The following is a 55,654-nucleotide window of genomic DNA, read 5'->3' as shown; positions in this document are numbered from 1 at the left end:
AAGGACTACCTCGCGCACGAGGCGTCCGGAGCGGAACGCGACGAGTGGTGGGCGCGCGCCGTCGAGGCCTGGCCGGCATACGCCACCTACCAGACGAAGACCACCCGGCTCATCCCGGTCTTCGTCCTGACGCCGATGGACTGAGTCCCGTCCGGAGCCCACCACGCGAGCCCCCGGACCCCGACGGTCCGCGTCGAAGACCCGCGGAGCCCGGGAGCCTCATTCCGCCGGGTCGGAAGGTCCGACGGCCGCGCGTCGTGGTCCACTCGCACGCCGCCGCACCAGCACATCCACTCCCGCTGCGAGGAGCACCCCCACCGCGTAGGCGAGCAGGTCCGGTGCCTGAAAGGTCGTCCCCAGCGCGTAGCGCGCCGCCGGAGCGGCACCGACGATCTCCGCGGGCAGTCCGGTCAGCTGCAGAAGCTCGATCGCGGCGCAGATTCCGAAGGCGACCATCCCCGCACGGTTCGACGGCACCGCCGGCGCAAGACCGAGGACGAGGACGTAGACGAGCGCCGCATACAGCGCGTCCCCGGCGGGGTTGCTCCCCACCACCAGTCCCGCGACCACGACAACGACCGAGGCGCACCCCACGAGCCGGCGATCGCGCCTCAGGGGACGCTCGCCTCAGTGCCCACGGCATGGTCGTCGGCCTTCGCCCGATCGTGATGCGTCCCGCCGCCGACCTTCGCCTCGTACAGGTCGATCTTGAACTCGATCGCATCGAGGTGGGCGGCGACCTGGCGCAGCTCTTCGCGGACGCGGTCCCGGTGCGCGCGCAGGAGCTCGAGGCGCTCAGCCTCGTTCCCGTCGCCGGCCCGTACGAGGTCTGCGTACTGCCGGACGTCACGGATCGACATGCCCGTGGAGCGCAGCCGGGTGACCATCCGGATCCAGCTGAGGTCCTGGTCCGTGTACCGACGGTGGCCCGACGACGCCCGGTCCACCGACCCGAGCAACAGCCCGTCGCGCTCGTAGTACCGCAGCGTGTGGGCGCTCAGACCTGTCGCCTCGGCCGCCTCAGCGATACTCCAGTGTTCCGCGAGCAGGCTCATGGCTCGATCATCCCTCAGCCGTTGACCGACGACATGTCCGCGTACCGGTCACCCGCGGCGGCGCCGAGATCACCCAGGGCCTCCAGCTCCTCGTGCGTCAGAACGATCTCGGTGGCCGCCGCGTTCTCCTCGATGCGAGCCACCCGCCGCGTGCCAGGGATCGGGACCACGTCCTCGCCCTGAGCCAGCACCCATGCGAGCGCGAGCTGCGCAACTGTCACGTGCTTGACCTCGGCGATCGCCCGGACCTTCTCGACGATCGTCAGGTTGGCATCCAGTGCGTCGCCGACGAATCGTGGGTTCGCCCGCCGGAAGTCGCCCTCGTCGAGGGCGTCCGTCGAGGTGATCGTGCCGGTCAGGAACCCCCGGCCGAGCGGCGAGTACGGGACCAGGCCGATCCCGAGCTCGCGCAGCGTCGGCAGGATCTCCGCCTCGACGTCGCGTGTCCACAGCGAGTACTCGGTCTCCACAGCCGTGAGGCGATGCACCCCGTGCGCGCGACGGATCGTCTCGGGGCTCGCCTCGGACAGCCCGAGGAACCGCACCTTGCCTGCGGCGACGAGCTCGGCCATCGCTCCGACGGTCTCCTCGATCGGCACCGACGGGTCGACACGATGCTGGTAGTAGAGGTCGATGTGGTCGATGCCGAGCCTCTGCAGGCTGCCGTCGACGGCCGCGTGCACGTACTCCGGCCGACCAGAGATGCCGCCGCGCGCACCGGTCGCAGGATCCCGCACGATGCCGAACTTCGTCGCAATCACGACCTCGTCGCGTCGTCCGGCGATCGCCCGACCAACCAGACGCTCGTTGGTGTGAGGCCCGTACATGTCGGCGGTGTCGAGAAAGTTCACGCCGAGGTCCAGCGCCCGACGGATCGTCGCGACCGACTCGCGCTCGTCCGTGCTCCCCGCCTCCGAACGTGTGCCGTAGAAGTCCGACATACCCATGCAGCCGAGCCCGAGGCCGGAGACGGTGAGCGCAGCAGAGCCATTGCCGATGGTGCGTGTGGAAATCGTCATGCCGTCAACGGTCCGCCTTCGAGCGCGCTCTAAGTCAAGTGATCCACCCGCACCGACCACCGAGCACCGAGCACCGCCCACCGAGCACCGAGCACCGAGGACCGAGGACCGAGGACCGCCCGAAGCATCCCTCCCCCTGCCGTCAAGGTGCCCTGCTCCGCCCGTCGAGGTGCCTGCTCATCCCGTCCACGCACCGCTCGCCCCCGTCCACGCCCCGCTCGCCCCCGTCCACGCGCCCCGCTCGCCACCGCCACGCGCCCCGTACACGTGCCCCGGTCATCCCGTCCATGCGCCGGCTCGTCACCGGGCTCCTGATCCAACGGATGCCGACGCCCTCCTATCCGGTCGCCCACTCCGGTGGTGGCCCATCGGAGTCGAACAGCGCGAATGCGGCCTGCTCTCGCGCTCGGCGACGAGCGTCCATGGCGGCAGAACGTGGGGGTCGTGAAGTGACCGCGTCCAGCTGACTTGGGCCACTCCCGTGGCCTGGGCCACTCGCGTGGCCTGGGCCACTCGCGCCGGTACCAGTGCCTGCGCGGACCTCAGGGAGCTCGTCCGTAGCGATGCCTGGCCGCGCGCCTGCACGCGCGTCCGTACCGAGAGCCCTCGACTGCGGCGGGGCGTTGATCACGGCCCGGTGCGGGTCTCGGAATCGGTAGCGCATTGGTGTGCCGACCTCGGTTCCAGGCGGGTGCGGCAGTCGTTCGACAGTCAGGTCATGACGGTGGATCTCTCCGTGGTGGTGTCGACAGACCAGGGCGGCGTGTTCGAGGTCGGTCGGGCCGTTGTCGCGGTTCCACCAGACGATGTGGTGGACCTCGCAGCGGGCCGCGGCCGTCTCGCATCCGTTCCACACGCACTGGCGGTCCCGAGCGATGACCGCCTTGCGTTGCGCGGAGGTGTGCAGCCGTCGGGTGCGCCCCACGTCCAGCGGCTGCCCCTCAGCGGACAGCACGATCCTGGTGATGTCCGCATCGCACAGGCACTGCGCGAGCTCGGACATCGCCACCGGTGTGCCGTCCTCCAACGTTGCTGGCACCACGGCGGACCAGTCCGGCGCTACCCGCCGCACCGGGCGCCGGTCTCCGCCTTCGTCACCTGCCCTGCGGGCGGTGCCGCTGGCGCCGGAACCGAGTCCGGCACGGTGCCGTGCTTGTTCGTGGGCGAGCAGCTCGGCGAAGGTCGCGGCCGGGACGAGGAGGGAGATGTGCGGGCGGCTCGCGGTCCCGGACAGCACCGCTCCACCCCCGGCACCGTCGGGCAGATCAGCGGAGGCGCCGGAACCAGGCGGCGCGCCGGAACCAGCACCATGTGTCGGCGCCCCCACGGCATCCCGGCCCGACGCGCGCACGTCAGCGCCATCGGCGACCCTACCAAGCGTGCCGCCGTCCATGCCAGGCGTCACGCGCCCGCCACTCGCGGCATCCGTCGCAGTCGTGCGGGTGACCGGCGTCCTCGAGATGCCGGCGCAGACCCGTTCGGCGAGCATCACCAACGCGTCCGCGGACGCCTGCCCCAGCGACCGGGTCTCGTCGGGGTGCTGGCCCATCGCGTCCAACGCCACCAACAAGGTCTGCCCGGCGATGACGTCCAGACGGCCCTTGAGGAACACCCCGTGCGGTTGCGCCGACACCGAGAAGAACCGCTCCCGGTACTGGTCCTGACGGGCCGTCTCCAACCCCGCAGGGTCACGGCCGGCCACGAACCGGGCCACCGCCCGAGCGAACTCCGGGGCCGAGTGCATGCGCGCCAGGCCCACCATGTCGGCTTGCACGTCGGCCGCCCGCAGCACCGCGGCCACCTGCGGGGACGCGCCCGCCGCCGCCCTGGCCAGGACATCCAGGTGCCCCAGCGGGACGGACCCGTCACGCACCCCGGCTGCGACCACCGGCATCGACACCAGCACATCAGCCTGCTGTACCTCCCGGCGCGCGTCCCCGACGCCCGCACGGGTCAGGCGAGCGCGCGCCGCCTCATACGAACGGTCCCCCGGCGCCAGCGACAACCCCGAATCCCGGTCCGCGACCAACACGTACGCCCGCGCCTCGGCCACCGCCGCGACCGCGGCATCCAGTGCGGCCAATGCAGACACCCGCACCGGGGCGGACCAGCTGGTCGCGGACCGCGCATCGGCGGCGACCGCGGCGGCGCACGCGACCAGTGAGGCGAGGTGCCCACCGGCGTCCTCCGCGAACTCGTCGGAGCACGGCGATGGCCAGGACTGCCGGCCGGCCGCCCCCGCGCTCATCATCCCACGGGCTTCGAACATGTGTTCGACTTTACGCGACCCGTGATCGGCTGGCAAGACCAAAACACCACCTGACCTGCACCGACATATCCACAGCCCGAACGCTGACGCGACCACAACCCCTCAGCGCAACCGCTCATCCCCCGAGCCGGGTGGGCAGGCGGGACATCTGCGAGTGTCGCCGCATGAAGCGAGCGTGGCCCTGGGTCGTCGTGCTGGCGCTGTGCGTCGCCGTCGGCGCGGGCGTCCCGGCGTGGTCGCAGGCGCGCGTCGCGGCGCGGTACCCGGTGACGGAAGCGGACCTCGCCTCCGGGCGCGCAGCCCTGACGCTCCTACCCGTCCGGGGACGCGCGCCGAGCGCCGGATACTCACGCGACAAGTTCGGACAGGCGTGGAAGGACGTCGACCGGAACGGGTGCGACACCCGCAACGACGTCCTCGGCCGTGACCTCGTCGCCAAGCGAACCGAGAACGACGACTGCACGGTCCTCGCCGGGTCGCTCGACGAGCCCTACACGGGCGCCCGCGAGTCCTTCGTCCGAGGGCCCGACTCCGCCGCAGTGCAGATCGACCACGTCGTGGCGCTCGCCGACGCCTGGGAGACCGGAGCTCAAGGCTGGACCGACGAGACGCGAGAGGCGTTCGCCAACGACCCCGCCAACCTGCTCGCGGTCGACGGACCCGCCAACCAGGACAAGGGTGCCGGCGACGCGGCGACGTGGCTCCCGCCGAACCGAGGCTACCGATGCGTCTACGCGCTCCGGCAGATCCGGGTGAAGGCGGCGTACGGCCTGTGGGTCACCGCAGCCGAGCACGACGCCCTCGACCGGGAGCTCGGCCGATGCATCGTCTCGAATCGAGCAACCGGTAGCAGCCGGAGCAACGGCAGCGCCGACGACGGCAGCCACGCCCCAACGGCGACGACGAAGGGCCTCTGGCACCGGACCACCGTGACGGTGGACGGGCATGAACCTTCAGGTCACACGCGTACCGACGGCCCCCTGACCGTCCGTGCGCTCGACCTCGCCGACGCCCTGCGCGACCGGCAGGACGCACCCGGCGCGCTCCCCCGCAACTCGCGGATCCGGCAGGGCTCAGGAGGGTCGGCCGGGCAGGGCACCCGTCAGAGCGCCCTCGCGCAGGACCGGCACCCCGTTGACCAGCACAGCCTGGACGCCCGTCGCGAGGGAGCGTGGCTCGGCGTACGTGGCGGTGTCGATGACGGTCGACGGCTCGAAGAGCACGATGTCCGCCCGCCCGCCGACGGTGAGCGTCCCGCGGTCGGTGAACCCGAACCGTCGGGCGGCAGTCGTCGACAGGTGCGCCGCCGCCTCGGGCCAGCCCCAGTCCGCAAGCTCACGCGTGTGCTCGCCGAGGTACCGCGCGAACGTTCCCCAGCCCCGCGGGTGCGGGCTGCGACCGAGGTACAGGCCGTCGGAGCCGGCGCAGTGCACGGGGTGCTGCGCGAGCGCGCGCATGGAGTGCTCGGTGGCTCCCGGCGGGAACCCGAACACACACCCGACCTGCAGCTTCGTCTCGATGAGCAGGTGATGTGCGGCGTCCGTCGGACTCATTGCGAGCTGCGCGGCGACCGCCAGCAGCGGCTGACCTTCGGCCCACTCGAAACCGGGGGCCCACGACAGGGTGACGCGTGGCCACACGTCGTCACGCGGGGGCAGCTGCGCCCGGACCGATGGATCCCGCAGCATCGCCAGCGTCCGGTCGGGGTCGGCGAGAGGCAGCCAGGACGGGAGGGCGACGAGCGCGAGGATCGACGAGCCCTTCAGGTACGGGTACGAGTCGAAGGTGAGGTCGAGACCCGCGGCGAGTGCGTCGTCGACCATCGGACGGAGCACGTCGGCGGGCCCGTGCAAGTGCGAGACGTGCGTGCCGACGCCGGTCGCCCGTGCGAGGTCGAGCAGCTCAGTGAGCGCCGTCGGGGCGTGGTCGTCGTAGCCGCGCATGTGCGAGACGTGCGGCTTCCCGCGCGCCGCGAGCACGGACAGCAGGGCGACGAGCTCGTCGCGGTCCGCGGAGGTCGCCGGAGCGTACTCGAGGCCGGTCGACATCCCCACGCCGCCGTCGTCGAGACCCTGCTCGAGCAGCCGCACCATCGACGCGACCTCGGTAGGGGACGCCGGTCGGTCGTCGGCACCCATGACCGCGAACCGCAGGGTGCCGTGCGGGACCAGGTAGGCCGTGTTGACGGTGGTCCTGCCGTCGTACGTGGCCAGCAGCTCGCGGACAGTGCCGCCGCGGAACGTCGGATGGCTGCCGTTGATCGCCGCGAAGTAGCGCTCGGCGTACTCGGTGGCGCCCGTCCCGGCCGGCGATGGAGCGAACGAGACGCCGTCCTGGCCGAGCAGCACGGTCGTGATCCCCTGGTGCGTCATCGCGGCCTGCGCGTCGGGGTCCAGAGCCAGCGAGTCGACGTGCACGTGCGTGTCGATGAAGCCCGGCATGACGAGCTGCCAGCCCGCGCTGATCACGTCGTCGTCGTCGACCGCCAGGTCCGGACCGATCTCGACGATGCGGTCGCCGAGGACACGGATGTCCGCCCGCACGAGGTCGTCGTGCACACCGTCGGCCAGCAGGCCTCCGCGGACCAGCACCGGTCGCGCCGTCTTGCCGTTCATCGCCGTCCTCACCTCGACTCGGGACGATCATGCCCTGGCATGCACCTCACCGCGGGGAGGCGGCGCTCCGACGCATCGGGATTGACGATGGATCCAGCCGGGGGCAGCGTGGGCGTCATGCCTGGTCCCGACGATTTCGCGAGGGAGTTCGAGGACGCCTTCCAGCAGGCGTACCTGTGCTTCCACCGACGAGACGGCAGGCGCGCGCAGATGTCCGGGGCGTCGCGAGCGGTCCTGCTGCACCTCGCGCACACGGGACCGCTGACCGTCGGGGAGGCCGCGCAGCACCTGGACCGAGCGCAGTCGGTGGTCAGCGACATCATCACGCAGCTCGAGGGGAAGGGGCTGCTCGAACGCGAGGTGGACCCGCAGGACCGCCGGCGGACACTCGTCTGGCTCACCCCGCACGGGTTCGACGCCCTCGACCGCGAACGTCAGGTTCTGTCCACCGAGCTGCTGGCACGCGCGGGAGCGGACCTCACGCAGGAGCAACGTGCCGCCCTCGTCGGCGGACTGAAAGCCCTGATCAGGGCCAACGAGAAGGAGGGGAACCATGAGTGACCACCACTGTGAAAGCTGCGGGATGCCGGTAGAGACGGGGCGCTACTGCGCGTACTGCACCGACGCCGACGGCAACCTGCAGGCGTTCGAGGAGCGGTTCGAGCGGATGGTCGACTGGCAGGCACGGCGCGAGCCGTCCGCGAGCCGGGAACAGCTGGAGGCCGACACGCTCGACCACATGGCGACGCTGCCGGCGTGGCAGGACCACCCACGCGTGATCAGCCGACCGGCAGGTTGACCAGCCAGATCGCACCCACGGCCAACGCAGCCACGCAGACCAGGAAGAGAACGAACACCCACAGGCCTCCGGGCGTGTGGGTGAGGCGTCCGAGAAGCCCGGCGTCGGAGGTGTCGGCCGCACCGCGCCGACGGCGGCGTTGCAACTGCATCTCGATGACGGCACGCGGCGCCCCGAGCAGCAGGAACCACGTGACCAGGTAGGCGAACACGAGCTGCACCTGGGACGAGCCCCAGAACGTCACGGCCACGACGAGCGCACCGGTGACCAGCACCGACCACAGCCCGTACCAGTTGCGGATCTGGACCAGCACGAGCACCAGCACGACGAGCAGCAGCCACAGCAGCGCGACCGCGTAGCCCTGAGACAGCAAGGAGGCCGCACCGAGACCGAGGAGCGCGGGGCCGGTGTAGCCCGCGGCCGCCGTCGCGACCATGCCCGGCCCGCGTGGCTTGCCCGACGACACGGTGAGGCCCGAGGTGTCGGAGTGGACCTTGATCCCGGAGAGCCGTCGGCCGACGAGGACCGCGACGAACGCGTGGAACGCCTCGTGCACGATCGTCAGGCCGTGCCGCGCGACGTGCCAGGCGACCGGGACGAGCAGCAGGACGAGGACGGCAAGGGCCGTGCCGAGGACGACCGTCGTGGACGCAGGAGGCTGCGGCGTGGTGATGTCCGACCACGCGTCGCCGAGCCAGTCGGTCACGGCGCCTCGGCGGGCACGACCACGTCCGTGCCGGTCGCGGTGATGCGCAGGCCGTCGTCCACGACCTCGACGCCCGACAGTGCCAGCCCTTCGGGAAGCCCGGTCTCGACCGGGATCTCGATGTCGTCGAGCTTGCCGCCGATCGACTTCGGCAACGAGTTGACGCTGACGGACGCGCCGCCGATGGACAGCGTCTTCACGTCCACCAGCAGCTTGCCGTCCTGCACGCGCGGCACGAGTCCCGCCGAGAGCGTCACACCGAGCAGCGTGCCGGTGGCCTTGAGCGCGTCACCGTCGACCGTCGTCGTGATGTCGAGGGTGGTCTGGTCGGCGACGATCTTGTCGATCGACGCCGTCGGCAGCGTCGCGGTGATCGTCGCAGTCCCGGCCGTGTACGGCTCACTGGTGGTGACGTCCGTGGCGTCGACCCGGACATCCGTCGCGGCGATGCCTTCGATCGTCACCCCGTCGACCTGCCCGGACACCTCGTCGACGGAGCCTCGGAGCACCTGCGTCAGGAACGGGAAGCCCCCGATGTCCACGTTCGGCGTGCCGACGACGTCGTCGAAGTTCTGCTCGATCGCGTCGCCGGCGCGCTTCTCCACGGTCGACGCCACGACCCGGTCGGCGACGAACGCCCCGCCGACCAGCACCACGACGATCCCGACCACGACTCCCGCGACGACACCGCCCTTGCTCATGCCTGCCGCCCGCGTGTGGTCACGGGTTCACCGTAGGGGTTGCGCCCGCCGCGGGCACTCCCCGTCCTCCGTCGATCTACTCGCAGCCGATCCCGTCGCGGTCGCGGTCGAGCTTCGTCGAGTACCCGGGGTCGCCGATGTGCACCGGTGCAGCTCCGGCAGCCCGGGCAGCGTCGCAGTTCGCGTAAGAGACGCCGGCGGGCGCGGGCGCCTCGGCCGGAGGAGCCGGGGCCGGCTGGACGGGTGCGGGAGCGGGCGCGGGGGCAGGCGGCGCGACCGGCGCCGGTGCGGGCACCACGGCCGGAGGGGCGACGACGGGCGCCGGTGGGATCGTCGACCCGGTCGGCAACGGCTCGTTCGGGCACGTCGAGAGCACCCGGACGATCGCGTCGCGCTCGGCCTGGGTGACCCACAGCTGGTAGGTGTACTTCACGCCGACCTGCCGGGCGACGTAGCTGCAGCGGAACGACTTGTTGGGCGGCAGCCAGGTCGCGGCGTCGCCGTCGCCCTTCTGCATGTTGAGCGGCCCGTCGGCGGCGAGCAGGTTCAGCGGGTCGTTGGCGAACGCCTCCCGACGGGTCCCGTCCCAGGCCTGGGCGCCCTTCTGCCACGAGTCCGACAGGGCCACGACGTGGTCGATCTGCACGGCGGACGAGGTGTCCTGGCCGCGGACGAAGCTGATCGCCCGACCGGAGTACGGGTCCTGCAGGGTGCCCGACGCGACGACGCAGTCCTGCGTGTTCGGCTTGACGACGATCGCGGACAGGTCACGACGCAGGATGTCGTTGCGGGTGTCGCAGCCGTTGCGGTCCACGTCCTTCCACGCCGGTCCGTAGAGGTCGCGGTCATAGCCCGTCTTCGGCGCTCGGCCCTTGACGTCCAGCAGCAGCGCCGCGGCCAGAGCCGTGCGCGGGGTCGCCGAGGCTTCGACCGAGGCGATGTCGGCGTCAGGAGCAGCCTCGGGCGCAGGCAGTGCAGCCGCCTGCTCCTCGATCGAGGGAGCTGACGCCGTCGGCTCCGGCATCGCGCTCGTCGCCGGGGTGGGAGACCCGCTCGCGCCGGCGGTGGCGGCGTCGGGCTCAGGGGGCGTGGCGGACGCACCGCCGACGAGGAGGCCGACGAACCCGCAGGCGAGCAGGATCACGGCACCCCGACGCCGCATCGGTCCGAGCCACGACCGCTTGCGCACGAGAGTCCACAACGCGGTGACGCCGAGGTACAACGAGGCGCCGAGAACCGCGCCGCCCCAACCGGTGGTGAAGCCGCTCAAGGTCACGATGCCGAACCCGACCGCGCCGGCGACGCGCCACGGACCCCAACCAGCGCGGGCGGGGGCGTCAGAATCGAATCGCGTCACACGAAACCATCGGCATCCACGTGCTCCCCCGTGACCTCGACTGACGGACGTCACACTTCGTCCGCGGAGTGGACACCCCGGGAAGATGCGCGCGGTCCTCGATCGTTGCAGCCCTCATGCCCCGGATTCCCGCGACGCGCGTGAGCGTCGGCTTCGTCCTCCTGCTGTCCGCGCTGACCGCCGTGGGCCCGCTGACGTTCGACACGTACCTCGCCGCGTTTCCCGAGATCGCCGCGGACCTGCACGCGCCCGCCGCGGCCGTGCAGCTGACCATCGCCGCCTCGCTGGCCGGTCTGGCGGTCGGGCAGCTGACGATCGGGTCGATCTCCGACGCCTTCGGTCGGCGCCGTCCACTCCTGGCCGGCCTCACCCTCTACGTCGTCGTGTCGGTCGCACTGGCGATGGTCACCAACATCACCGTGTTCACCGGGCTGCGGTTCGTCCAGGGGTTCAGCGCGGCGGCCGGCATGGTCTTGTCGATGGCGATCGTGCGTGACCGGTACGAGGGGCTCGCCGTCTCGAAGGTCATGGCTCGCCTGATGCTCGTGGTCGGCGTCGCCCCGATCCTTGCCCCGACCATCGGCGCCCAGCTCCTGCGGTTCGGCTCATGGCGGCTGATCTTCGTGTTCCTGGCGGTCGTCGGCCTGACCCTGCTCGTCATCTCGACGTTCGCGCTCAAGGAGACGCTGCCGCAGGACCTCCGGCGGACCGGCGGCACGCTCGGCGCGCTGCGGACCTACCGCGACCTGCTGACCGACCTGCCGTTCCTCGGTCTCGCACTCATGTCCGCGTTCTACCTCGGCGCCATGTTCACCTACGTCGCGTCGTCGACGTTCGTGTTCCAGGACGGCTACGGGATGACCGCACAGCAGTTCGGCTGGGTCTTCGCCGCTGGTGCCGTCGCGATCACCGCCGGCTCGCAGGTCAACGGCGCCCTGGTCGGTCGGTTCACACCGGAGCAGGTGCTGAGTGGCACCGTGCTGGTCGGCCTGGTCCTCTCGATGTCACTCTTCGCGACGACGCTCGCCGACGGACCCCTCTGGCTGGTCGTCACCCTGCTCGTGCTCACGCTCGGGACCGCGGGCTTCGTCCTGCCGTCCGCGCCGGCCATCGCCCTGGCGAACAACCCGCACCGCGCCGGTTCCGCAGCAGCTCTCCTCGGCGCCCTCCAGTTCGGGCTGGGCGCCCTCATCGCCCCGCTGACCAGCATCGGCGGCACCCCGACCGCCGAGTCGATGGCCGGCGTCATGGCGGGCACGATCCTCGTCTCGTCGCTCCTGCTGCTCGCGGTCCGCCGCTCCTGGCGGCGGGTTCCGGCGACCACCTCCGTGGAGGTCGACGACACCATCGTCGACACCCGTGTCCCCGTCTCCGTCACGGCATCTGCGCACGGGTCCGCCGAGCACGATTCGCACCTCTCCGAGTCGCGAACGTCGAGGCTCGGCGGCCCCTCCGCCGCAGGGGCGGCCGAGGTGCGGGCCGACGAGAGCGATCCGGTGCCCTGCCCCGGGTGAGACGCCGCTCTCGGGCGACGGATTATGTGGCGCAGATCACAGGTGGCGACATAACCTGGCGTGAAGCGCGCGATGAAGGACGCTCCATGACTCTCGTCCTCTTTGTCTTCCTCTTCTTCGTCCCGGCACTCGTCTTCCGGCTCGCTTGGAGCCTGGTCGCGACGGCCGACGACACTCCGCGGTGGCGGCGGGCGCTGGCCGGTGCCCTGGAGCACCTGGCACGGCACCTCCGACGCGAGCGTCCCCCCGTGTACGACCCGTTCACGACCCTGCAGCTGCAGGCGCGTCTGGGCAAGGTCGCCGACCACATCTGCGAGCTCGAAGACGACCCGCACACGTTCGCGCGCGCCGAGCGCCTCATCGCTTCTCAGCTCGCCTACGACCAGCTCCTGGCCGAAGCCTGCAAGCTCGCCGGAGTCGAGGTCGAGCCCCACCCGAAGGGGGACGGCGCCGAACGCTTCCGCGAAGAGGTCGAGCTCGCCTCCCGCGGCTGGGCCTGGTAGCACCCGCCCAGCTGCCGGGGCCTGGTAGGCCGCGGCCAGCTGCAGGGGCCTGGTAGCCCGGCGGCGCAGCTGCTGACGCCCGGTAGCGCGAGGCTGGGCCTGCGCCCGCTCGCGCGCGGCGCGGCCTGTGCCCGGAGTCCGCGGTGCGCAGTGCGCAGTGCGCGGCTCAGCCTGCTCGGACGGTCAGCGTGCTCGGCCCTTCGGCTGTCGGGCGGATCTCGATGCGGTCGGCGATCGACTGCTTGAGCGCCTCGACGTGGGACACCACGCCGACCACCCGCCCGCCGGCGCGGAGACGCCCGAGCTCCGCGAGCACCTGGTCGAGCGTGTGGGCGTCGAGCGACCCGAACCCCTCGTCGACGAACAACGTGCCGAGATCGATCCCGCCCGCCTCGGCCGTGACCACGTCCGCCATGCCGAGGGCGAGACAGAGCGACACGTAGAAGGTCTCCCCGCCGGACAGCTGACGGGGATCCTGCGGACGCCCGGTGCGATGGTCGAGGACACGCATCGCGAGCCCGGTGTTCCGGGCGCGGACGTCCTCCTTCTCGTCGCTGCGCTCCAGCTCGAAGCGCCCGTCCGACACGAGGAGCAGCCTGTCGTTGGCCGCCGCGACGACGTCCTCGAACCGGCGCATCAGCACGAACGTCGCCAGCGAGAGGCTCCGCGCGTTGTCGCTGCCGCCGCCTGCGGCGACGTCGGCCAACCGCGACACGGGCCCGGCCTGCTCGATCCGCTCCGCCAGCACCCGAGCCGCCGCGACGACGTCCGCTCCTGCCGACTCGGCAGCCTCCGCCCGCTCGGTCGCCACCCGCGCGGCACCGCGGGCCTCCGCGGCGAGCCCCTGGGCAGCCGCCTCTGCGGACGATGCCCCGTCGACGTCGACGACGACGTCCTGCGGCAGTCCGGCGATCGCCGGTTCGGCCAGACCGGCGCTGACGCGGTCGAGCTCGGTGGCGTACGCGCTGACGAGCACCTCAAGCTCGCAGAGCTCGGCCGCCTCGACCAGCGCGTGCCGTGCATCCGTCGCGGACTCGAAGCCGTTCTCGGCCAGCCCGTCAGCCAGCTCGACCTGCCGGCGACGCGCCTCGTCGCGAGCGGTCGCCCGCTCGCCGAGGGCCTCGAGCACAGCGTCGGCCGCGGCGGCGCGCTCCAGCAGCTCCGAGTGCCGAGCGGCGACCGTCGGGTGCCCGTCGCGGGCGGTCACGACGTCCGCCTCCGCCGTGTCGAGGTCGTGCAGGGTGACGTCGAGGGTCGCGGTCTCCCCGGACTGCTGCGCCACGGCGGCGGCGCGCCGTGACTCGCGGGCACGGGTCTCCTCGTCGAACCCGTCGAGCGCGGGTACCAACCGCGCGACCTCGGCCTCGGCGGCGACCGCCTCGTCCAGGGCGGCGCGCGCCTCGACGAGCGCCGCCGCAGCTCCGGCCGGATCCACCTCTCCGACGCGGGTCCGCAGCCCGCCGACACGTTCCGTGAGTGCGCCGACCTCGGATCCCGCAGCCACGAGGACGGCCTCCGCTCGGGCACGTTCGCCCTCGGCCTGGTCGACCTGCGCCGCAGACACGTGACCGGCACCGAGCACGGCCTTGGCGGGGTGCTCTGCCGAACCGCAGACCGGGCAGGGGTCGCCCTCGTCCAGACCTGCGGCGATCTCCCCGGCGAGGCCTTCGATCCGCGCCCGGCGCAGGGCGCTCTCACGCTCGTGCGCCGCGGTCGCGGCGCTGGCGGCGACCGACCGCGCCCCGAGCGCAGCCGTGAGCGCGGCCTCCGACGCCGCCAGCTCCGTGTGTGCCGTCACCAGGGCAGCAGCGCCGGTCACCGCTGCCGACCGCCCGCCTCGCGATCCGGCCAGAGCCCGGGCGGCCTCCAGGGCTGCGGTCATCGCGTCCCGAAGGGCGGGTCGAGCCGCCAACCAGGCGTCATCGAGGGCGATCGCCGCAGCCAGGTCGTCGAGCGCCGCGCGTGCATCCCGCACCGCCCGCCGGCGCTTCTCGAGCCCTGCCTCCACGTCGACGAGCCGCTGCAGCGTCGCGGCCTGCGAGGCGGCGGCCCGGCCCGCGGCGCGCACGTGCGCCCGCAGCGACCCGTCAGAGGCGCCGGCAATGCCGGGCGGGGCCCCGTCCAGTGCCGCGAGGACCGCCTTCTCGGCGGCGTCGAGGGCGGTCAGAGCCCGGTCGACCCCGACGAGCAGCGGCCGGACGGCCTGGGCGGACCGCGCTCGGCCCAGGCGCGTGACCGCCTCGGCGTTGAGGTCCGCCGACGCCTCGAGCTCGGCGCGACGCACGCGAAGTCGCTCTCGCGACGACACCAGCTCGGCGACCCGTCGGGCGTCCTCGAGCAACCGCCGCGTCTCCAGCCACGACGCCTCGGCCTCGCCGGCCAGGGTTCGGGCCGAGCCGGCGAGCGCGTCGAGGGCGGACGTCGTCGACGACACGACGTCGCGCACCGAGTCCACGAGGGTCCCCGACGCGATCGCCTCCTCGATCGAGGACCTCACCGCCAGGCCGTCCTCGGGCGTCAACCGCGCCGCGCCGACCAGCTGCGCGGCCCCGGAACGCAGTGCGACCCGAGCCTCGTCGGTCCCGCGGTCGCTCTGGCGACGCATCTCGGCGAGCCGCTTCTGCAGCCGCTCGTACACCTCGGTCCCGAAGATCTTCTGCAACAGGTCCTTGCGGTCCTCGGGCTTGGCGCGCAGGAAGTGCGCGAACTCGCCCTGCGGCAGCACGATCGTCTGCACGAACTGCGTCCGGTCCAGGCCGACGACCCGCTGGAGCTCCGCGCCGATCTCGTCCAGACGGTTCCCGAGGGACACCCCGACACCGTCCAGCGCCGCCAGGTCAGCGTCCGCAGGGAGCCGCCACGCCTTGACCGACGCCTGTGCGGGCGTGGTCCCCGACCCGCGGCGCTTGGCACGCTGGTACGCGGGTGTCCTCCGCACGCGGTACAGCCCGGACGGGACCTCGAACACGAGGTCGACCACGCTCTCCACGTCGTCGGCGGCGTACGCCGAGCGCAGGCGGTCGTCGCTGGCCTCTGCGGACGCGACCTTGCCGTAGAGCGCGAACACGATCGCGTCGATCACGGTCGACTTGCCGGAGCCCGTGGGCCCTTCGAGCAGGAACAGCCCGCCCTGGGCGAGCGCGCCGAAGTCGATGGTGTGCCGCCCCGCGAACGGGCCGATCGCCTGCAGCGTCAGGGAGCGCAGGTGCATCAGGCGCTCTTCTCGACGTCGACGTCGGCCACGTCCTCGTACGCCTGGCGCAGCACGGCCAGTTCGGCAGGAGTCGGACCGCGCCCGGTGACGTGCGTGAGGAAGTCGGCGGCGACGTCGAGCGGGTCGTGCGCGGCGGTGACCACGGACGGGCGCGGACGGCCGGGCGCGACCGCAGGGACGTGCTGGACCACGAGCGCGTGCGGGAAGCGTGCGCGGACGCGGTGGAACAGGTCCTGCGGGCGGTGCGCGTCCGTGACCGTGACCCGGACCCAGTCGTCGGCGTGGCGCTCGTCCGCCAGCAGCTGGTCGAGCGTCCCCGTCACGTCCGCGAGCCGGCGGGGCACGGGCGCGGCGATCAGGGACGTCGACACCGCCGACCCCGACAGGTCCACCAGCACCGTCGACTTGGCATGGTGCTGCTCCGAGAAGGAGAACGCGAGGGGCGACCCGCTGTACCGCAGGACGGTCCCCTCCGGGCCGTTCACCTGCTGCGGACCGTGCAGGTGCCCGAGCGCGACATAGTCCGCGCCGGCGAACACTCCCGCGGGTACGTGGTCCACGCCGCCGACGCGGATGTCCCGCTCGGACTCGGTGGGCTCCCCGCCCATCACGAACGCGTGCGCGGCGACCACGACGCGGGCCGGGCCACGGGAGGCGGCGTCCGTCCGGATCCTGTGCATCGCCGCTGCCGTCACGGCCTCGTGCGACCGCGTCAGCAGCGCGTCGGGCGACTCGGCGAGCTCCACGCGCGCGAAGTCGGGGTCGAGGTAGGGGATCCCGTAGACGAGCACGCTCTGCGAGGAAGGCCCGGAGAGCGCGACGGGCGACGCGAGCCCCGCCACCCGGGTGCGCAGCCGCACGTTGTCCTTCATCAGCGCCGCGCCGAAGCCGAGGCGCGTGGCCGAGTCGTGGTTGCCGGAGGTGACGATCACCGTGGTGTGCTCGGCGAGCCGCGCGAGCGTCTCCGACAGGAGCGTCACAGCCTCGACCGGCGGGATCGCCCGGTCGTACACGTCCCCGGCGACGACCACCGCGTCCACCGACTCCGAGCGCACGACGTCGACCAGGTGCGCCAGGTACGCCGCCTGGTGGTCGAGGAGATCGACCCCGTGCAGCGTCCGGCCCAGGTGCCAGTCCGACGTGTGCAACAACCGCATGCGGCGAACGTAAACCAGCCCACCGACACTCCCGCCGACCCCGCGCCGGGGACGCTCAAACGGGCAGCTCGCCGCCCAGGCCGATCATCTCGAGGACATCCGTGAGCACCCGGTGCGGGTCCCGGAGCGACACGGCGATCCCTGCCTCGGACGCCGCCCTGGACAGCTGGAGCACGAACGCGAGCCCGCTGGAGTCGATGAACGTGGCCAGCGTCGTGTCGATGATCATGGGCGAGCCGGTGACCAGGGCCTGCGCCATCGAGGCGCTCGCCTCGTCGCGAAGCGCGACGTCGATCTCGCCCACCAGGACGATCACCGAGCTGCAGCCCTCGGCCTCGACCCGGATCCTGCCCGCCGCCGCGGAGTGCTCGATCAGCTCCATTGCCCACCTTGTTCGTCGACCCAGTGCCGCTATCTCTGCAACGGCCGTACGCCGCGCGAGGTTCCCCGGCGCGGCGTTAGCCTCGCACGATGGCCACCACGACGCTTCCCGACAGCCACGCCGACCTCCTGGAGCGACCGACGTTCGCGCACCTCGCAACCGTTGCCCCGGACGGGTCCCCGCACAGCAGCGTCATGTGGTTCGTCTGGGACGGCGAGGTCCTGCGGTTCACGCACACGACCACCCGCCAGAAGTTCAAGAACATCGCCCACGAGCCGCGCGTCGCGATCTCGATCGCCGACCCCGACAACCCGTACCGCACGCTGGAGGTCCGCGGGGTCGTCGAGAAGACCGAGCCGGACGACGAGGTGGCGAGCTTCTACCAGTCGCTGCAGCGGCGGTACGGCGAGAGCTACGAGATCACGGACGCCCACAAGCGCGTGATCCTCACGGTCCGCCCGACGACGTACGTCACTAAATAGAGGTCAGCGCACGCGCTTGGCCGGCTCGACGTAGATGTCGCGGGTGTAGTCGTCGAAGGATGTCGGCGGGAAGATCTCGACGAAGCCGACCTCACCGTCGCTCTCCGACCAGGCGATGCCCTTCTTCGCGACGACGTGCAGCTGGGCCTGCTTGCCCTGACGCGATCGCAGGGCCTTGCCGGCCGACCCGACGGCGTCGACGAGCGCCGCGCTGGTCAGACCGGCGGGCAGGGCCGCACGACCGACGTAGACGAGCACCAGGGCGTCGCCGCGGGCGATGATCCGGGTGCCGTCGGGCGCGTCGATCGCGTCGACGTCCTCGAGACCCTGGTAGCCGGTGATTCCTTCGCGCTGACCGGGATCGACGTCCAGGGCTGCCGCGACCGAGGTCAGATCTGCGCCGCGCAGGTCCAGCAGCTCGTCGAGGGACTTCACTTGGCGGCTCCGACCAGTTGCTTGTCGCCGCTCGGCGCGGGCTCGGTGCCCTTGCCGGACGCTGCGGTCTCGATGGCCTCGGCCTTGGCCTTGGGCGTCCACCCTGCCACGACGGCCGCGACGAACGCCTCGCGCTTGGGGCAGTCAGCCTTGAGCTTCGGACGGTTGACGAAGAACACCGCCACGGACTCGCACAGGTCCTCCGCCGCCGTCGACTTGCCGTAGCCGGTCGGCGGCGCCTCGGCGCCCTTCTTCCCGCTCGGCGTGTCCTCGTCGAGCCAGTAGCTCATCTTCGAGACCCAGCGCTTGAGCTGCCTCGGCTGGATCAGCGCGTGGGCCATCTCGTGGATCGCGATGGCCTCGAGCGTCGTCGCGTTGTCGGCCTTGGCGCTGCCCGCCCGCGCGAACTCGTTCACGACGTCGTCGGTGGCGGAGTCGAAGAGGCCGACGTTCTTCTTCTTCCTGAAGGTCTCGGCCTGCGTGTCCGGGTCCAGCTTCCCGTCGTCGATCGACGTGTTCACCTTGCCGACCGTCGTCAGGCCCTGAGCCCGGCCGGCCTGCGACGACTTTTCGCGCTCCGCGCCCAGGATCGGGCCGTAGTGCACGGCGGCGTCACGGATGGCCCGCAGCTCCTTGACCTGCCAGACCGATTCCTTGACCTTGTTGCGAACCCGCTTGCTCGCCTCGCCCTTGTACTCGCGGTCGATCGCGGCGACCGTCGTCGCGGACGAGAGGTCGATGCCGTAGGTGTCGAGAAGCTCGTCGACGAGGGCGCGTGCCTCGGCCTCCTCCTCGTCGGTCGCGACCTCCACCTTGTCCGCGGCAGCCTTCCCGAGCATCACGATCTTCCGTCGCAGCACGGCGCTCCCGCCAGCGGGTGCGGCTTGGCGCCGCAGCGGCTCGAGACCTCCGACCCGCGCTTCTGCCACCGCCGGGCGCGCGGACAGACCGGAGGCGTGCTGCCTGAGCCGCTCCAAGGCCGAGTCGGCGATGGCGTCGGCGTCCGCCTCGGCTGGGTCTGCCGCGAGCCCGATGACCGGGCCGGACACGGAGGCGGACCGCTGGACTCCGGACTGCTGCTGGGTGACGTGCGCGAGCTCGTGGGCCAGGAGCCGCTGACCACCCGCGGTGGCAGGGGAGTAGGCGCCCTGCGTGAAGTAGACGTCGTTCCCGTGCGTGAAGGCCGTGGCCTGCATCGAGCGCGAGATCCGGTCCGCCTCCGGGTCGTCGTGGATCCGCACCGCGCTGAGGTCGGCACCCATCGCCTCACCGAACTGTCCCGCGACGGAGTCCGGCAGCGGCGAACCTGCTCCCGAGAGGCGTGACAACGCCGACGCCGTCTCCGGCGCCGCCACGGTGCCGCCCAGGACGTCGGCCTCGTCGACCGACCGCCGAACCGGGCCGGTCAGTCCGGACAGTCCCCACGCGCCGGCTCCTGCGCCGGTCACGGCACGCGCGGCCGGCGCAACGACGGCCTCCTCGGGCTGCCGTGGTTTCTCTGCGAGCCTGTGGCGGGCCGTCACGACCGTCGCCCCACCGACGACATGCGCAACGACGGCCTCACGAGTCCCCCCGACCGACGCACAGCGATTCTCGCAGGGGGAGAACGGTCATAGGCGTCGAAAGCGATCATCCTCGGTGGCTGACGTGCGGGGCAAGCAATGTCATCCGGTCGGCGCTGCTCCGGATCGGTCGGCGTCACTCCGGTTCGGTCACGTCCGCGACGGTCGCGTTGAGCACCTGCGCGAGCTCGGCGCCGTCCACGTTCGCCGCGACACCGTGCGCTCCACCGCCGATCGACACCGTGCGCAGCGGCACACGCGAGTCCGCGACGACCGGCCACTCGACGAGCGACCCGAACGGCGTGATGGTGCCGCGCACGTAGCCGGTCACCTCGCGGGCGGTGTCCGCGTCGGGCATCGACAGCCGGGTCACGCCGAGCAGCGCGCGCAGCTTGGGCCAGGAGATCGTGCGATCGCCGGGCACGAGCACGAACAGGAAGTCGTCGTCCCCACGACGCACGACGATCGTCTTGACGATCCCGGCCGGGTCGATGCCACGCGCCGCCGCCGCCTCCTGCAGCGACGACACCGGACCGTGCCTGGTGATCTCGAACGTGATCTCGGAGGCTTCCAGGGCGGCCAGCGCCCGGCGTTCGCCCTCGCTCGCGGCCGTCTCGCTCATGCGGGCCACTGTAGGACCGGCGCTGCTCGTCCGGATGACCGGTGTGGAAAGCCGGCACGCGCCCCGGCGCTGTGCACGGTAGGTTCCGCGGCGCCCTGAGCAATCAGCGCGCACCGCTTCCGGTGCACCTGGGAGGATGGGACGTCGTGAGCACGCCGTCCCCCGCCCCTGCTGGCCCGTCCGGGTCCGGGCGTCGGCGACCCCCGAGACGGCGGGGCGGCTCGCGCGCACCGCAGCGGCCCGACGACGGCCGCGCCGCCGCTCGCCGAGCGCGTGCAGCCGACGTCCGCAGGGCGGTCGTCGTCCCGCCGATCACGTTCCCGGAGCAGCTGCCCGTCAGCGCTCGTCGCGACGAGATCGCCGCGGCCATCCGAGACCACCAGGTGGTGGTCATCGCGGGCGAGACCGGGTCGGGCAAGACGACGCAGATCCCGAAGATCGCACTGTCGCTCGGCCGTGGGCGCGACGGCCAGATCGGCCACACGCAGCCGCGGCGGATCGCGGCGCGCAGCGTGGCGGAGCGGATCAACGAGGAGATCGCGGGCGACGCACCCCTCGGGGGCATCGTCGGGTACCAGGTGCGGTTCACGGACACGTCGTCCGAGGAGACGCTGGTCAAGGTGATGACCGACGGCATCCTGCTGGCGCAGATCCAGCGCGACCCCATGCTGCGGGCCTACGACACGCTCATCATCGACGAGGCGCACGAGCGCTCGCTGAACATCGACTTCATCCTCGGGTACCTGACGCGCCTGCTGCCGCAGCGGCCCGACCTCAAGGTCGTCATCACCTCGGCGACGATCGACTCGGACCGGTTCGCGCGGCACTTCGCGCAGGGTGGCGTCCCCGCTCCCGTCGTCGAGGTCACCGGGCGCACGTTCCCCGTCGAGATCCGGTACCGGCCGCTGGTCGCCGAGGCCGTCGAGGGGCAGCGCAAGAAGGCGGACGACCGCGACCCGATGACGGCCATCGCCGAGGCGGTCGACGAGCTGATGCTGGAGGGGCCCGGCGACATCCTCGTGTTCCTGTCGGGCGAGCGGGAGATCCGGGACGCCGAGGACGCGCTGCGGTCCTCCCTGGGCACCCGGGTCACGGATCCGCGAAGCCCGAACGCCGTCGAGCTCCTCCCGCTCTACAGCCGGCTGTCCGCCGCCGAGCAGCACCGCGTGTTCGAGCGGCACCAGAGTCGGCGCGTCGTCCTGTCCACCAACGTCGCAGAGACCTCGTTGACCGTGCCGGGGATCCGGTACGTCGTCGACCCGGGCACCGCGCGGATCAGCAGGTTCTCCAAGGCCACGAAGGTGCAGCGGCTCCCGATCGAGCCGATCTCGCAGGCGTCGGCGAACCAGCGGTCGGGCCGTTGTGGTCGCGTGGCCGACGGCATCGCGATCCGCCTCTACAGCCAGGACGACTTCGACGCGCGTCCCGAGTACACCGAACCGGAGATCCTGCGGACCAGCCTCGCGTCGGTGATCCTGCAGATGATCGCCGTCGGCGTGGCGGCGACCCCGGAGGAGATCGGCGACTTCCCGTTCGTCGACCCACCCGACACGCGTGCGGTGCGGGACGGCGTCCAGCTGCTGACGGAGCTCGGGGCGCTCGACGGAGCGACTCTCACCCCGACGGGCCGCGCGCTCGCGCAGCTCCCCATGGACCCGCGGCTCGCGCGGATGATCGTCGAGGGCGGTCGTCGCGGCGTCGCCCGCGAGGTGATGATCATCGCCGCCGCGCTGTCCATCCAGGACCCCCGCGAGCGCCCGGCCGAGGAGCGCGAGAAGGCGGACCTGTCGCACAGCCGGTTCGCCGACCCGACGAGCGACCTGCTCACGTATCTGAACCTCTGGCAGTACCTCAAGGACCAGCAGCGGGACCTGTCCGGGTCCGCGTTCCGGCGGCAGGTGCGTTCGGAGTACCTCAACTACCTGCGCATCCGCGAGTGGCAGGACGTCGTCACGCAGCTTCGTGAGCTGGCCAAGCCGCTGGGGATCGTCGTCAATGCCGCTGGTCAGCCCATGGAGGAGGACGGCCTCAAGCTGACCTGGGACGGCGACCGCATCCACGTCGCCATCCTGGCCGGCCTGCTCAGCCAGATCGGGATGCAGGAGGCGACGGAGGTCGCGGCTCCCTCGAAGAACCAGGGCCGGGGCCAGAAGAACCGCCCGCGCAACGAGTACCTCGGCGCCCGGGGTGCGAGGTTCGCGATCTTCCCGGGCTCGGGCCTCGCGCGGAAGCCTCCCGCGTGGATCATGGCCGCGGAGCTCGTCGAGACGAGCCGGCTGTGGGGTCGCGACGTCGCGCGCATCCAGCCGGAGTGGGCCGAGGAGGTCGGCTCGCACCTGGTGAAGCGCACATACTCCGAACCGGCGTGGTCGACCAAGCAGGGTGCCGCCACGGCGTTCGAGCGGGTCCTGCTGTACGGCGTCCCGATCGTCACCAACCGGCGCGTGCTCTACGCGCGCGTGGATCCCGAGCACGCCCGTGAGCTGTTCGTCCGGCACGCGCTCGTCCAGGGCGAGTGGACCACCCACCACCAGTTCTTCCACGAGAACCGGCGCCTGCTCGCCGAGGCGGAGGGTCTGGAAGCCCGGGCCCGACGACGGGACCTCGTGGTCGACGACGACACGCTCTACGCGTTCTACGACGAGCGCATCCCGTCCGACGTCGTCTCCGCCCGGCACTTCGACCAGTGGTGGAAGACGGCGCGTCGCGACGACCCCGACCTCCTGTCCTTCACCCGAGAGCTGCTCGTCGGAGAAGCCGGGGCGATCGACGAGTCCGCGTTCCCGTCGCGCTGGCCGCAGGGCGACCTGCGGCTGCCGTTGACCTACCAGTTCGAGCCGGGCACCGAGGCCGACGGGGTCACCGTGCACATCCCCCTGACCACCCTCGCGCGCCTGACCTCCGACGGGTTCGGCTGGATGGTGCCCGGGTTGCGTGAGGAGCTGGTCACCGCCACCATCCGCTCGCTGCCCAAGCCGGTGCGCGTCCAGCTGGTCCCGGCGCCTGATGTCGCGAGGTCCGTGGTCGCCTGGATGGCCGAGAACACCGCCGACTGGGAGGACACCGTCCGCGCGGGGGACGCCGCGCCGTCGTTCCGGGAGGTGTTCCGACGAGCGGTGAAGGCGCTGCGTGACGTCGACGTCCCCGACGACGCGTTCGACGACGACCGCCTGCCCGCGCACCTGCGCATGACGTTCCGCGTGGTCGGCGACCGCGGGGGAGTGGTCGACGAGGGCAAGGACCTGCTGGTCCTGCAGCGCCGGCTGGCCCAGCAGACGCAGTCCGCCGTCGACGACGCCGTGCGCACGGCCGTCCGGGCCGCCATGGAAGAGGCGCGCGCTTCAGGGAAGGCACCGGTCCCGACCCCGACGACCGTCGCGGGAACGCCGGCTCGCGTCGCAGCGGCCGCGCCCGCCTCCGTCGCGAAACCGCTCGTCTCCCTCGACCGCACCGGCCTGCGCACCTGGCCCGCCGACCTGCCGGAGCTGCCCGACGTCCTCGAGGCGGGCACGGTGCGCGCGTACCCGACGCTGGTCGAGGAGAAGGGCGGCACGGTCGCGGTCCGGTCGCTGGCCGACGAGTCGCAGCGCCCCGCCGCCGCACACCGCGGGCTGCGGCGGCTCCTGCTGCTCGACGTCGGCCTGGCCACCGCGCGCATCACGAGCCGCTGGAACGGAACGCAGGCGCTGACGCTCGCGTCCAGCCCGTACACCACGACGGACGCTCTGGTCACCGACGTGCAGCTCGCCGCGATCGACCGACTGATCGGCCCACGACCCGAGGTCCGAGACGCCGGCAGCTACGGCGCCCTGCGCTCGAAGGTCCGCGACGGCCTCGAGGACACGGTGCACGCCATCGTCGGCGACCTCGTCTCGGTGCTCACCGCCGAGCGCGAGCTCGACGCGGAGATCCGCGGTCGGTCCAGCCTCGCGCTCCTCGCCACTGCGCAGGACATCCGTGCGCAGGCCCGACGGCTCGTGCACGACGGGTTCGTCAGCGAGGTGGGCGCGGACCGGCTCCCGCACCTCACCCGCTACCTGCGGGCGGCCCGGCACCGGCTGCTCAAGGCCGCCGAGAACCCGCAGCGCGACGCCGACCTGGCCTGGCAGGTGCAGGACGTCGAGGCCGACTACGACGACGCGGTCGAGAAGGGCCTGCCCGTGGACGACGTCCGCTGGCAGCTGGAGGAGCTGCGCGTGAGCCTGTTCGCCCAGCAGCTGGGCACTCCGGCACCCGTTTCGACGACCCGCATCAAGAAGGCCCTCGCGGCCGGGGCCTGATCCCACCGCCACCACACCCCCACAAGAATCAGAGGATCCGCCGGGCCTTCGTCGGCGGATCCTCTGAATCGTCGCCGCCTGCGCCGCTCGACCGGGCTGTCGGGTACGCGCGCCGTTCAGCGGGACCGGCGGAACAGCAGCCCGGCCGCGACGCGACCGACCAGGAAGATCCCGACGCACCAGAGCACGGCCGCCTGCCACGCGTCCCCGACCGGCTGCCCGAGCAGCAACCCGCGCAGCGTGTCGGACAGCGGCGTGATCGGGTTGTACGTCGCGATGTTCTGCAGGACCGACGGCATGGACTCCGGCGGCACGAACGCCGAGGACACGTACGGGACGAACAGGATGAGGAACGTGAAGCCGCTGGCCGCCTCGGGCCCGGAGGCGACGACGCCGATGGTCACGGCGATCCAGGTGAGCGCGAGCACGAAGAGCGCGATCAGTCCGAGCGCGGCCGCCCAGTCGAGCGCCGACGCGCTCGGGTTGAACCCGACGACGAACGCGATCCCGATGACGAGGGCCGTCGAGACGGCGTTGCGCACCATGGAGGCCACGACGTGCCCCGTGAGCACCCCCGTCGCGCGGATGGGCAGGGAGCGGAAGCGGTCGATGATCCCGCCGGTCATGTCCGTGGCGACATCGACCGCGGTGTTCGCCGATCCGTACCCGGCGGTCAGCAAGATGATGCCGGGCACGACGAAGTCGACGTAGTCCATGCCGGCGTCGAGCGCGCCGCCGAACACGTAGACGAACATCAGCAGCAGCATCACGGGCAGCAGGACGGCGAGCAGGATCGTGTCGACCTGGCGAACGGAACGGCGGACGGAGCGCCAGATGAGCGACGCGGTGTCGTGCACTCCCCAGCCGAGGGCGGGGGTCGTCGTGGTGGTCATCGGGACTCCTGGAGGACGAGTTCGTCGGCGGGCTCGGTCGGTCGCCCGGTGAGCGTCAGGAAGACGTCGTCGAGCGTGGGGGAGAGGACCTCCCAGGCGTCGACGTCGACGCCTCGGCGCTCGACGTCGGCGAGGATCCGGCGGACGTCCGGCACGGACCCGTCGGTGGCGATCCGCTCACGCGCTCCGTCGCGGAGCACCAGCGACACGTGCGCCGACCCGACGGCCCGCTTGAGCTCCGTCGCGGTGCCGTCGGCGATCATCCGGCCGTGGTCGAGGACGGCGATCCGGTCGGCGAGCTGATCGGCCTCCTCGAGGTACTGCGTGGTCAGCAGCACGGTCGTCCCCGTCGCGACGACCTCGCGGATGACGTCCCACAGACCGTTGCGGCTGCGCGGGTCGAGCCCTGTCGTGGGCTCGTCGAGGAACACGACCTGCGGGCGGGCCAGCAGACCGACGGCCAGGTCGAGCCGCCGACGCATGCCGCCGGAGTAGGTCTTCACCACGCGGTGGCCCGCGTCGGCGAGGTCGAAGAGCTCGAGCAGATCGTCGCTCCGGGTGCGGACCTCGCGCCTGCCGAGGTGTGCCAGGCGGGCCATGAGCCGCAGGTTCTCGACGCCGGTCAGCAGCTCGTCGACCGCCGCGAACTGCCCGGTCAGGCTGATCGCGGCACGGACGTCGGCCGCCTGGCTGACGACGTCCTTGCCGGCGACGTGCGCTGTCCCGGCGTCCGGCTTCAGGAGCGTGGCCAGGATGCGGACGATCGTGGTCTTGCCGGCTCCGTTCGACCCGAGGAGCGCGAGCACCTCCCCGTGTCCGACGTCCAGGTCGACGTCGTCAAGGACGGTGAGGTCGCCGTAGGACTTGCGCAGACCCCGTGCGACGACGATGGGTGCGGTCATCACAGTTCCTCTCGTTTGTGTATGCCGTAAACTGTGTGTGTACTTCATACACACTTGTAGGATCGGCGGTCAAGGAGGTGTCGTGGACGACGTCGAGGGAACGCAGGACGCGGGGGCGGCTGCTCGTGAGGCGGAAGAGGCCCGCCGGGAGGCCGAGGCGCTTCGTCGCGACCGGGAGAAGGCCGAGCGCGCCGAGGCCAAGGAGGCGGAGCGTGCCCGCCGCGACCACGAGAAGGCGGAGCGCGACGCGGCCAGGGCAGCGGAGCGCAGGCAGCGTGACGCCGACAGGCGCGTCCGGGACCGGGAGAAGGCGGAGCGCGAGGATCGGGAGCGCCGCGAGCGGGAGGCGCGCGACGCGGCGCGGGAGGCCGCCACCAGGCTCCGGGAGGCCGAGCGGGCTGAGCGCACCGCGTCGCTCGCGCAGCAACGAGCAGCTCGGGACGCGGAGAAGGCCCGTCGACAGGCGGTCCGGGTCGCGGCGTCGACGGCCCCCGCCTCAGGTGATGCTCCGCCGCCGGCCGACCTGCCACCCGGCATCGCCGTGCTCTGGCGCGCGCCGGCGGTCGGCCGGCCCGGTCCCCGTCCGGGGCTGTCGCTGGAGCAGATCGCCGACGCCGGCATCGCCCTGGCCGACGCCGAGGGTCTGGACGGGGTCTCGATGTCCCGCCTGGCCGAGTCGCTGGGGTTCACGACGATGTCGCTCTACCGGTACGTCTCCTCCAAGGACGAGGTCCTGAGCCTCATGTCCGACCGAGCCGCGGGACGACCGCCGGCCACCGGACCCGAGCTCGGCGGTTGGCGGGAGCGCCTCGAGTTCCTGCTCTCGGTCCAGCAGCCGGTCCTGCGCGCGCACCCGTGGCTCGCCCGCACGACGACCATGCTGCACGCGATCGGACCCGGACGGCTGGCGTGGATGGAGGGCATGCTCGCCGCGCTGGAGGACACCCCGCTGACCGAGCTCCAGAAGACGGGGGCCATCGGAGTGCTCGCCACGCACGCCCTCGACCAGCTGCGGGTCAGCGAACAGCTCACGACGCAGGCGCGCGCGGCTGCGGTCGGCTCCTCGGACGGCGACGCGCCGGACCTCGGCACCCTCATCGGCCTGCTCACGACGTCGGCGACGCACCCCGCGCTGGTGCGCGCCGCCGACGCCGGGGCGTTCAGCTGGGACTCGGTCGACCAGGGCACCCTCGACTTCGGAACCCAGTTGATCCTCGACGGCATCGCGCAGCTGATCGCGGCGACGGCGGCCAGCCGACCCCAGCCCCAGACCACGTCGAGCGCCCCGGGGATGACTGCCGACGTGTCGGATCCAGCGGTCACACTCGGGGCATGACGATCATCGACACCCCGCCCGACCCAGCCCCGCCCGCCTCTGTGCCGGCTGTCCCTGTGGCGACCGGCACGGACGGCCGGTGCTTCGGCGACGGCAACCCCCTCTACGAGCAGTACCACGACGAGGAGTGGGGGCGCCCGGTGCACGACGAGCGCGTGCTCTTCGAGCGCATCGCTCTGGAGGGCTTCCAGTCCGGGCTCGCGTGGATCACGGTGCTGCGCAAGCGCCCCGCGTTCCGGACCGCCTTCGCGGACTTCGACCCGGAGGTCGTGGCCGAGTTCGGCGACGCCGACGTGGCCCGCCTGATGGCCGACGCCGGGATCGTCCGCAACCTCGCCAAGATCGAGGCCACCATCGCGAACGGCCGCGCGCTGCGGTCGCTGCACGCGGGGGGCGGCTCCCTGGACGACGTCCTGTGGTCACACCGCCCCGACCGCACGGGTTGGGTACGGCCGGCGAGCTGGAGCGACGTCCCGTCGATGACGCCGGAGTCCAAGGCGCTCGCCAAGGAGCTCAAGTCGCTGGGCTTCCGGTTCGTCGGACCCACGACGGCGTACGCGGCGATGCAGGCCTGCGGGGTCGTGGACGACCATCTCGCCACCTGCCCGACCGCTCGTCGCGCATAGTCATCGCGTCTGGCTCCTCGTCGCGCGCGTGTACGAATCCAGCTGGACGTCTGACCAGTCAGGACGCCCGGATACCTCCGGTGAACCTCGTGACGACTCGTGCCGGGACGTGCCGTGACCCACGGGTGAGATCCGTACTCCTGCCGGGTGACACGCCACGCGCCATCTCGGCCCGTGAGAATCGGCCGACTATCGTGCCGTGGATGGCAGACGCAATCGAACCCGATCGGCGGCACGACGACGTGCTCGCCGCGGCCGAGGCGTTCACCGGAACGGCTCTCCCCGGCCCTGAGATCCTCGCCGCCGTCGAGGACGGCCTGCGGCTCGTGCCCGCGGGGTCGCCGACGGGATGGTTCGACGTCCCCAGCCAGCGCCAGGGGCGCGACGACAACTCCCTCGGCGGACGTCGCAGGGTCTGACACACCCACGGACGATCTTGTCTCACCGATCGAGCATGGTTGCCCAGCATGTGGTCGGCGGTCTACCATCGCGGCTACCATCCAGAGCGGCCGAGAGACCTGGCTCGACGACGCCGCAGCAACCCCCCATCGACATGGGTGTGGGTGCTTCCGCCAGGTTCGATGGAGTGAACCAGATGTCCCCGACCGACCGCCGTGACGCACGACCCCTGCTGCGAGTGCTCCCGTGAGCGCCGCAGCGTTGGAACCCCGCGCGCCCGGGCTGCACGTCGCCCCCGCAGCGCGCCAGCACACGGCCAACGACCGGCCGACCATCTCCTTCGAGCTGTTCCCCCCGCGCAACCCCGACGCCGCACCCCGCCTGTGGGCCACGGTCCGGGCGCTCGAGGCGGTGCACCCCGACTTCGTCTCCGTCACCTACGGGGCCTCGGGCAAGACGCGCGTCACCACCCGGCAGCTGGTCAGCCGGCTGCTGCGGGAGACGACGCTCAACCCCATCGCACACCTCACCTGCGTGGGCACCTCCCGCGAGGAGATCGCCACGATCGTCGAGGAGTTCCTCGACGAGGGTGTCCGCTCGTTCCTGGCGCTGCGCGGCGACCCGCCCGTGGACCAGACGGACTGGGCGGCGCACCCCGACGGCCTGCAGACGGCCGGTGAGCTGGTCGAGCTGCTCCGCCACATCGAGGCCCAGCGGTGCGCCGACAGCCCGTCGCAGGCGGTACGCGCGCGCGTCCGTCCGCTCTCGGTCGCGGTCGCGGCCTTCCCGCGCGGCAACCACGCCACCGGCGGGACGCGCGCTCAGGACGTCGCGTCGCTGCTGTCCAAGCAGGAGGCCGGCGCCGACTTCGCCATCACCCAGGTCTTCTTCGACGCCGACGACTACCTCGGCATCGTCGCGGAGGCCCGCGACGCCGGCGTGACCATCCCGATCATCCCGGGCATCATCCCGACCACCGACCCGGCCCGCCTCCTTCGCGTGCAGGAGCTCACCGGGGTCCCGGTGCCTGAGAGACTGTTCGACCTGCTCGGCTCCGCCGACGACGAGCTCGACCGCCACCGCCGGGGAATCCGCGCGAGCGTCGACCTCGTCAACGGCGTCCTGGACGGCGGTGCCCCCGGCGTCCACCTGTACACGTTCAACCAGCACCATGCCGTACTTGACCTGCTCGAGGGTGCACACCTCGACGGCGGAGCTCGGACAGCTCCCGACCTGGCCAGCGGGCCGCAGGTCACGGCACACCGCCCGACCCTCGAGGGACTGACACCATGACCAAGACCCCGTTCCCCGCCGGCTCCGTGCTCGGCTACCCCCGGATCGGCCCGCGTCGCGAGCTCAAGAAGGCGATCGAGTCCTTCTGGGCCGGCAAGTCGACCGCCGACGAGGTCGAGGCTGTCGCCGCTGACCTGCGTCGTCGGACCCGGACCCGCCTGGCCGAGCTCGGCCTGGCCACGGACGTCCCGGCGATCCCGAGCGCGTTCTCGTTCTACGACCACGTGCTCGACGCGACGGCCGTCGTAGGTGCCGTGCCCGCCCGCTTCGCGGACGTCGTGGGCGCCGACGGTTCGCTCGACCTGGCCGGCTACTCGACCGTGGCACGTGGCCGCGGCGACGACCTGCCGCTCGAGATGACCAAGTGGTTCGACACCAACTACCACTACCTGGTCCCGGAGATCGGCCCGGAGACGACGTTCCGCTACGCGAGCGACCGCCCGGTGCGCGAGTTCAAGGAGGCGCTGGCGGACGGCGTGCTGACTCGGCCGGTCATCGTCGGCCCGGTCACCTACCTCGCGCTGGCCAAGGCGACCGAGGGTGCGCCCGACGACTTCGCGCCGATCGACCGCCTGGAGGACCTGCTGCCCGTCTACGCCGAGCTCCTGAAGGACCTCGCCGCCGCGGGTGCCACCTGGGTCCAGCTCGAGGAGCCGGCGCTCGTCTCCGACTCGATCGAGGTGCCGGCCGAGCAGCTGCTCGCGGCTGTCATCGAGGCGTACCGCGCCCTGGCGACGGACCTGACAGACCGCCCCGCCATCCTCGTCGCCGCGCCGTACGGCGACCTCGGTGCGGCGTTGCCCGTGCTCGCGGCGACCGACGTCGAGGCCATCGGCATCGACCTGGTGAAGGGGCACGCCCCGACCGAGAAGGTTGCCGGCCTGGAGACCAAGACGCTGGTCGCCGGCGTGATCGACGGCCACAACATCTGGCGCGCGGACCTGGACGCCAAGCTGGCGATCCTGGAGCAGCTGGAGGGTCTCGGCGCCGCCGCAGTCACCGTCGGCACGTCGACGTCGCTGTTCCACGTCCCGCACACGACGACGGACGAGCCGTCGCTCGACGCCACGCTGAAGAGCTGGCTCGCGTTCGCCGACGAGAAGGTCGCCGAGGTCGTCACGCTGGCCGAGGGTCTGACGGAGGGTCGCGAGGCCATCCACGAGCAGCTGCTCACGGCCACGGACGCCGTGAACAGCCGTCGCACCGCGCCCGGCGTGGTCGTCCCCGCGGTCCGCGACCGCGCGGCCGCCCTGACGGAGGACGAGTTCAACCGCGGTCCGTTCGACGAGCGCAAGGCCGCCCAGGCTGCTCGTCTGAACCTGCCGCCGCTGCCGACGACGACCATCGGCTCCTTCCCCCAGACCGGCGAGATCCGCAAGGCGCGCGCCGCGTTCGGCAAGGGCGAGCTCACCGAGGCGCAGTACGACGACGAGATGAAGGCGGAGATCCGCCGCGTCGTGGAGCTGCAGGAAGAGATCGGCTTCGACGTGCTGGTGCACGGCGAGCCCGAGCGCAACGACATGGTCCAGTACTTCGCGGAGAACCTCGACGGGTTCGCCGTGACGCAGAACGGCTGGGTCCAGTCCTACGGCTCGCGCTGCACGCGTCCGTCGATCCTGTGGGGCGACGTCTCCCGGCCCAAGCCGATCACCGTCGACTGGACGGCGTACACGCAGTCGCTGACCGCCAAGCCGGTCAAGGGCATGCTCACCGGCCCGGTCACCATCCTGGCGTGGTCGTTCGTGCGCGACGACCAGCCGCTCGGCGACACCGCCAACCAGGTCGGCCTCGCCCTGCGCGACGAGATCCAGGACCTCGAGGCAGCCGGCATCGCCGTGATCCAGGTGGACGAGCCCGCGCTGCGCGAGCTGCTGCCCCTGCGCATCGAGGACCACGCCGCCTACCTCAACTGGTCGGTGCGCTCGTTCCGCCTGTCGACGGCGGGTGTGCGTGCGGACACGCAGATCCACACGCACCTCTGCTACTCCGAGTTCGGCCAGATCATGGGCGCGATCGACGGCCTGGACGCCGACGTCACGTCCATCGAGGCGGCCCGCTCGAAGATGGAGATCCTCGGCGACATCGCCGCGGCCGGCTACCCGCGTGCGGTCGGCCCGGGCGTCTACGACATCCACTCGCCGCGTGTCCCCAGCGAGGCCGAGGTCGAGGAGCTGCTCACCGAGGCCGTCAAGGCCATCGCGGTGGACCAGCTCTGGGTCAACCCGGACTGCGGCCTGAAGACCCGTCGCTACGAGGAGGTCGCCCCGTCGCTGACGCACATCATCGAGGCGACGAAGAAGGTCCGCGCGACGCTCTGACGTCCGCACGACGACGGCCCCGTCCGGTGGACGGGGCCGTCGGTGCGTCTACGGTCGTCCACGTGACGATCTTCGACTCCCTGACCCTGGACCAGCTCCGCACGCGGACCAGCATGAAGTGGCGGCACTACCCGGCCGACGTGCTGCCGTTGTTCGTCGCCGAGATGGACGTGCCGCAGGCCGAGCCTGTCGTCCGGGCCGTGCACGACGCGATGCACCGGGGCGACACCGGGTACCCGAGCGACGACGACCACTCGGTGGCCGAGGCGCTCGCCGGCTTCGCGGCGCAGCGGTGGGGATGGGACGTCCCGGTCGCGCGGACGCGCACGGCCGCCGACGTCATGGTGGGACTGCTCGAGGTCGTCCGCCTGCTCACCGGCCCCGGCGACGCCGTCGTCATCAGCCCGCCGGTGTACCCGCCGTTCACGGAGTTCCTGCAGCACGCCGACCGACGCATCCTGCACGCGCCGCTCGGCGCCGACGGACGCCTCGACCTCGACGCCCTCGACCACGCGTTCGGCCGGGCGAAGACGCACGGTAGCCGTGCCGCGTACCTGCTGTGCAACCCCCAGAACCCGACGGGAACCCTGCACACCGCCGACGAGCTCGCTGCGCTCGGCGTGGTCAGCGCGCGGCACGGGGTCCGGGTGGTCTCCGACGAGGTCCACGCACCGCTCGTCCCGGAGTCGGGCAGCCGCTTCGTCCCCGCCACGACGGTCATCCCCGACGCGATCGCCCTGCACTCCGCCTCGAAGGCCTTCAACCTGGCGGCCCTCCGGGTGGCGGTCGCTGTCCCGGGCCCGGAAGCGACGGAGGTGTCGGACCTGGCCAAGCCCGTCGCGGACGGCGTCATGCACCTGGGCGCCGTCGCGCAGACGGCTGCGTACGCGGAGGGCGGCGCCTTCCTCGACGAGGTGCTCACCGGCTTGGCGCACAACAGGAGGCTCCTGCGTGGCCTGCTGGCGCCGCTGGTGACCTGGGAGCCGCCCGAGGCCACCTACTTCGCGTGGCTGGACCTCGCCGAGTTCGCCGACAACCCGGCCCGCGTGCTGCTCGACGGAGGTCTGGCGGTGAATCCGGGCGCGACGTTCGGCGTCGAGGGCGCGGGCCATGTCCGGCTCAACGTCGCGACGTCGTCGGCGATCCTCACGGAGGCGGTCGCCCGACTGCACACCGCGCTCAGCGGTGTCCGGCCTGGCTGAGGTGTGCCTGCAGCGCGTCGACGATGCGGATGTCCGCGTCCAACCAGGGCACGTCGTGCCACTGGCTGACGGGTAGCCATCGGAGCTCGTCGTGCTCCTGCAGCGGCTCCGGGGTCCCCTCGACCACCTCGGCCAGCCAGATGCGCATCACGTACTCGTCCGAGAGGCGCCACACGCCTGCGTCAGGCCCGACGAGCTCGTCCCCGAGCCCGATCCGCGCCCCGAGCTCCTCACGGATCTCGCGGTGCAGCGCGTCCTCGGGCTGCTCACCCGGGTCGACCTTGCCGCCGGGGAACTCCCATCGGCCTGCCAAGCGGGCCGGGACAGCACGTCGCGCGGCCAGCAACTCACGCGGGTCGTCCAGATCGTCCACTATCGCGGCGGCGACGACGAGTACGGGTGAGCTCATGCGGTGAGTCTGCCAGGCCCCGGTCTACGGGGCGGGCAGGGACGCGACAGCCTGGTTGCTCAAGCTGTCGCGGGCGGAATCAGCGGATCCCGTGGGCCACGGCCCAGGCGACGGCTTCGGCGCGCGTCGAGACACCGATCTTGCGGTACACGCTGCGCACCTGGGACTTCACGGTGTTGCGCGTGACGAAGAGACGCGTGGCGATCTCCTCCAGAGTCACGTCCTCGGCCAGCTCGGCCAGAACGACCCGCTCACGACGCGTCAATGCGTCGTTCGAGACTCCGACGGTCCTGCTCGTCTCCACCATGCTCATGATGTCCTCCGGTGTGCTGCGTGTCCCGGGACGTCCGGGTCACGCTCTTGGCTGCGTACCGGATGAGAGAGGGCAGTTCGTGAGCCATGACGCCACTTCTGCCAACTCTTCATGTTGGGTTCCCCCCCGACATGCCGATCGCGCTAACCACTCACAATGAACGTCGCATCGGCACCCTGATACGCCGAACGTGTGGCGGGCACCCAGGTTTCACCCGAACGGGCTAGGACAATGCCAGCCAATTGGGACGACCTGCGTAACCCGGCCGTGCGGCCGACGATCAGCCGGCGCTCTGCGCTGCGTACTCGTCGGACGTGAGAAGCGGTCCGGTCGACGTGACGTCGACCTTGAGGAGCCAGCCCGCACCGTACGGGTCTGAGTTGACGACGGAGGGGTCGTCGATCGCCGACTGGTTGATCTCGATCACGGTCCCGGAGACCGGGGAGAACAGCTCAGACACCGACTTGGTCGACTCGATCTCGCCCACCACAGCGCCCGCGACGAGCTCTGCGCCGACTGCCGGGAGCTCGAGGTAGACGATGTCGCCCAGCGCATCCGCGGCAACCGCGGTGATGCCGATGGTCGACGGCGAACCGTCCTGCAGCCACTCGTGCTCCACGGTGTAGTGCAGGTCGATGGGCAGATCCGTGCTCATAGGTGCTCCTGTCAGGGTGGTCGAACCCTAGTGCTTGGTTTACCGGGCTCGGCGGTAGAAGGGAAGGGGCACGACGCGAACTGGTTCGAGACGTCCGCGCACGTCAACGGCAAGTTCGGTGCCTGGGGCGCCTACTTCCGGGGTCACGTAGGCCATCGCGACCGGGTGGCCGAGGGTCGGGGACGGCGCCCCGGACGTGACGACACCGACCGGCGATCCGTCCGGAAGCGTGACCGGGTAGCCGTGCCGCGCGGCCCGGCGGCCGAGTCCCTCGAGCCCGACGAGCACCTTGGTGGGCGTCGCGGCGTCCCGTGCCTCGAGGGCTGCGCGGCCGACGAAGGGCAGCGGTCCGCCGTCCGCGGTGACCTTGTCGAGCTTGACCACGCGGCCCAGACCGGCGTCCTGCGGGGTCGTCGACCGGTCCAGCTCGTTGCCGTACAGCGGCATCCCGGCCTCGAGGCGCAGGCTGTCGCGCGCGGACAGACCGGCCGGGACGAGCCCGTGGTCGGCACCCGCGGCGAGGAAGGCGCGCCACAGCGCGGGCGCGCGCGCGGCGTCGAGGAAGAACTCGAAACCGTCCTCACCGGTGTAACCCGTGCGAGCGACCAGGACGGGCTCGCCCTGGAACGTCGCCGGCAGGCAGGCGTAGTACTTGGACTCGCCGATGTCGCCGCCGGTCTCGTCGAGCCCGTCCGTCGCCCTCAGGATCTCGAGCGCTTTCGGCCCCTGGACCGCGATGAGGGCGGTCTGCGGCGAGCGGTCCTCGACCGTGACGTCGGCGAACCGGGCCGCGCGCTGCCTCAGCTCGTCGAGCACGACCTCGTGGTTCGAGGCGTTCGCGACGACGAGGAACGCGTCCTGCTCGTCGCGGTAGACGATCAGGTCGTCGACGACCCCGCCGTCCTCCGCGCAGATCATCGTGTAGCGCGCACCCTGGAACCGGAGGGCGGACAGGTTGCCGACGAGGGCGTAGTCGAGGAACGCCGCGGCGTCCGGGCCGCCGATGCGGATCTCGCCCATGTGCGACAGGTCGAACAGCCCGGCGGTCGTGCGCACCGCGACGTGCTCGGCGATGTCGGACGTGTACCGCAGCGGCATCTGCCACCCGGCGAAGCTGGTCAGGGCGGCGCCGAGGGCGACGTGCTCGTCGTGCAGGGGGCTGAGCGTTTCCATCGTCTCGTCTCTCATGCTCCCGCTCCGTCCACGTAGGCCTCGATCGGCGGGCAGCTGCAGACCAGGTTGCGGTCGCCGTGGGCACCGTCGATCCGGCGGACCGGCGGCCAGTACTTGCCCTCGCGCAGCGCGGCCACGGGGAAGGCGGCGAGCTCGCGCGGGTACTCGTGCGTCCACTCGTCCGCGGTGAGGCTGGCCGCCGTGTGGGGTGCGTTGCGCAGCGGGGAGTCGGCGAGCGACCAGCGGCCCGCGCCGACGGCGTCGATCTCCCCACGGATCGCGATCATCGCCTCGACGAACCGGTCGATCTCCGCGAGGTCCTCGGACTCGGTCGGCTCCACCATGAGCGTGCCGGCGACCGGGAACGAGAGCGTCGGCGCGTGGAAGCCGTAGTCCATGAGCCGCTTGGCGACGTCCTCGGCGGTCACGCCGGTCTCCTTGGTGATCTCGCGCAGGTCGAGGATGCACTCGTGGGCGACCAGGCCGTTCGGGCCGGTGTAGAGCACGGGGTAGTGCCCCGACAGGCGCGTGGCCAGGTAGTTCGCCGCGAGCACGGCCACCTCGGTCGCGGTGCGGAGCCCGTCCGGGCCCATGAGTGCCACGTACGCCCAGCTGATCGGCAGGATGCCCGCGGAGCCCCACGGCGCCGCGCTCACGGGTGCCGTGCCGTCGTTCGTCGCGTTCGGGGTCGGGTCGCCCGGCAGGTAGGGCGCCAGGTGCGCTGCGACGGCGACCGGTCCGACACCGGGACCGCCGCCGCCGTGCGGGATGCAGAACGTCTTGTGCAGGTTGAGGTGCGAGACGTCGCCGCCGAGCTCGCCCGGCCGCGCCAGGCCGACGAGCGCATTCAGGTTCGCGCCGTCGATGTAGACCTGGCCCCCGACCTCGTGCACGAGATCGCAGACGGTGCGCACACCCTCCTCGTAGACGCCGTGCGTCGAGGGGTACGTGATCATGATCGCCGCCACCTGCGGGCCGTGCTGGTCCAGCTTGGCGCGCAGGTCGTCGAGGTCGATGGACCCGTCCGAGGCGGTCGCGACGACGACCACGCGCATGCCCGCGAGCGCCGCCGACGCCGCGTTGGTGCCGTGCGCGCTCGCCGGGATGAGGCAGACGTCCCGCTCGTCGCCGCGGGCGGCGTGGTAGCCGTGGATGGCCAGCAGCCCAGCGAGCTCGCCCTGCGAGCCGGCGTTCGGCTGCACCGACACCGCCACGTACCCGGTGATCTCCGCCAGCCAGTCCTGCAGCTGCGTGACCAGCTCCGCGTACCCGAGGGTCTGGTCGAGCGGCGCGTAGGGGTGGATGGTCGCGAACTCCGGCCAGCTGATCGGCTCCATCTCGGCCGTCGCGTTGAGCTTCATCGTGCAGGAGCCCAGCGGGATCATCGTCCGGTCGAGGGCCAGGTCCTTGTCCGAGAGGCGGCGCAGGTAGCGCAGCATGGCCGTCTCGGAGCGGTGCACGTGGAAGACGGGGTGCGTCAGGTACCCGTCGGTGCGACGCAGGTTCGCGCGGAGCCCGGCGGTCTCGACGAGCGCGCCGGTCTCGTCGTCGAATCGCCCGCGGGGAGCACCCGGCCCGACGAAAGCAATGTCGTAGTGCCCGTCCGTCGCCTCGATCGTCGTCGTGCCCGCGTCGGCGAACGCCTGCACGACCGACAGGACGTGCTCCGGGCTGGTCCGCTCGTCGCACGCGATCTGCACGTGGTCGTCGTCAGCGGCCCACAGGTTCACGCCCCGCTCGGCCGCCTGCGCGACGACCTCACGGGCCTTGCCCACGACGACCGTGCGGATCGTGTCGAAGTACGAGTCGTGCTCGACCGTGACGCCGTACTCGGTGAGCAGCTCGGCGGTGAGCTCGGCGTACCGGTGCACGCGCTCGGCGATCGCGCGCAGGCCGTCGGGACCGTGGTAGACCGCGTACATCGACGCGGTGATGGCCAGCAGCGCCTGCGCGGTGCAGATGTTGCTGGTCGCCTTCTCGCGGCGGATGTGCTGCTCACGGGTCTGCAGGGCGAGTCGGTAGGCGCGGGCGCCGTCGGCGTCGATCGACACCCCGACGAGGCGGCCCGGCAGGCTTCGTTCGAGCCCGCTGCGCACCGCCATGAACGCCGCGTGCGGTCCGCCGCCGAACAGGGGGACGCCGAAGCGCTGCGCCGACCCGACCGAGACGTCGGCACCGAGCGTGCCGGGGCTCGTGAGGAGCGTCAGGGCGAGGAGGTCGGCCGCGATCGTGACGAGCCCGCCGCGCGCCTTGGTCTGCGCGATGACGCTGCTCAGGTCACGCACACGTCCTGAGGCGCCCACCTGCTGCAGGACGACGCCGACCAGGTCACCCTCCACCTCGGGCAGCCCGTCGGTGAGGTCGGCGACGACGACGGGCAGGCCGATCGCCTCCGCCCGGCCGATCGTGACGGCCAGCGACTGGCCGAAGAGCTCCTGGTCGAGGACGACGGTCCCGGCCTTGCCGCGGGCGCCGCGCCACATGAGCGCGACCGCCTCGGCGACCGCCGTGGCCTCGTCGAGGAGCGACGCGTTCGCGATGTCCAGGCCGGTGAGGTCGGTGACCATCGTCTGGAAGTTCAGCAGCGCCTCGAGCCGGCCCTGCGCGATCTCCGGCTGGTACGGCGTGTACGCCGTGTACCAGGCGGGCGACTCGAGCACGTTGCGGCGGATGACGGCCGGCGTGATCGTGTCCGAGTACCCCTGCCCGATCATCTGCGTCATCACGCGGTTGCGGCCCGCGATCGTGCGCAGCGCCGCCAGCACCTCCTCCTCCGAGCGCGCCGCCGGGAGGTCGAGAGGGCGGTCCGTGCGGATGCTCGCGGGGACGGCCGCATCGACCAGGTCGTCGAGACTGTCGTAGCCGACGACCGAGAGCATGTGCGCCGTCTCGGGGCCGCGCGGACCGATGTGCCGGTCCGCGAAGTCCTCCGCCGCGGGCGTGTGCTCCACCCGGGTCGCGGCGACGAGGTCACCGGACGCGTCGAAGTGCAGGACGGGAGTCTTCTGGACGGCAGACTGCAAGTCGGTCACGGCTGCTCCGCATGGGTCGCCCGGTGGACACCGGGACGGTGGGTGGGCTCCCCGCTCTGTCATCCGCACCTGCGTGCGACCTGAGAGTTTTGCCGGCGTTCGTGATGCCGGCTTGCACCGTCGGTGGGACCGTCCGGTCCACTTTCCAGAGTTGCCTCGCCGTGGCGGTACAGGGGCCTGAGAGATTCCCGGGGAGGATTGCTCCTTCGGCGCCCCGCCGTCGTGCGCGGGAGCTCTCCCGCCGCGGTTCGAGCAGCGTGTGAAGTTGTGCGCTCAGCCTACCTGCCGGAACTGGTGGACGGACTAGCGTCCCACCGCACGGAGCCGCAGCGCCTCGAGCCGACCCACGATGGCGCGCAGCTGCGGGACCTTGACCACGCGGCCACCCTCCGGACGGCTGCGCGGCACGAGCAGGAGGCGCTGTCCCAAGGTCGTGACCAGCATGACCGCCGCCCGGGTGCCGTCGTTGGTGATCGAGCCGCGCGACTCGTCGACCGCGACCACCGCCGACCACGGGAGCAGCATGAGCACCGCCGCGTTCGACGCTCGACCCGTCCACAGCTCGACGCCCTGGTCCAAGAGCACCATCGAGAGACCGGTCGCCGCGTTCTTGCGCACCTTCGTGGCGGGTACGCCGGCGGCGCTCAGCGCCGCTCGAAGGCCACGGGCGCCCCACACCTCGATCACCTCGACGCCCGGCCGCGCGGCGACCACGGCACGGTGGCGCCCGCCCGTGACGCTCCGGCTGACCAGCGTGGTCACGCCGATCAGGAGCGGCACGAGCACGGCCACGACCGCGAGGATCACCGGTCCGCTCTCGCCACCCGAACGCAGGAGGATGTAGAGGATCGCCGCACCGATCAGCACCCACCGCAGGATGAGCACCTGCCGGTCGGCCTTGCGGTGCATCGCGTCGAGCGCGGCCTCGTGGAAGGCGCGGTCGGGCGGCAGATAGCCCTGCGGCGGGACCGGGGTCGCGTACGGCTGGGTCGCGTACGGCTGGGTCGCGTACGGCTGGGTCGCGTACGGCTGCGTCGCGTAGGGCTGGGTCGCGTACGGCTGCGTCGGGTATCCCGCCGCCGGCTGGTCCTGGTTCCCGCTGGTCATCGTGGCTCCTCGGCCTCTGCGGCGTCCTGTTCCGTCAGCACCCCGACGGACGCGAGCACAGCCCGCGCAGGGAGAGTACCGACAGCGGACCGCGCGCATGTCCGGTCCCGGTCGCTCCGCCCGGCCCCGGCCGCACGGTCACTCGGTTGCCACAGAAGCCACGCGGTCGGCCTGCTTCCCGGCCCCCGCAGCACCTCGCCTCGTCGCTCGATCAGGTTGCTCGGCGCAGGCCCGTCCCTCGCGCGCTCGATAGGCTGGCGCGGTGAGCTCCTCGACGACCGACCGTGTCCGTGCGGTCGTCGTCGTGGTCTCGGACCGTTCTGCGGCGGGGTCGCGAGCCGACCGGTCCGGGCCCCTCGCCGCGGGGCGGCTCCAGGCGGGCGGCTACGCGGTCGATCCCGTCGTCGTGGTGCCCGACGGCGCGGAGTCCGTCGAGGGTGCGCTCCGGGCGGCTGTCGACGACGGCGCGCGCCTCGTGATCACCTCGGGGGGCACCGGTGTCGGGCCTCGTGACCGGACGCCCGAGGGCACGCGACCCCTGCTCGCGCAGGAGCTGCACGGCATCCCGGAGCTGCTCCGGCGTGCCGGTTCGGCCAGCGTCCCGACGGCCGTGCTGTCCCGCGGGCTGGCCGGCGTCACGGCGCACGGCGCCGTCGTCGTCAACCTGCCCGGGTCTCCCGGCGGGGTGTCCGAGGGCCTCGACGTGCTGCTGCCGCTGCTGCCGCATCTCCTCGACCAGCTGCGCGGCGGTGACCACCGATGATCGCCCAGGTGGTCGACGAGCCCCTCGACCTGGCGTTTCACGTGGAACACGTCAGCGGACCGCGGGCCGGTGCGGTCGCGACGTTCGTCGGGCTCGTGCGAGATCACGACCCGTCGGTGTCGGGACGGGTCGTCGGGCTCGACTACTCGGCGCATCCCGACGTGGCCACGGTCCTGGCGGGGATCGTGTCAGCGTTCGACGAGGACGACGACGTGCTGGGGATCGCGGTCAGCCACCGGATCGGGCACCTCGCGGTCGGGGAGGCGGCGATCGTCGCGGCGGTCGCCACGTCGCACCGGGCAGAGGCGTTCGACGTGTGTCGCGCGCTCGTCGAAAGAGTCAAGGCCGAGCTGCCGATATGGAAGCGTGAGGTCCTCGACGACGGGACGCACGTCTGGGTGGGGATGACATGAGCCTGGTGGACCGGTTCGGGCGCGAGCACCGCGACCTGCGGATCTCGCTGACCGACCGCTGCTCGCTGCGCTGCACCTACTGCATGCCCGCGGACGGCGTCCCGTGGCTGGCACGCTCGACCATGCTCAGCACCGACGAGATCGTGCACGTCGCCCGGGTCGGCGTCTCCCTGGGGATCACCGAGATCCGGCTCACCGGCGGCGAGCCGCTGCTGCGCGTCGACATCGTCGACGTGGTCCGTCGGCTCACCGCCCTGCCAGGGTCGCCGGAGGTGTCGCTCACCACGAACGCGCTGCGCCTGCCAGGACTGGCGTCGTCGCTGAAGGATGCCGGCCTCTCCCGCGTGAACATCTCGCTGGACACCCTCGACCGGCAGAAGTTCCTGCAGCTGACGCGCCGCGACAAGCTCGTCGAGACCCTGGCCGGGATCGCCGCCGCGGACGCGGCCGGGCTGCATCCCGTGAAGATCAACGCGGTCGCCATGCGAGGGGTCAACGACGACGAGGTGGTCACCCTGACCCGGTTCGCGGTCGAACGGGGGTACCAGATGCGGTTCATCGAGCAGATGCCGCTGGACGCCGGGCACACCTGGGACCGCGCCGAGATGGTGACGCAGGCGGAGATCCTGGCGTCTCTGCGGTCGGCCTTCACGCTCACCGAGGTGCCCAGTCGGGGTGCCGCACCGGCCGAGCTGTGGACGATCGACGGCGGCCCCGCGACCGTCGGCGTCATCGCGTCCGTCACCGCACCGTTCTGCGGCGCGTGCGACCGACTGCGGCTCACCGCTGACGGTCAGCTGCGCGCGTGCCTGTTCTCGCAGACGGAGACCGACGTCCGGTCGCTGCTGCGCGGCTCGCCGCCACCTGACGGTGCGGAGATCGGCGTCGGACCCGCACAGGCCATGCGCATCGGAACGCAGGCCGCACCCCGTCCAGCACCCGTTCCTGCGGATGTCGACGCGGCGCTCGCCGAGGCGTTTCGCCGCTGCCTGGCCGGTAAGAAGGCTGGGCACGACATCGACGACCCGTCGTTCCTGCAGCCCGACCGCCCGATGAGCGCGATCGGCGGCTGACCGGGTCAGGTCGTCAGTTCGTCGTCCCAGGTGAAGGCCGAGGGCTTGGCGTCGTCGAGGGAACCCTCGCGTCGCCCTTCGAGGCGTCCGACGAGAGCGTGCAGCTCTGGCAAAGTCAGCGCCCGCACCCCGCCCGCGCCGGTTCGCGGGGCGAATTCGAGCGACTTTCCGTCACGCGGCCGGACGGCGAACCCCGGGCAGATGAGCCTGCCTGTCCACACGTCCGTCTCCTCGACAGCCGAGACATCGGTCCAGGGCAGAGCGACCAGGAGGACGGGGCCACCCCCCACGGTGCCGCGCCACACCTCGATCGTCCGGAGTGTCGCGACGAGGCAGAGCGAGGTCGGCTGGTTCGCACGGACGCCGGACGGCGTGACGCCACGCTCTGCGACCGCAGCCCGCAGCCCGACCGACCCCCAGACGTCGACCACCTCGCACCCTGGACGGAGAACGGTGATCCGACGGTGCCGGACACGCGTCGACATCGCGAGAACGGCAAGCCCACCGAGGACGAACAAAGCGACGAAGCCGAACGCGACACCGTTCGTGTACGTGTCGGTGGTCGTCAGTCCGCGTATGAGCGGCACTGCGCCTAGCGCGGCGAGCACCCAGTTCATGCGGCGCTGCCGTCGGGACGCTTCCTGGTGCATCGCGTCCAACGCGGCCAGCCTGGCCGACTCGGCGTGCACCGCGTCGGCGTGCTCCGGCGCGGTGCCGTACGACGGTTGCGAGACCAGGTCCGGGGGCGCGGCCGCAGGAGCATCCTGCGGCGGCCGCTCGACCGGAGGGTCCCGAAGCCCGTCGGGCACGCCGGATGGGAGGCCCGGCTCACCCCCGACCGGCACGCGTCCTCCACTGCCCCTGCGAGTACTTGAGCGCAGGCTAGTGGGCATCGAGCGCGCACCGGCGCGGAATGGCGACTGGTTCACCAGAACGGCCCCCGGCGGGCGGCGCCGAGGCGTTTCAGCCGCCCGCGAATGGCGGCAGGACGTCGAGCGTGACGCCTGGCGTCACGAGGTCGGTGCCGTCGACGCGCACGCCGTCGGCAAGCAGAGCGCACCTGCCGAGCACCGCCGCGAGCGCAGGGTGTCTGTCGATCATCGTCGCGCGGACATCGTCGGCCGATCCCGACTGCAGCGTTTCCGCATCCACACCGGCCGCCTCCGCCGCGGCCGCGAAATAGCGGACACCGATCACTCCCACGCGTCGGTCCGCTCCACGATCCGGGTCAGCAGTCGGTCGACGGCGGCCGGGTCGGTGCCCGCGGCGGCGAGGCCGGCGACGAACATGCTGACCGGGACCGCGGGCCGGGCCACCTCGCGCGCGACGCTGCTGGACACCTCGAGGATGCGGTCGATGTCGACCATCGCCCGGTCCACCCCGAGCGCCTCGCAGAGCTGGTCGATCCACACGGGCAGGTCGGCGCCTGGGGCGCGGCGCGGGTCGTCGGTCATGGGTCGATCCTCTCAGCGTTCAGCTCGGCGTCCAGCCTCTCGACGTCGGGCCAGGTGTCGGCGTCTGCCGACGAGCCGTCGGTGTCGGGCACGTCGACCAGCACCATCCCCGCGACGAGCGCGCGCATGGAGGCGCCGTGCACGCTCGGCATCCGGGCCAGCGCGGACCTGAGTGCCGCCGACCAGTACACCGCGACGAGGTGCTGGGGACGGCCCTCGGCGCCGACCAGGCGCGCGCCGTCCACGCCGTCTCCGGCGGCTCCCCTCAGCAGGTCGGGCAGGGCCGCCCCGGCGCGCGGGACGTCACAGGCCAGGACGACCACGAGGGCGCTGGGATCGGGGATCGCCGCGAGGCCCGCGGCGAGGCCCGCGACCGGACCGCCGTCGGGCGGGTCCTCGAGGACCGTCGGGATGCCGGGGCGCGCGACGGTCCGGGGTCCGACGACCACGACGTGCGCGGCGTCGCGCACGGCGGCCAGCGCGTGGTCCAGCAGCGCCCGGCCGCCGACGACGACCTCCGGCTTGGTCGCACCGCCGAGCCGTGTTCCCCGACCACCGGCGAGAACGACGGCGTCGAACACCGGTGCGTCGGCTGCGGCACCCAGGTCAGGCATCGTCCGGACGCAGCCAGTCGCCGGACTTGCCGCCCGACTTCGCCTCGAGCCGTACGTCCGCGATCCGTACGGACTTGTCGATCCCCTTGACCATGTCGACCACGGCCAGCGCCGTGACGGACACGGCGGTCAGCGCCTCCATCTCGACGCCGGTGCGGTCGGCGGTGCGGACGGTCGCCGTGATGTCGACGCCGTCGTCGACGATGGTCAGGTCCACCACCACGCCGTGCACGCCGATGACGTGCGCGAGCGGCAGCAGCTCGGCTGTCCGCTTGGCGGCCGAGATCCCCGCGATCCGCGCGACGGCCAGCACGTCACCCTTCGGCACTCCTCCCGACCGCAGCGCCTCGACGACGACCGGGCCGCAGACCACCCGGCCGGACGCAGTGGCGGACCGGACCGTCGGCTGCTTGGCGGTGACGTCGACCATGCGGGCGTGCCCGGCACCGTCGAGGTGGGTGAACGGCTGCGTCATGGGTGCAGTCTCCTCACTGAGAGACGGTCGCCGACGGCCACGCCGTCGATCGAGGCGGGGATCACGGCGAGACCCTCGGCGAGCGCCAGCCGGGCGACGAGGTGCGATCCGGAGCCGCGTCCGGTGGCGCGGACGATGTGCGGGTGGCCGCCGTCCGACACGAACCGGACCGGCATGACCTGGGCGCGGCCCGGCGGCGTGGTCCACGCGTCGTCGGAGATCGCGGTCACGGTCGGGCGCTCCACGTCGCCGTGCCCGGCCATCCTTCGCAGGGCGGGTCGGACGAACAGCTCGAAGGAGGCGAACGAGCTCACCGGGTTGCCGGGCAGCGTGACGATCGGGGTGCCGTTCGGCAGCCGGCCGAGTCCCTGCGGCTTCCCCGGCTGGACCGCGACCTGCACGAACTCCACGCCAGGCTCGTCGGCGAGCGCAGCCTTGACCACGTCGTACGCGCCCATGCTCACGCCGCCGGAGGTGACGATCAGGTCGACGTCCTCGAGGCCCACCAGCAGCGCGTGCAGCGCCTCGGGGTCGTCGGCGACGGGTCCTAGCCGGACGGGAGTGCCACCCGCCTCCCGGACCGCGGCCGCGAGCAGCCACGAGTTCGAGTCGGGGAGCTGGCCGCGCAGCAACGGGGTGCCGGGCGGGACCAGCTCGTCGCCCGTCGACACGACCGCGACCCGCGGGCGTCGGTGCACGAGGGCGGAGGCATGTCCGACGGACGCGATCGCCGCGATGTGCGCCGGTCCCAGGGTGGTGCCGGCCGCGACGACGAGGTCACCGGGGACCGCGTCCTCGCCGGCCCGGCGGATGTGCGCGCCCAACCCCGGGACGACGGCGATGGTGACCTGGTCCGTACCGCCGTCGGTGTCCTCGACCGGCACGACGGCGTCCGCACCGTCGGGGACCGGCGCGCCCGTCATGATCCGAGCGGCCGTGCCGGCATCGACGACGGGCTCGTCGCCGGATCCCGCGGCGAGCTCTGCGACCACCCGCAACGTCGCCCCCGGCGTGACGTCCGCGGCCCGCACCGCATAACCGTCCATCGCCGAGTTGTCCCACCGCGGCAGGTAGTCCGCACTGCGGACGTCCTGCGTCAGGACCATCCCGTCGAGCTCGCCGAGCCCTCGCTCGACCGGCTCCAGCGGCACCGCCAGCGCGAGCGCGACCGCGCGATGCTCGTCGAGTGGTCGCACGGTCAGCTGGCTGCGTACCAGGCGAGGATGCCGCCGTCGAGGTTGCTGGCGTCGTAGCCCAGCCCGCGCAGCACCCGGGCGGCGGTCAGCGACCGGCCGCCCACCTGGCACTGCACGACGATCTCCCGGTCACGCGGAAGCCCGTCCAGCGCGGACCCGTCGAGCACGCTGCCGAGCGGGATCAGGACGGCACCGGGGATCGCGCCGGCCTCGAACTCCTGCGGCTCGCGCACGTCGATGAGCAGGAAGTCGTCCGTGCCGGCCTCGCGAGCGGCCAGTCGGGCGACGAGCTCGGGGGCGGTGGTGACGGGGACCTCGTCGGACATGCGGGACTCCTTGCGGGGGGCTTCACGTCGGGCGTTGCCGACCAGGGGGACCTCGGACCAGCGGCCGCGCAGCGCGTCGATCACGAGCACCCGGCCGAGCAGCGATTCTCCCGTCCCGGTGACCAGCTTGACCACCTCGGTCGCCATCACCGACCCGACCTGTCCGCACAGCGCCCCGAGGACGCCGGCCTCGGCGCACGAGGGAACCTCGTCGGGTCGCGGCGGCTCCGGGAAGAGGTCACGCAGCTGCGCGCCGTGCCGTCCCCAGAACACCGTCGTCTGCGCGTCGAACCGCAGCACCGAGCCCCAGACCTCCGGGAGCCCGAGCCGAACGCATGCGTCGTTGACGAGGTAGCGGGTGGGGAAGTTGTCGGTGCCGTCGACGACGACGTCGTAACTCTTCAGGATCGCGTCGACGTTCGCGCTGGTCAGTCGCTCGTCGTGCTGGATGACGACGATGTCCGGGTCCAGGTCGTGGATCGCGTCGGCCGCACTGTCGACCTTCGCCCGCCCGACGTCACCGGTCCCGTGGATCACCTGCCGTTGCAGGTTGCTCACGTCCACGACGTCGTCGTCGACGATCCCGATCGTCCCGACCCCCGCCGCCGCCAGGTACTGCAGCACCGGCGCACCGAGCCCGCCGGCCCCGACCACGCACACCCGCGCGTTCCGCAGCCGTCGCTGGCCGTCGACCCCGATCTCTGCGAGCAGCAGATGACGCGATCCGCGCGCCAGCTGCTCTCGGGTCAGTGGCGGCCCGGGCGAGACGACGGGGGGCAGGTGCGGCACGACGACAAATCTACGTCGCGCTCCGCCGAGCCGGGGCCGCCGGAGTCCGGTCGCGCTCGGCGCCGCCCGCTGAGACCCTGCGGGGATGAAGCCGTTCGTGCTGCTCGCGACGCGAGCGCAGGACGACGCCGCCGACGCGGAGTACGCCGCGTTCCTGCGGTTCGGTGGGCTCGTGCCGGACGAGCTACGACGCGTCCGCCTCGAGGCCGCGCCGATGCCCGACCTGGACCTCGACGGCGTGTCCGGCATCCTCGTGGGTGGCAGCCCGTTCGACGCCAGCGCGGAGACGAAGTCCGACGTCCAGGTCCGGGTCGAGGCGGAGATGTCGGCGCTGCTCGACGAGGTGGTCGCGCGGGACGTGCCGTTCCTGGGTGCCTGCTACGGCGTCGGCACGCTCGGCGTGCACCAGGGCGGTGTCATCGACACGACGTACGGCGAGCCGATCGGGGCCGTGGCGATCTCGCTGACCGACGAGGGACTGGCGGACCCGCTGCTGGCCGGTCTTCCGCCGCTCTTCGACGCCTTCGTCGGGCACAAGGAGGCGTGCCGTGTGCTCCCCTCTACCGCGACCCTGCTCGCCACGTCGCCGGCGTGCCCGGTGCAGATGTTCCGCGTCGGCCGCAACCTCTACGCCACCCAGTTCCACCCCGAGCTGGACGTCGACGGCATCGTGGTGCGCATCCGCGCGTATGCCGAGTACGGCTACTTCCCGCCGATGGAGCTCGACGAGGTGGTCGCGCGGGTCCGCGCAGCGGACGTCTCGGTGCCGCCGCGCATCCTGTCGGCGTTCGTTCGTCGCTACGCCCGCACCTGACGGCCGAGCGACGTCGGTCAGCCCGTCCGGGCGGGCGCGAGGGTCGCCTGCCACGCGACGATCCGGTCCACCGCCTCGCCGACCACCTCGACCGACGACGCGAACGACAGTCGCACCCAGCGCCGTCCGTCGACGGGGTCGAAGTCGGTGCCGGGCGTCAGCGCGACGCCGGCCTCGTCGAGAAGCCGCGCGCACCAGGTGATCGAGTCCAGGCCGCTCGCGGAGATGTCGGCGTAGAGGTAGAACGCACCGTCAGCGGGTGCGATGCGGGTCCACCCGAGCTCTGGGAGGCGTTCAAGAAGCAGGGACCGAGCGGCCGCGTAGCGCGACACGTTCTCCCGCGCAGCCGCGTACCCGGACGGGCTGAACGCCGCGACGCCCGCGTGCTGGGCCAGTGCCGGCGGGCAGAGGGCGACGTTTCCGGCGAGGGCGTCGACCGCGGTCACCAGGTCGTCGGGCAGGACGAGCCAGCCGAGCCGCCAGCCCGTCATCGCCCAGTACTTGGAGAACGAGTTCACCACGACCGCGCCCTGCGCGAGGTACGACGCCGCCGTCGGAGGGGTCGCGTCGTCGTAGGTGATGCCGTGGTAGATCTCGTCGCTGACCAGCCGCACGCCGTGCTGCCCGCACCAGGCCGCGAGCGCGGCGAGCTCGGCGGGGTCGATCATCGTGCCGGTCGGGTTGGCCGGTGACGCGACCACGAGCCCGTCGATCGGGCCGTCGAGCGCCTCCAGCTGCGCGACCGTCGGCTGGTAGCGAGTCTCCGGGCCGCACGGCAGCGTCACGACCTCGCACCCGAGCGCAGCGAGGATGTTCGCGTAGGCCGGGTAGCCGGGTACGCCGAGGGCCACCCGGTCGCCCACGTCGAACGCCGCGAGGAACGCGAGCATGAAGCCGCCCGACGAGCCCGTCGTCACGGCGATCCGCGCCGGGTCGATGTCGACCGCGTACCAGTCGCGGTAGTGCTGGGCGATCGCGGCACGCATGCCCGGCGCGCCCAACGCCTCGGTGTAGCCGAGGTCGCCCGCGGTCAGCAGGTCGATCGCGCGTTGTCGCACCACGTCCGACGCACCGGTCGAGGGCTCGCCCGCACAGAGGTTGAGGATGCTCTCGCCGGCGGCCTTGCGGGCGTTCGCGGCGGCCAGGATCTCCATGACGGCGAACGGCGGGACATGCGCACGGGTGGCAACCTTCATGGGTCCATCGTGTCGCACCTCGGCGGGCCGTACCCTCAACCCCGTGATCGTGGACTGCGCCCTGTACGCCGGAGGTCGACGCCGGCACCGGCTCGACGACCTGCAGGTGGCGATGCGGGAGGCCGAGAAGGAGGACGGGTTCGTCTGGATCGGCCTGCACGACCCGACCGCTGAGGAGTTCGACGCTCTCGCGGTGGGCTTCGAGCTTCCGCAGCTGGCCATCGAGGACGCGATCGCGTCGCACCAGCGACCCAAGCTCGAGCGCTACGGCTCGCTCACGTTCGCGGTGGTCAAGCCGGTCTTCTACGTCGACCACGTCGAGGTGGTCGAGGTCAGCGAGCTGGCGATCTTCGTCGGCGAACGGTTCGTCATCGTGGTGCGGCACGGCATCACGACCATCCCGGCGCAGGTCCGCGAGTCGCTAGAGGCCGACCCGGAGATGCTCCAGCACGGCCCGGTCGCGGTCCTGCACGCCATCCTGGACCGGTCTGTGGACCAGTACCTCGAGGTCACCAAGGCGATCGACGTCGACATCGACGAGATCGAGGACCAGGTGTTCGGCGACGACCCCGGCAACGACCACGCCGAGCGCATCTACAAGCTCAAGCGGGAGGTCCAGCAGTTCCGGCGGGCCGTCGTGCCTCTCGTCGGCCCTCTCACGAGGCTTGCCGACGAGGTCGTCCCCAACATCCCGGCCCACGCGCGGCCCTACTTCCGCGACGTGCAGGACCACGCCCTGCACGCCGCCGAGCTTGTCGAGGCCGCCGACGCGCTGCTGACCAACGTCATGCAGGCCGACCTCGCGCAGGTGAGCGTCGAGCAGAACCGCGTGAGCGTCCAGCAGAACTCCGACATGCGCAAGATCTCCTCGTGGGCGGCGATCGCCATCGTCCCGACCGCGATCGCCGGCATCTACGGCATGAACTTCACCGTGATCCCCGGGCAGGACGACCCGAACGGGTTCTACTTCGTGCTCGGTGGGACCGCCGTCGTCTGCGGGGCGCTCTACGCCGCGTTCCGCCACAACCGCTGGCTCTAGGTTTCAGCGACACGATGCACGCCGTGCCGGACAGGGACCGGGTATGAGCCCACCTGATCCGCAGGCGACCTTCGTCGCGCTGTTCGAGAGCAGCTACTCCGACGTCGTGCGGTTCGCGCAGCGTCGAGCCGGTCCGTGGACCGCGCAGGATGTCGCGGCCGACGCCTTCCTCGTCGCCTGGCGTCGCCTCGCGGATCTTCCCCCCGACCCGGACGACGCCCGCGCGTGGCTGTTCGGCATCACCCGCAACGTGATCCTCAACCACGATCGGGGCGACGGTCGCCGTCGTGCCCTGACGGTCCGCGTGGCCGGCGAGACGTCCTTGATCGACGACGACAGCTCGGAGCTCGTCGCCAGGCGCGTCGACCTCGCCCGCGCCTGGCGCCTGCTCTCCGCGACGCACCAGGAGACGCTCGCTCTGAGCGCGTTCGAGGGGCTCGACGCACCGCACGCGGCCGCCGTCCTCGGCATCTCTGCGGTCGCCTACCGCCTGCGCCTGACCCGCGCCCGTCGCGCGCTGCGCGCACACCTGACACCCACGCCTGTCTCCCTCGAGAGGACGCCCGCACGATGACGACCGACACGCTGGCCCTGCTGCCCGACCTCGACGTCGCGACCGGGTCCAACGACCCGCGCTCGCCGCACGCGACCGCCACCCTGCACTGCATCCTGGCCAGCCCGGTCGCCCCGGTCGCGCGGCGCCGGGTGGTCACCCCTCGACGCATCGTCCTGGCCGGGGCGGCCGCCGGGTTGGCGATCGGAGCAGCAGTGCTGCCCCAGCTCCGCGGCGGCGACGAGGCCTATGCCACGTGGACCGCGGCGCCCTCCGCGCTGACACCGACGGAGCAGGCGGCCGTCGCGGACTCGTGCCGGTCGGCGCAGGACGTCCAGGTACCCGTCGACGTCGCGGTCGCCGAGCGGCGGGGGGTCTGGCTGACGGTCCTGCTGACCGGCGCCGACGGCTACTCGGCCCTCTGCGTCACCGACAGCTCGCGGGGCTGGTTCAGCGACGCGATGATCGGGTCGGTCGGGGTCGCGCAGGTTGCCGAGACCGGCCCACGAGACGTCGTCGCGACGGACCTCGGCACGGGCACCATGGGCGCGGGAGACGTCTCGCTCGCGGCCGGGCGCGTCGGCGCCGAAGTCGTCGGCGTGGCGTACGACAGCGCACTGGTCGGCACCGTGCGGGCGACCGTGTCGGCCGGCTCGTTCGCGCTGTGGTTCCCGGGCGCCGAGCTGTCCGGCGCCGGAGCCGACCTGCAGGTCACCTACCGCGACGGGACCACCGCGACGGTGCGGGTGAGCCTCTAGAGAACCTGGCGCACGTACGCGACGATCCCGTCCGCCGCCGCCTCGACCTGCGCCAGGCACGCCTCGAAGTCGGCGGCGCCGCCGTACCAGGGGTCGTCGACGTCGAGCGCGTGCTCGGCGCGCCCGACGGGCGCGTCCGGGTCGAACGAGCGGTACATCCGCACCTGCTCGCTGCCGAGCCGCCGCAGCGCCTGCGCGTGCATCGACGTCATGGCCAGCACCAGGTCGCGCGATCCCAGCTCCGACGCCCGCGTCTGCCGCGCCCGATGCTCGGTCGCGGCAGGGTAGCCAGCTTCGACCAGCACGGCCTGCGCGCGCCGGTCGATCGGGTTGCCGCGCTCCTCGTCGCTGATCCCGGTCGAGTCGACGACCACCTGGGCGTCGAGCCCCGCGTCGGCGAACCGCTCGCGCAGCACCACCTCGGCCATGGGTGAGCGGCAGATGTTCCCGGTGCAGACGATCATCACGGTGTAGGGCTGAGGCACGCTCGATCGTCGCACGGGCACGCCGACGTTGCGGAGCAGGGGTTGAACGCGACACAAACGCGATATACTCTGGATCGAGCATTCGGGATCGAGCGATACGCGTAAGGAGTCGAACATGGCCGCACGGTCGCGCAGCAACCCCTTGGCGCTCGCCGTCCTCGCCCTCCTGTGGGAGCGGCCGATGCACCCGTACGAGATGTCGATGACCCTGCGGGAGCGGCGCAAGGACGAGTCGGTCAAGCTCAACTTCGGCTCGCTGTACTCCGTCGTCGACTCGCTGGTGAAGCACGGGCTGATCGAGGCCTCGTCCACCGAGCGTGACGGCAACCGGCCCACCCGCACGGTCTACCGGCTCACCGACTCGGGGGCGACCGAGGCCATCGACTGGCTGACGGACCTGGTCCGCACGCCCACCAAGGAGTTCCCGCAGTTCGAGGCCGCACTGTCGTTCCTGCCCCTGCTGGGTCCCGACGACGTCGTCCGGCTGCTCCGGCTGCGCCAGGCGACGCTCGAACGGAACCTCGCTGTGCTGCGCGCCGGGGTGGCCGACGCGCAGCTGATGGGTCTGCCGGCGATCTTCACGCTGGAGAGCGCCTACGAGATCGCGATCCTGAGCGCCGAGCTCGAGTTCGTCGTCGGTCTCGCGACGAGCATCGCGGACGGCTCGTTCGACGGCGTGCACCTGTGGCGTGAGCTGCACGAACGCGCGGCCGGAGGGCGCCTGGCACCCGACGAGCTGGCCGAGGCCCTGGCGGCCTACGTACCGCCGCCCCCGCCCTAGATCCTTCGCGCAGCCGCGTGAAGAAAGGTCGGCCCAGGTGCTGGAACACCCGGGCCGACCACCACGAACCGACCGAGACCCGCAAGGGCACCTGTGCGATCCGCTGCACGCATCAGCATAGGTGGCACCTCGGTCGGCCCACCCGCCGGTCTCTCGGACCGGCTCGACCGAAGGCAGTCACATGCCACACACCACAGCCGTCGACGCGCTCGACCTGGTCAAGACCTACCCCGGCGGCCGCGGCCGACCGGACGTGCGAGCCCTCGACGGGCTCACGCTCACCATCCCCGCCGGCACCGTGCACGGGCTGCTCGGACCCAACGGCGCCGGCAAGTCCACCACCACCAAGGTGCTCACCACGCTCGCGCGGGCCACGTCCGGCACCGCGACCGTGGCGGGCCACGACGTGGTGTCGCAGGCAGCGGCTGTCCGCCGCGCGATCGGCTACGTGTCCCAGGGCACCGGCGCCGACCCGCTGCTGACCCCCCGGGAGAACCTCGCGATGGCCGCCCGGCTGCGCGGGTTGTCGCGGTCGGCGTCCTCCGAGCGGGCGGCCGCACTCGTCGACCGGTTCGGGCTCGGCGAGTTCGCGGACCGCGGCGCCGGCAAGCTGTCCGGCGGCACACGCCGCAAGCTCGATGTCGCCCTCGGGCTCGTCGGCAGCCCGTCCGTCCTGTTCCTCGACGAGCCGACCACCGGCCTGGACCCCGAGGCCCGCTCCGCGATGTGGGCCGAGATCCGGCGCCTCGCCGGCGAGGACGAGCTGACCGTCGTGCTCACGACGCACTACCTCGAGGAGGCGGATCGGCTGGCCGACGGGCTGACCATCGTCGACCGTGGCCGCGTGGTGGCCGAGGGGTCGCCGGAGTCGCTGAAGGCGACCCTCTCCGGGGACACGCTCTCGGTCGAGCTGGTCGAGCCGGACGAGTCGCGCGTCCTGGAGATCGCGACGTCGGTCGCGCTCCTGCGGGACGTCTCGGTGCACGTCGAGGGGCCCACCGGCCGCCTCGTCGCGCGCACCTCCGACGGACCCGCCGCGGTGGGCGCCGTCATCGCCGCGCTGCAGGCCGCCGGCATCAGGCACGGCGCGGTCGGCGTCTCCCGGCCCACGCTCGACGACGTCTACCTGGCTCATGCCGGCCGCTCGTGGACCTCGTCGGCACCCGAGAAGGAGCTGGTCCGATGAGCGCCACCTGGGTCACCCAGACGACGCAGGTCACCCGCCGCTGGACCATCGACGGCATCCGTCAGCCGTGGGGGCTCGGCGTCGCGGTCATCCAGCCGGTCATCTGGCTGCTGCTGTTCGGCAACGTGTTCTCGTCGGTCGCCACGGTCCCCGGCTTCGGGTCCGACGACTACATGACCTTCCTCGTGCCCGGCATCCTCATGATGACGGTCCTGTACTCGGGCGCCTGGGCCGGCACGGGCTTCATCGACGACATCCGCTCCGGCGTCATGGACCGCATGCTGACCTCACCGGTGCACCGGTCGTCCCTGGTGGCCGGACAGCTCGTGCAGCAGCTCGTGATCTGCTTCGTGCAGGGGCTGTGCGTCCTCGGGATCGGCGTCCTCGCAGGCGCGTCCTACGAGGGCGGGCCGCTCGGGCTCCTCGTCGCGCTGGGGGCGTCGATGCTCCTCGCAGCCGCGTTCTGCTCCCTGTCGGCGGCTGTCGCCCTGCTCGCCCGCGACCAGACCGCCCTCATCGGCATCTCGACCATCATCGTGCTCCCGGCGACGTTCCTGTCGACGGCCCTGATGCCGACGTCGCTGCTGCCGTCGTGGGTCCAGACGGTCGCCCAGTTCAACCCGCTGACCTGGGCCGTCGAGATCGCCAGGACGTCGATGTCGACCGACGTGGACTGGTCCCTCGTCGGCACCCGTTCCCTGTGGCTGCTGCTGCTGGCCGCTGTGGTCGCCTGGTGGTCGGTCCGCGCCATGCGCACCTACCAACGCTCCCTCTAAAGCCCCGCAACGTCCGCACTCGTGGGTGCGATACCCCTCACGAGTGCGGACGTTGCAGCTCTCCACACAGCAACGTCCGCACTGGTCGGGGTCCTGGGCCCCACCAGTGCGGACGTTGCGGGTGTCAGTGGGCGGTGGTGCGGCCGAAGTGGAAGCGCGCCGTCGCCGGGGAGCTGGGCCAGCGGCTGGTGACCACCTTGTTGCGCGTGTAGAAGCGGACCGCCTCGGGGCCGTAGATGTGGCTCTCGCCGAACAGCGAGTCCTTCCAGCCGCCGAACGAGTGCCAGCCGACGGGCACCGGGATCGGCACGTTGATGCCGATCATGCCGACGTGCACCGCGCGCTGGAACGTGCGGGCGGCGTCGCCGCTCGACGTGAACAGAGCGGTCCCGTTGCCGTACGGGTTCGCGTTGACCAGGGCGATCGCCTCGGACAGGTCCGCCACGCGGAGCACGACGAGCACCGGCCCGAAGATCTCCTCGGCGTACGCACGCATGTCGGTCGTGACGCCGTCGAGCACCGTGGGGCCCACGTAGTAACCGCCCTCGAATCCGGTGACGGTGTGCCCGCGTCCGTCCACCAGTGCGCGCGCCCCGGAGTCGACGGCGTCGGAGACGATCTCCTCGATCCGCA

At 72.0% G+C, this 55,654-nt stretch carries 55 protein-coding genes, 1 pseudogene and 2 riboswitches (2 of these 58 only partly in view); of the genes and pseudogenes, 24 read left to right on the top strand and 32 right to left on the bottom strand.

The genetic code is table 11. The annotated features are described in order from the left end of the window. Positions 1-144, top strand: partial view of a nitroreductase family deazaflavin-dependent oxidoreductase gene (locus tag I847_RS0120475; RefSeq protein ID WP_028051194.1) — the final stretch only. Its footprint begins 294 nt before the window's first position; 144 of the gene's 438 nt are visible here — the last part of the coding sequence; its start codon lies beyond the left edge, outside the window; the stop codon is at positions 142-144. A 75-nt stretch (positions 145-219) separates the two neighbouring features. Here I847_RS0120475 and I847_RS25115 read toward each other — a convergent pair whose 3' ends face one another. From I847_RS25115 to I847_RS0120455, 4 genes are all read right to left on the bottom strand, one after another. Next, positions 220-570, bottom strand: coding sequence for a DUF2809 domain-containing protein (locus tag I847_RS25115; RefSeq protein ID WP_051275129.1), 351 nt, complete (start codon positions 568-570; stop codon positions 220-222). Between the two features lie 41 nt (positions 571-611). Then, positions 612-1,055, bottom strand: coding sequence for a MerR family transcriptional regulator (locus I847_RS25110; RefSeq protein ID WP_051275128.1), 444 nt, complete (start codon positions 1,053-1,055; stop codon positions 612-614). 14 nt (positions 1,056-1,069) lie between these two features. Beyond that, positions 1,070-2,074, bottom strand: coding sequence for an aldo/keto reductase (locus I847_RS0120460; RefSeq protein WP_028051193.1), 1,005 nt, complete (start codon positions 2,072-2,074; stop codon positions 1,070-1,072). A gap of 337 nt (positions 2,075-2,411) precedes the next feature. After that, the gene (locus I847_RS0120455; RefSeq protein WP_028051192.1) at positions 2,412-4,343 is read right to left on the bottom strand and encodes an HNH endonuclease signature motif containing protein; all 1,932 of its coding nucleotides are present in this window, start codon (positions 4,341-4,343) and stop codon (positions 2,412-2,414) included. On the opposite strand from I847_RS0120455, the pseudogene I847_RS26395 reads away from it, so the two are divergent. After that, a pseudogene (locus I847_RS26395) lies at positions 4,286-5,086 on the top strand (HNH endonuclease family protein); the annotation flags it as partial. The gene I847_RS0120455 and the pseudogene I847_RS26395 sit on opposite strands and share 58 nt — an antisense overlap. 330 nt (positions 5,087-5,416) lie before the next feature. Here the strand turns inward: I847_RS26395 and I847_RS0120445 are convergent. Continuing rightward, complete coding sequence (locus I847_RS0120445) at positions 5,417-6,958, bottom strand: amidohydrolase family protein (protein ID WP_034611388.1); 1,542 nt, start codon at positions 6,956-6,958, stop codon at positions 5,417-5,419. Between the two features lie 117 nt (positions 6,959-7,075). On the opposite strand from I847_RS0120445, the gene I847_RS26000 reads away from it, so the two are divergent. Continuing rightward, positions 7,076-7,519, top strand: a complete 444-nt coding sequence (locus tag I847_RS26000) for a MarR family winged helix-turn-helix transcriptional regulator (RefSeq protein WP_231384317.1) — start codon at positions 7,076-7,078, stop codon at positions 7,517-7,519. Further along, the gene (locus I847_RS0120435; RefSeq protein ID WP_255346404.1) at positions 7,512-7,757 is read left to right on the top strand and encodes a zinc ribbon domain-containing protein; all 246 of its coding nucleotides are present in this window, start codon (positions 7,512-7,514) and stop codon (positions 7,755-7,757) included. The genes I847_RS26000 and I847_RS0120435 overlap by 8 nt, the downstream gene beginning before the upstream one ends. Here I847_RS0120435 and I847_RS0120430 read toward each other — a convergent pair. The 3 genes from I847_RS0120430 to I847_RS0120420 form a co-directional block, all read right to left on the bottom strand. Then, complete coding sequence (locus tag I847_RS0120430; RefSeq protein ID WP_028051188.1) at positions 7,738-8,463, bottom strand: M50 family metallopeptidase; 726 nt, start codon at positions 8,461-8,463, stop codon at positions 7,738-7,740. The genes I847_RS0120435 and I847_RS0120430 overlap by 20 nt on opposite strands. Next, complete coding sequence (locus tag I847_RS0120425; protein ID WP_028051187.1) at positions 8,460-9,164, bottom strand: DUF2993 domain-containing protein; 705 nt, start codon at positions 9,162-9,164, stop codon at positions 8,460-8,462. The genes I847_RS0120430 and I847_RS0120425 overlap by 4 nt, the downstream gene beginning before the upstream one ends. Positions 9,165-9,240: 76 nt before the next feature. Beyond that, positions 9,241-10,521, bottom strand: coding sequence for a DUF1524 domain-containing protein (locus tag I847_RS0120420; RefSeq protein WP_231384311.1), 1,281 nt, complete (start codon positions 10,519-10,521; stop codon positions 9,241-9,243). 116 nt (positions 10,522-10,637) lie between these two features. On the opposite strand from I847_RS0120420, the gene I847_RS25100 reads away from it, so the two are divergent. Both I847_RS25100 and I847_RS0120410 read left to right on the top strand, forming a co-directional pair. Beyond that, on the top strand, positions 10,638-12,035 hold the full coding sequence (locus I847_RS25100) for a multidrug effflux MFS transporter (RefSeq protein ID WP_081681194.1): 1,398 nt from the start codon (positions 10,638-10,640) through the stop codon (positions 12,033-12,035). 86 nt (positions 12,036-12,121) lie between these two features. Then, positions 12,122-12,538: a hypothetical protein gene (locus tag I847_RS0120410; protein WP_028051185.1), complete on the top strand. Its 417-nt coding sequence runs from the start codon at positions 12,122-12,124 to the stop codon at positions 12,536-12,538. Between the two features lie 166 nt (positions 12,539-12,704). Here I847_RS0120410 and I847_RS0120405 read toward each other — a convergent pair whose 3' ends face one another. From I847_RS0120405 to I847_RS0120395, 3 genes are read right to left on the bottom strand one after another with little or no spacing between them, the layout of a single operon-like run. Beyond that, positions 12,705-15,749, bottom strand: a complete 3,045-nt coding sequence (locus tag I847_RS0120405; RefSeq protein ID WP_028051184.1) for an AAA family ATPase — start codon at positions 15,747-15,749, stop codon at positions 12,705-12,707. Next, positions 15,749-16,909 carry an exonuclease SbcCD subunit D gene (locus tag I847_RS0120400; protein WP_028051183.1) on the bottom strand — a complete coding sequence of 387 codons (1,161 nt, stop codon included), beginning with the start codon at positions 16,907-16,909 and terminating at the stop codon, positions 15,749-15,751. Before I847_RS0120400 ends, I847_RS0120405 begins: the two co-directional genes overlap by 1 nt. Before the next feature lie 55 nt (positions 16,910-16,964). After that, positions 16,965-17,291 (bottom strand): STAS domain-containing protein, encoded by a 327-nt coding sequence (locus I847_RS0120395; protein WP_028051182.1) that lies wholly within the window; start codon positions 17,289-17,291, stop codon positions 16,965-16,967. Positions 17,292-17,380: 89 nt separating this feature from the next. On the opposite strand from I847_RS0120395, the gene I847_RS0120390 reads away from it, so the two are divergent. Continuing rightward, on the top strand, positions 17,381-17,773 hold the full coding sequence (locus tag I847_RS0120390; RefSeq protein ID WP_028051181.1) for a PPOX class F420-dependent oxidoreductase: 393 nt from the start codon (positions 17,381-17,383) through the stop codon (positions 17,771-17,773). Positions 17,774-17,776: 3 nt separating this feature from the next. Here the strand turns inward: I847_RS0120390 and I847_RS0120385 are convergent, their stop codons facing one another. From I847_RS0120385 to I847_RS0120375, 3 genes are all read right to left on the bottom strand, one after another. Then, positions 17,777-18,208: a hypothetical protein gene (locus tag I847_RS0120385; protein ID WP_028051180.1), complete on the bottom strand. Its 432-nt coding sequence runs from the start codon at positions 18,206-18,208 to the stop codon at positions 17,777-17,779. Continuing rightward, positions 18,205-19,656, bottom strand: a complete 1,452-nt coding sequence (locus I847_RS27255; RefSeq protein WP_051275125.1) for a DUF4157 domain-containing protein — start codon at positions 19,654-19,656, stop codon at positions 18,205-18,207. Before I847_RS27255 ends, I847_RS0120385 begins: the two co-directional genes overlap by 4 nt. Before the next feature lie 250 nt (positions 19,657-19,906). Next, positions 19,907-20,392 (bottom strand): aminoacyl-tRNA deacylase, encoded by a 486-nt coding sequence (locus I847_RS0120375; protein ID WP_028051179.1) that lies wholly within the window; start codon positions 20,390-20,392, stop codon positions 19,907-19,909. A 146-nt stretch (positions 20,393-20,538) separates the two neighbouring features. Between I847_RS0120375 and hrpA the strand changes: the two genes are divergently transcribed. Beyond that, on the top strand, positions 20,539-24,672 hold the full coding sequence (gene hrpA, locus I847_RS0120370; protein WP_028051178.1) for an ATP-dependent RNA helicase HrpA: 4,134 nt from the start codon (positions 20,539-20,541) through the stop codon (positions 24,670-24,672). Between the two features lie 116 nt (positions 24,673-24,788). Here the strand turns inward: hrpA and I847_RS0120365 are convergent, their stop codons facing one another. Together I847_RS0120365 and I847_RS25090 are read right to left on the bottom strand one after the other, a co-directional pair. Then, complete coding sequence (locus I847_RS0120365; RefSeq protein ID WP_028051177.1) at positions 24,789-25,565, bottom strand: ABC transporter permease; 777 nt, start codon at positions 25,563-25,565, stop codon at positions 24,789-24,791. Then, positions 25,562-26,467: a daunorubicin resistance protein DrrA family ABC transporter ATP-binding protein gene (locus I847_RS25090; RefSeq protein WP_034611384.1), complete on the bottom strand. Its 906-nt coding sequence runs from the start codon at positions 26,465-26,467 to the stop codon at positions 25,562-25,564. The genes I847_RS0120365 and I847_RS25090 overlap by 4 nt, the downstream gene beginning before the upstream one ends. Positions 26,468-26,549: 82 nt before the next feature. On the opposite strand from I847_RS25090, the gene I847_RS25990 reads away from it, so the two are divergent. From I847_RS25990 to I847_RS0120330, 6 genes are all read left to right on the top strand, one after another. Further along, entirely contained in the window at positions 26,550-27,803 is a 1,254-nt protein-coding gene (locus I847_RS25990; RefSeq protein ID WP_051275124.1) for a TetR/AcrR family transcriptional regulator, read from the top strand. Next, positions 27,800-28,429: a DNA-3-methyladenine glycosylase I gene (locus I847_RS0120350; protein WP_081681193.1), complete on the top strand. Its 630-nt coding sequence runs from the start codon at positions 27,800-27,802 to the stop codon at positions 28,427-28,429. The genes I847_RS25990 and I847_RS0120350 overlap by 4 nt, the downstream gene beginning before the upstream one ends. A 203-nt stretch (positions 28,430-28,632) precedes the next feature. Continuing rightward, positions 28,633-28,848, top strand: coding sequence for a hypothetical protein (locus I847_RS0120345; RefSeq protein ID WP_028051175.1), 216 nt, complete (start codon positions 28,633-28,635; stop codon positions 28,846-28,848). Between the two features lie 74 nt (positions 28,849-28,922). Next, positions 28,923-29,017: riboswitch (SAM riboswitch) on the top strand. A gap of 57 nt (positions 29,018-29,074) precedes the next feature. Then, positions 29,075-30,121, top strand: coding sequence for a methylenetetrahydrofolate reductase (locus I847_RS25075; RefSeq protein ID WP_051275123.1), 1,047 nt, complete (start codon positions 29,075-29,077; stop codon positions 30,119-30,121). Continuing rightward, entirely contained in the window at positions 30,118-32,439 is a 2,322-nt protein-coding gene (gene metE, locus I847_RS0120335) for a 5-methyltetrahydropteroyltriglutamate--homocysteine S-methyltransferase (RefSeq protein WP_028051174.1), read from the top strand. Before I847_RS25075 ends, metE begins: the two co-directional genes overlap by 4 nt. Before the next feature lie 62 nt (positions 32,440-32,501). Continuing rightward, positions 32,502-33,641, top strand: a complete 1,140-nt coding sequence (locus I847_RS0120330; protein ID WP_034611457.1) for a MalY/PatB family protein — start codon at positions 32,502-32,504, stop codon at positions 33,639-33,641. On the opposite strand, the gene I847_RS0120325 is transcribed toward I847_RS0120330, so the two are convergent. From I847_RS0120325 to I847_RS0120300, 6 genes are all read right to left on the bottom strand, one after another. Next, positions 33,619-34,050, bottom strand: a complete 432-nt coding sequence (locus I847_RS0120325) for a (deoxy)nucleoside triphosphate pyrophosphohydrolase (protein WP_028051172.1) — start codon at positions 34,048-34,050, stop codon at positions 33,619-33,621. The genes I847_RS0120330 and I847_RS0120325 overlap by 23 nt on opposite strands. 79 nt (positions 34,051-34,129) lie before the next feature. Beyond that, positions 34,130-34,363, bottom strand: a complete 234-nt coding sequence (locus I847_RS0120320) for a helix-turn-helix transcriptional regulator (RefSeq protein ID WP_028051171.1) — start codon at positions 34,361-34,363, stop codon at positions 34,130-34,132. A 280-nt stretch (positions 34,364-34,643) separates the two neighbouring features. Continuing rightward, on the bottom strand, positions 34,644-35,018 hold the full coding sequence (gcvH, locus tag I847_RS0120315; RefSeq protein ID WP_028051170.1) for a glycine cleavage system protein GcvH: 375 nt from the start codon (positions 35,016-35,018) through the stop codon (positions 34,644-34,646). A 39-nt stretch (positions 35,019-35,057) separates the two neighbouring features. Next, on the bottom strand, positions 35,058-36,206 hold the full coding sequence (gene gcvT / locus I847_RS0120310; protein ID WP_231384310.1) for a glycine cleavage system aminomethyltransferase GcvT: 1,149 nt from the start codon (positions 36,204-36,206) through the stop codon (positions 35,058-35,060). Beyond that, positions 36,203-39,142: an aminomethyl-transferring glycine dehydrogenase gene (gcvP, locus tag I847_RS25070; protein ID WP_034611455.1), complete on the bottom strand. Its 2,940-nt coding sequence runs from the start codon at positions 39,140-39,142 to the stop codon at positions 36,203-36,205. The genes gcvT and gcvP overlap by 4 nt, the downstream gene beginning before the upstream one ends. A 236-nt stretch (positions 39,143-39,378) precedes the next feature. Further along, positions 39,379-39,474: riboswitch (glycine riboswitch) on the bottom strand. Between the two features lie 52 nt (positions 39,475-39,526). Next, complete coding sequence (locus I847_RS0120300; protein ID WP_028051168.1) at positions 39,527-40,330, bottom strand: hypothetical protein; 804 nt, start codon at positions 40,328-40,330, stop codon at positions 39,527-39,529. A 262-nt stretch (positions 40,331-40,592) separates the two neighbouring features. Here I847_RS0120300 and I847_RS0120295 point away from each other — a divergent pair, with 262 nt between their 5' ends. Genes I847_RS0120295 through moaA form a run of 3 tightly spaced genes read left to right on the top strand, consistent with a single transcriptional unit; the run spans position 40,593 to position 42,579 of the window. Beyond that, complete coding sequence (locus I847_RS0120295) at positions 40,593-41,093, top strand: molybdopterin-binding protein (protein WP_034611380.1); 501 nt, start codon at positions 40,593-40,595, stop codon at positions 41,091-41,093. Further along, a complete protein-coding gene (locus tag I847_RS0120290; RefSeq protein WP_028051166.1) occupies positions 41,090-41,506 on the top strand; it encodes a molybdenum cofactor biosynthesis protein MoaE in 417 nt (138 codons plus the stop codon). The genes I847_RS0120295 and I847_RS0120290 overlap by 4 nt, the downstream gene beginning before the upstream one ends. Then, on the top strand, positions 41,503-42,579 hold the full coding sequence (gene moaA / locus I847_RS0120285; RefSeq protein WP_034611377.1) for a GTP 3',8-cyclase MoaA: 1,077 nt from the start codon (positions 41,503-41,505) through the stop codon (positions 42,577-42,579). Before I847_RS0120290 ends, moaA begins: the two co-directional genes overlap by 4 nt. Positions 42,580-42,584: 5 nt before the next feature. On the opposite strand, the gene I847_RS0120280 is transcribed toward moaA, so the two are convergent. The 7 genes from I847_RS0120280 to I847_RS0120250 form a co-directional block, all read right to left on the bottom strand. Further along, positions 42,585-43,388: a hypothetical protein gene (locus I847_RS0120280; RefSeq protein ID WP_155856245.1), complete on the bottom strand. Its 804-nt coding sequence runs from the start codon at positions 43,386-43,388 to the stop codon at positions 42,585-42,587. Positions 43,389-43,542: 154 nt separating this feature from the next. Further along, positions 43,543-43,782 carry a MoaD/ThiS family protein gene (locus I847_RS0120275; RefSeq protein ID WP_369751767.1) on the bottom strand — a complete coding sequence of 80 codons (240 nt, stop codon included), beginning with the start codon at positions 43,780-43,782 and terminating at the stop codon, positions 43,543-43,545. Further along, positions 43,773-44,033, bottom strand: a complete 261-nt coding sequence (locus I847_RS25065; protein ID WP_034611374.1) for a DUF6457 domain-containing protein — start codon at positions 44,031-44,033, stop codon at positions 43,773-43,775. Before I847_RS25065 ends, I847_RS0120275 begins: the two co-directional genes overlap by 10 nt. Then, positions 44,030-44,647 (bottom strand): molybdenum cofactor guanylyltransferase, encoded by a 618-nt coding sequence (locus I847_RS25060; RefSeq protein ID WP_051275122.1) that lies wholly within the window; start codon positions 44,645-44,647, stop codon positions 44,030-44,032. Before I847_RS25060 ends, I847_RS25065 begins: the two co-directional genes overlap by 4 nt. After that, complete coding sequence (gene moaC, locus I847_RS0120260; RefSeq protein ID WP_028051162.1) at positions 44,640-45,122, bottom strand: cyclic pyranopterin monophosphate synthase MoaC; 483 nt, start codon at positions 45,120-45,122, stop codon at positions 44,640-44,642. The genes I847_RS25060 and moaC overlap by 8 nt, the downstream gene beginning before the upstream one ends. Next, positions 45,119-46,318: a gephyrin-like molybdotransferase Glp gene (glp, locus tag I847_RS0120255; RefSeq protein ID WP_028051161.1), complete on the bottom strand. Its 1,200-nt coding sequence runs from the start codon at positions 46,316-46,318 to the stop codon at positions 45,119-45,121. Before glp ends, moaC begins: the two co-directional genes overlap by 4 nt. A 2-nt stretch (positions 46,319-46,320) precedes the next feature. Continuing rightward, positions 46,321-47,433: a ThiF family adenylyltransferase gene (locus I847_RS0120250; RefSeq protein WP_028051160.1), complete on the bottom strand. Its 1,113-nt coding sequence runs from the start codon at positions 47,431-47,433 to the stop codon at positions 46,321-46,323. A gap of 85 nt (positions 47,434-47,518) precedes the next feature. On the opposite strand from I847_RS0120250, the gene I847_RS0120245 reads away from it, so the two are divergent. Next, positions 47,519-48,247 carry a glutamine amidotransferase gene (locus I847_RS0120245; protein ID WP_028051159.1) on the top strand — a complete coding sequence of 243 codons (729 nt, stop codon included), beginning with the start codon at positions 47,519-47,521 and terminating at the stop codon, positions 48,245-48,247. Between the two features lie 17 nt (positions 48,248-48,264). Here the strand turns inward: I847_RS0120245 and I847_RS0120240 are convergent, their stop codons facing one another. Continuing rightward, positions 48,265-49,443 carry a pyridoxal phosphate-dependent aminotransferase gene (locus I847_RS0120240; protein WP_028051158.1) on the bottom strand — a complete coding sequence of 393 codons (1,179 nt, stop codon included), beginning with the start codon at positions 49,441-49,443 and terminating at the stop codon, positions 48,265-48,267. Positions 49,444-49,486: 43 nt separating this feature from the next. Here I847_RS0120240 and I847_RS0120235 point away from each other — a divergent pair, with 43 nt between their 5' ends. Genes I847_RS0120235 through I847_RS25055 form a run of 3 tightly spaced genes read left to right on the top strand, consistent with a single transcriptional unit; the run spans position 49,487 to position 51,793 of the window. Continuing rightward, a complete protein-coding gene (locus I847_RS0120235; protein WP_034611371.1) occupies positions 49,487-50,482 on the top strand; it encodes a magnesium and cobalt transport protein CorA in 996 nt (331 codons plus the stop codon). Positions 50,483-50,525: 43 nt separating this feature from the next. Further along, on the top strand, positions 50,526-51,056 hold the full coding sequence (locus I847_RS0120230; RefSeq protein ID WP_028051156.1) for an RNA polymerase sigma factor: 531 nt from the start codon (positions 50,526-50,528) through the stop codon (positions 51,054-51,056). Then, positions 51,053-51,793, top strand: coding sequence for a hypothetical protein (locus tag I847_RS25055; protein WP_051275120.1), 741 nt, complete (start codon positions 51,053-51,055; stop codon positions 51,791-51,793). Before I847_RS0120230 ends, I847_RS25055 begins: the two co-directional genes overlap by 4 nt. Here I847_RS25055 and I847_RS0120220 read toward each other — a convergent pair. Then, positions 51,790-52,278 carry a low molecular weight protein-tyrosine-phosphatase gene (locus I847_RS0120220; RefSeq protein ID WP_028051155.1) on the bottom strand — a complete coding sequence of 163 codons (489 nt, stop codon included), beginning with the start codon at positions 52,276-52,278 and terminating at the stop codon, positions 51,790-51,792. The genes I847_RS25055 and I847_RS0120220 overlap by 4 nt on opposite strands. 115 nt (positions 52,279-52,393) lie before the next feature. Between I847_RS0120220 and I847_RS0120215 the strand changes: the two genes are divergently transcribed. The 3 genes from I847_RS0120215 (at position 52,394) to I847_RS0120205 (ending at position 55,021) form a co-directional block, all read left to right on the top strand. Beyond that, positions 52,394-53,059, top strand: a complete 666-nt coding sequence (locus I847_RS0120215) for a PadR family transcriptional regulator (RefSeq protein ID WP_028051154.1) — start codon at positions 52,394-52,396, stop codon at positions 53,057-53,059. Between the two features lie 181 nt (positions 53,060-53,240). Next, positions 53,241-54,245: an ATP-binding cassette domain-containing protein gene (locus tag I847_RS0120210; RefSeq protein ID WP_028051153.1), complete on the top strand. Its 1,005-nt coding sequence runs from the start codon at positions 53,241-53,243 to the stop codon at positions 54,243-54,245. Then, positions 54,242-55,021 (top strand): ABC transporter permease, encoded by a 780-nt coding sequence (locus I847_RS0120205; protein WP_028051152.1) that lies wholly within the window; start codon positions 54,242-54,244, stop codon positions 55,019-55,021. Before I847_RS0120210 ends, I847_RS0120205 begins: the two co-directional genes overlap by 4 nt. A gap of 124 nt (positions 55,022-55,145) precedes the next feature. Here I847_RS0120205 and I847_RS0120200 read toward each other — a convergent pair whose 3' ends face one another. Then, a protein-coding gene (locus tag I847_RS0120200; RefSeq protein WP_028051151.1) for a CoA-acylating methylmalonate-semialdehyde dehydrogenase crosses the window boundary here: on the bottom strand, positions 55,146-55,654 show its final stretch. The gene runs 1,009 nt beyond the window's last position; only the last 509 of its 1,518 coding nucleotides appear in the window; its start codon lies off the right edge, out of view; its stop codon occupies positions 55,146-55,148.

This window comes from Cellulomonas sp. URHD0024 (assembly GCF_000426185.1).
Classification (GTDB): domain Bacteria; phylum Actinomycetota; class Actinomycetes; order Actinomycetales; family Cellulomonadaceae; genus Cellulomonas.
This window is presented reverse-complemented; position numbering and strand designations above follow the sequence as displayed.

Excerpts from the sequence above, each read along its gene's own strand:
- I847_RS0120390 (WP_028051181.1), top strand. The coding sequence starts at position 17,381 with ATGGCCACCACGACGCTTCCCGACAGCCACGCCGACCTCCTGGAGCGA.
- I847_RS0120205 (WP_028051152.1), top strand. The coding sequence starts at position 54,242 with ATGAGCGCCACCTGGGTCACCCAGACGACGCAGGTCACCCGCCGCTGG.
- I847_RS26000 (WP_231384317.1), top strand. The coding sequence starts at position 7,076 with ATGCCTGGTCCCGACGATTTCGCGAGGGAGTTCGAGGACGCCTTCCAG.
- I847_RS0120230 (WP_028051156.1), top strand. The coding sequence starts at position 50,526 with ATGAGCCCACCTGATCCGCAGGCGACCTTCGTCGCGCTGTTCGAGAGC.
- I847_RS0120325 (WP_028051172.1), bottom strand. The coding sequence starts at position 34,050 with ATGAGCTCACCCGTACTCGTCGTCGCCGCCGCGATAGTGGACGATCTG.
- I847_RS0120290 (WP_028051166.1), top strand. The coding sequence starts at position 41,090 with ATGATCGCCCAGGTGGTCGACGAGCCCCTCGACCTGGCGTTTCACGTG.
- I847_RS0120400 (WP_028051183.1), bottom strand. The coding sequence starts at position 16,909 with ATGCGGTTGTTGCACACGTCGGACTGGCACCTGGGCCGGACGCTGCAC.
- I847_RS0120245 (WP_028051159.1), top strand. The coding sequence starts at position 47,519 with ATGAAGCCGTTCGTGCTGCTCGCGACGCGAGCGCAGGACGACGCCGCC.
- I847_RS0120425 (WP_028051187.1), bottom strand. The coding sequence starts at position 9,164 with ATGAGCAAGGGCGGTGTCGTCGCGGGAGTCGTGGTCGGGATCGTCGTG.
- I847_RS0120395 (WP_028051182.1), bottom strand. The coding sequence starts at position 17,291 with ATGGAGCTGATCGAGCACTCCGCGGCGGCGGGCAGGATCCGGGTCGAG.
- I847_RS25065 (WP_034611374.1), bottom strand. The coding sequence starts at position 44,033 with ATGACCGACGACCCGCGCCGCGCCCCAGGCGCCGACCTGCCCGTGTGG.
- moaC (WP_028051162.1), bottom strand. The coding sequence starts at position 45,122 with ATGACGCAGCCGTTCACCCACCTCGACGGTGCCGGGCACGCCCGCATG.
- I847_RS0120365 (WP_028051177.1), bottom strand. The coding sequence starts at position 25,565 with ATGACCACCACGACGACCCCCGCCCTCGGCTGGGGAGTGCACGACACC.
- I847_RS25110 (WP_051275128.1), bottom strand. The coding sequence starts at position 1,055 with ATGAGCCTGCTCGCGGAACACTGGAGTATCGCTGAGGCGGCCGAGGCG.
- I847_RS0120435 (WP_255346404.1), top strand. The coding sequence starts at position 7,512 with ATGAGTGACCACCACTGTGAAAGCTGCGGGATGCCGGTAGAGACGGGG.
- I847_RS25060 (WP_051275122.1), bottom strand. The coding sequence starts at position 44,647 with ATGCCTGACCTGGGTGCCGCAGCCGACGCACCGGTGTTCGACGCCGTC.
- I847_RS0120215 (WP_028051154.1), top strand. The coding sequence starts at position 52,394 with ATGGCCGCACGGTCGCGCAGCAACCCCTTGGCGCTCGCCGTCCTCGCC.
- moaA (WP_034611377.1), top strand. The coding sequence starts at position 41,503 with ATGAGCCTGGTGGACCGGTTCGGGCGCGAGCACCGCGACCTGCGGATC.
- I847_RS0120345 (WP_028051175.1), top strand. The coding sequence starts at position 28,633 with ATGGCAGACGCAATCGAACCCGATCGGCGGCACGACGACGTGCTCGCC.
- I847_RS0120460 (WP_028051193.1), bottom strand. The coding sequence starts at position 2,074 with ATGACGATTTCCACACGCACCATCGGCAATGGCTCTGCTGCGCTCACC.
- I847_RS0120445 (WP_034611388.1), bottom strand. The coding sequence starts at position 6,958 with ATGAACGGCAAGACGGCGCGACCGGTGCTGGTCCGCGGAGGCCTGCTG.
- I847_RS0120240 (WP_028051158.1), bottom strand. The coding sequence starts at position 49,443 with ATGAAGGTTGCCACCCGTGCGCATGTCCCGCCGTTCGCCGTCATGGAG.
- I847_RS0120455 (WP_028051192.1), bottom strand. The coding sequence starts at position 4,343 with ATGTTCGAAGCCCGTGGGATGATGAGCGCGGGGGCGGCCGGCCGGCAG.
- I847_RS0120300 (WP_028051168.1), bottom strand. The coding sequence starts at position 40,330 with ATGACCAGCGGGAACCAGGACCAGCCGGCGGCGGGATACCCGACGCAG.
- I847_RS0120320 (WP_028051171.1), bottom strand. The coding sequence starts at position 34,363 with ATGAGCATGGTGGAGACGAGCAGGACCGTCGGAGTCTCGAACGACGCA.
- I847_RS0120375 (WP_028051179.1), bottom strand. The coding sequence starts at position 20,392 with ATGAGCGAGACGGCCGCGAGCGAGGGCGAACGCCGGGCGCTGGCCGCC.
- gcvH (WP_028051170.1), bottom strand. The coding sequence starts at position 35,018 with ATGAGCACGGATCTGCCCATCGACCTGCACTACACCGTGGAGCACGAG.
- I847_RS25100 (WP_081681194.1), top strand. The coding sequence starts at position 10,638 with ATGCCCCGGATTCCCGCGACGCGCGTGAGCGTCGGCTTCGTCCTCCTG.
- I847_RS0120210 (WP_028051153.1), top strand. The coding sequence starts at position 53,241 with ATGCCACACACCACAGCCGTCGACGCGCTCGACCTGGTCAAGACCTAC.
- I847_RS25055 (WP_051275120.1), top strand. The coding sequence starts at position 51,053 with ATGACGACCGACACGCTGGCCCTGCTGCCCGACCTCGACGTCGCGACC.
- I847_RS0120410 (WP_028051185.1), top strand. The coding sequence starts at position 12,122 with ATGACTCTCGTCCTCTTTGTCTTCCTCTTCTTCGTCCCGGCACTCGTC.
- I847_RS0120405 (WP_028051184.1), bottom strand. The coding sequence starts at position 15,749 with ATGCACCTGCGCTCCCTGACGCTGCAGGCGATCGGCCCGTTCGCGGGG.
- I847_RS0120350 (WP_081681193.1), top strand. The coding sequence starts at position 27,800 with ATGACGATCATCGACACCCCGCCCGACCCAGCCCCGCCCGCCTCTGTG.
- I847_RS25090 (WP_034611384.1), bottom strand. The coding sequence starts at position 26,467 with ATGACCGCACCCATCGTCGTCGCACGGGGTCTGCGCAAGTCCTACGGC.
- metE (WP_028051174.1), top strand. The coding sequence starts at position 30,118 with ATGACCAAGACCCCGTTCCCCGCCGGCTCCGTGCTCGGCTACCCCCGG.
- gcvT (WP_231384310.1), bottom strand. The coding sequence starts at position 36,206 with ATGAGAGACGAGACGATGGAAACGCTCAGCCCCCTGCACGACGAGCAC.